This is a genomic window from Burkholderia sp. 9775_39 (assembly GCF_015712225.1).
Lineage (GTDB): Bacteria > Pseudomonadota > Gammaproteobacteria > Burkholderiales > Burkholderiaceae > Burkholderia > Burkholderia cenocepacia.
This window is the reverse complement of the sequence record NZ_JACCQC010000021.1, coordinates 55735-110818: the sequence shown is the minus strand read 5'-3', so window position 1 is coordinate 110818 and position 55084 is coordinate 55735. Positions and strand designations below refer to the sequence as shown.

The 55084-nt window shown below is 67.6% G+C and carries 59 protein-coding genes (2 of these 59 running past the window's edge); 29 read left to right on the top strand and 30 right to left on the bottom strand.

The window, feature by feature from the left end; genetic code table 11:
- The 8 genes from H0X90_RS25795 to H0X90_RS25760 all read left to right on the top strand — a co-directional run.
- Positions 1 to 1190, top strand: the 3' portion of a protein-coding gene (locus tag H0X90_RS25795; RefSeq protein WP_077190396.1) for an MFS transporter. It extends 139 nt beyond the left edge of the window; only the last 1190 of its 1329 coding nucleotides appear in the window; its start codon lies beyond the left edge, outside the window; the stop codon is at positions 1188 to 1190.
- Between the two features lie 31 nt (positions 1191 to 1221).
- Entirely contained in the window at positions 1222 to 1797 is a 576-nt protein-coding gene (locus H0X90_RS25790) for an alpha/beta hydrolase (protein WP_006483577.1), read from the top strand.
- A 310-nt stretch (positions 1798 to 2107) separates the two neighbouring features.
- Positions 2108 to 3274, top strand: a complete 1167-nt coding sequence (locus tag H0X90_RS25785; protein WP_006483573.1) for an ABC transporter substrate-binding protein — start codon at positions 2108 to 2110, stop codon at positions 3272 to 3274.
- Positions 3275 to 3323: 49 nt separating this feature from the next.
- Positions 3324 to 4403, top strand: coding sequence for an ABC transporter ATP-binding protein (locus tag H0X90_RS25780; protein ID WP_077190398.1), 1080 nt, complete (start codon positions 3324 to 3326; stop codon positions 4401 to 4403).
- Positions 4404 to 4452: 49 nt separating this feature from the next.
- The gene (locus H0X90_RS25775; RefSeq protein ID WP_069352116.1) at positions 4453 to 5334 is read left to right on the top strand and encodes an ABC transporter permease; all 882 of its coding nucleotides are present in this window, start codon (positions 4453 to 4455) and stop codon (positions 5332 to 5334) included.
- Complete coding sequence (locus tag H0X90_RS25770; RefSeq protein WP_006483582.1) at positions 5334 to 6257, top strand: ABC transporter permease; 924 nt, start codon at positions 5334 to 5336, stop codon at positions 6255 to 6257. The genes H0X90_RS25775 and H0X90_RS25770 overlap by 1 nt, the downstream gene beginning before the upstream one ends.
- A gap of 121 nt (positions 6258 to 6378) precedes the next feature.
- Positions 6379 to 6816 (top strand): hypothetical protein, encoded by a 438-nt coding sequence (locus H0X90_RS25765; RefSeq protein ID WP_034201768.1) that lies wholly within the window; start codon positions 6379 to 6381, stop codon positions 6814 to 6816.
- Positions 6817 to 7033: 217 nt separating this feature from the next.
- Positions 7034 to 7246: a hypothetical protein gene (locus H0X90_RS25760; RefSeq protein ID WP_006497261.1), complete on the top strand. Its 213-nt coding sequence runs from the start codon at positions 7034 to 7036 to the stop codon at positions 7244 to 7246.
- Between the two features lie 201 nt (positions 7247 to 7447).
- Here the strand turns inward: H0X90_RS25760 and H0X90_RS25755 are convergent, their stop codons facing one another.
- A complete protein-coding gene (locus H0X90_RS25755) occupies positions 7448 to 8413 on the bottom strand; it encodes a D-2-hydroxyacid dehydrogenase (protein ID WP_034201767.1) in 966 nt (321 codons plus the stop codon).
- A 259-nt stretch (positions 8414 to 8672) separates the two neighbouring features.
- On the opposite strand from H0X90_RS25755, the gene H0X90_RS25750 reads away from it, so the two are divergent.
- The 5 genes from H0X90_RS25750 (at position 8673) to H0X90_RS25730 (ending at position 13285) form a co-directional block, all read left to right on the top strand.
- Positions 8673 to 9863 (top strand): CaiB/BaiF CoA-transferase family protein, encoded by a 1191-nt coding sequence (locus H0X90_RS25750; RefSeq protein ID WP_077190425.1) that lies wholly within the window; start codon positions 8673 to 8675, stop codon positions 9861 to 9863.
- Positions 9864 to 9884: 21 nt separating this feature from the next.
- Positions 9885 to 10847 carry a hydroxymethylglutaryl-CoA lyase gene (locus H0X90_RS25745; RefSeq protein WP_077190400.1) on the top strand — a complete coding sequence of 321 codons (963 nt, stop codon included), beginning with the start codon at positions 9885 to 9887 and terminating at the stop codon, positions 10845 to 10847.
- A gap of 34 nt (positions 10848 to 10881) precedes the next feature.
- On the top strand, positions 10882 to 11265 hold the full coding sequence (locus H0X90_RS25740) for a VOC family protein (protein ID WP_048986531.1): 384 nt from the start codon (positions 10882 to 10884) through the stop codon (positions 11263 to 11265).
- A 203-nt stretch (positions 11266 to 11468) separates the two neighbouring features.
- Positions 11469 to 12296 (top strand): alpha/beta hydrolase, encoded by an 828-nt coding sequence (locus H0X90_RS25735; RefSeq protein WP_060211462.1) that lies wholly within the window; start codon positions 11469 to 11471, stop codon positions 12294 to 12296.
- 95 nt (positions 12297 to 12391) lie between these two features.
- Positions 12392 to 13285 carry a LysR family transcriptional regulator gene (locus H0X90_RS25730; RefSeq protein WP_006483569.1) on the top strand — a complete coding sequence of 298 codons (894 nt, stop codon included), beginning with the start codon at positions 12392 to 12394 and terminating at the stop codon, positions 13283 to 13285.
- Positions 13286 to 13735: 450 nt separating this feature from the next.
- Here the strand turns inward: H0X90_RS25730 and H0X90_RS25725 are convergent, their stop codons facing one another.
- Complete coding sequence (locus H0X90_RS25725; protein WP_077190402.1) at positions 13736 to 15199, bottom strand: MFS transporter; 1464 nt, start codon at positions 15197 to 15199, stop codon at positions 13736 to 13738.
- Positions 15200 to 16012: 813 nt separating this feature from the next.
- Here H0X90_RS25725 and H0X90_RS25720 point away from each other — a divergent pair.
- Positions 16013 to 16882, top strand: coding sequence for an RNA ligase family protein (locus H0X90_RS25720; protein ID WP_006483567.1), 870 nt, complete (start codon positions 16013 to 16015; stop codon positions 16880 to 16882).
- Between the two features lie 41 nt (positions 16883 to 16923).
- Positions 16924 to 18060 (top strand): AAA family ATPase, encoded by a 1137-nt coding sequence (locus H0X90_RS25715; RefSeq protein WP_077190406.1) that lies wholly within the window; start codon positions 16924 to 16926, stop codon positions 18058 to 18060.
- Positions 18061 to 18122: 62 nt separating this feature from the next.
- On the opposite strand, the gene H0X90_RS25710 is transcribed toward H0X90_RS25715, so the two are convergent.
- Both H0X90_RS25710 and H0X90_RS25705 read right to left on the bottom strand, forming a co-directional pair.
- Positions 18123 to 18806: a hypothetical protein gene (locus H0X90_RS25710; RefSeq protein ID WP_006493912.1), complete on the bottom strand. Its 684-nt coding sequence runs from the start codon at positions 18804 to 18806 to the stop codon at positions 18123 to 18125.
- Between the two features lie 12 nt (positions 18807 to 18818).
- Positions 18819 to 19499: a 5-formyltetrahydrofolate cyclo-ligase gene (locus H0X90_RS25705; protein ID WP_227739775.1), complete on the bottom strand. Its 681-nt coding sequence runs from the start codon at positions 19497 to 19499 to the stop codon at positions 18819 to 18821.
- 138 nt (positions 19500 to 19637) lie between these two features.
- Here H0X90_RS25705 and H0X90_RS25700 point away from each other — a divergent pair, with 138 nt between their 5' ends.
- The 4 genes from H0X90_RS25700 (at position 19638) to H0X90_RS25690 (ending at position 21920) form a co-directional block, all read left to right on the top strand.
- Entirely contained in the window at positions 19638 to 20741 is a 1104-nt protein-coding gene (locus tag H0X90_RS25700; protein WP_077190408.1) for a nitronate monooxygenase family protein, read from the top strand.
- Positions 20742 to 20856: 115 nt separating this feature from the next.
- Complete coding sequence (locus tag H0X90_RS25695; RefSeq protein ID WP_006482256.1) at positions 20857 to 21228, top strand: GFA family protein; 372 nt, start codon at positions 20857 to 20859, stop codon at positions 21226 to 21228.
- Positions 21225 to 21353 carry a hypothetical protein gene (locus H0X90_RS36070; RefSeq protein ID WP_006493914.1) on the top strand — a complete coding sequence of 43 codons (129 nt, stop codon included), beginning with the start codon at positions 21225 to 21227 and terminating at the stop codon, positions 21351 to 21353. The genes H0X90_RS25695 and H0X90_RS36070 overlap by 4 nt, the downstream gene beginning before the upstream one ends.
- A 111-nt stretch (positions 21354 to 21464) precedes the next feature.
- On the top strand, positions 21465 to 21920 hold the full coding sequence (locus tag H0X90_RS25690) for a MarR family winged helix-turn-helix transcriptional regulator (RefSeq protein ID WP_006482257.1): 456 nt from the start codon (positions 21465 to 21467) through the stop codon (positions 21918 to 21920).
- A 52-nt stretch (positions 21921 to 21972) separates the two neighbouring features.
- Here H0X90_RS25690 and H0X90_RS25685 read toward each other — a convergent pair whose 3' ends face one another.
- The 5 genes from H0X90_RS25685 to H0X90_RS25665 form a co-directional block, all read right to left on the bottom strand.
- On the bottom strand, positions 21973 to 22689 hold the full coding sequence (locus H0X90_RS25685) for a GNAT family N-acetyltransferase (RefSeq protein WP_077190410.1): 717 nt from the start codon (positions 22687 to 22689) through the stop codon (positions 21973 to 21975).
- Positions 22690 to 22857: 168 nt separating this feature from the next.
- Positions 22858 to 23187: a DUF4148 domain-containing protein gene (locus H0X90_RS25680; RefSeq protein ID WP_077190412.1), complete on the bottom strand. Its 330-nt coding sequence runs from the start codon at positions 23185 to 23187 to the stop codon at positions 22858 to 22860.
- Between the two features lie 73 nt (positions 23188 to 23260).
- Positions 23261 to 23587, bottom strand: a complete 327-nt coding sequence (locus H0X90_RS25675; RefSeq protein ID WP_034201941.1) for a DUF4148 domain-containing protein — start codon at positions 23585 to 23587, stop codon at positions 23261 to 23263.
- 63 nt (positions 23588 to 23650) lie between these two features.
- A complete protein-coding gene (locus H0X90_RS25670; RefSeq protein WP_034201757.1) occupies positions 23651 to 23977 on the bottom strand; it encodes a DUF4148 domain-containing protein in 327 nt (108 codons plus the stop codon).
- 68 nt (positions 23978 to 24045) lie between these two features.
- Entirely contained in the window at positions 24046 to 24465 is a 420-nt protein-coding gene (locus tag H0X90_RS25665; RefSeq protein WP_034201940.1) for an organic hydroperoxide resistance protein, read from the bottom strand.
- A gap of 397 nt (positions 24466 to 24862) precedes the next feature.
- Here H0X90_RS25665 and H0X90_RS25660 point away from each other — a divergent pair, with 397 nt between their 5' ends.
- Positions 24863 to 26182, top strand: a complete 1320-nt coding sequence (locus tag H0X90_RS25660) for an MFS transporter (protein WP_077190414.1) — start codon at positions 24863 to 24865, stop codon at positions 26180 to 26182.
- Between the two features lie 56 nt (positions 26183 to 26238).
- On the opposite strand, the gene H0X90_RS25655 is transcribed toward H0X90_RS25660, so the two are convergent.
- Positions 26239 to 27126 (bottom strand): LysR family transcriptional regulator, encoded by an 888-nt coding sequence (locus H0X90_RS25655; RefSeq protein ID WP_006482261.1) that lies wholly within the window; start codon positions 27124 to 27126, stop codon positions 26239 to 26241.
- Here H0X90_RS25655 and H0X90_RS25650 point away from each other — a divergent pair.
- Positions 27125 to 28462: an alpha-hydroxy acid oxidase gene (locus H0X90_RS25650; protein WP_034201755.1), complete on the top strand. Its 1338-nt coding sequence runs from the start codon at positions 27125 to 27127 to the stop codon at positions 28460 to 28462. The genes H0X90_RS25655 and H0X90_RS25650 overlap by 2 nt on opposite strands.
- Positions 28463 to 28916: 454 nt before the next feature.
- Here the strand turns inward: H0X90_RS25650 and H0X90_RS25645 are convergent, their stop codons facing one another.
- The 8 genes from H0X90_RS25645 to H0X90_RS25610 form a co-directional block, all read right to left on the bottom strand.
- Positions 28917 to 30143, bottom strand: a complete 1227-nt coding sequence (locus H0X90_RS25645) for a dienelactone hydrolase family protein (RefSeq protein WP_060268104.1) — start codon at positions 30141 to 30143, stop codon at positions 28917 to 28919.
- Between the two features lie 50 nt (positions 30144 to 30193).
- A complete protein-coding gene (locus H0X90_RS25640) occupies positions 30194 to 31042 on the bottom strand; it encodes an SDR family oxidoreductase (RefSeq protein ID WP_034201753.1) in 849 nt (282 codons plus the stop codon).
- Complete coding sequence (locus H0X90_RS25635) at positions 31039 to 31677, bottom strand: cysteine hydrolase family protein (protein ID WP_060268106.1); 639 nt, start codon at positions 31675 to 31677, stop codon at positions 31039 to 31041. The genes H0X90_RS25640 and H0X90_RS25635 overlap by 4 nt, the downstream gene beginning before the upstream one ends.
- Positions 31674 to 32210 (bottom strand): aromatic-ring-hydroxylating dioxygenase subunit beta, encoded by a 537-nt coding sequence (locus tag H0X90_RS25630; protein WP_060268108.1) that lies wholly within the window; start codon positions 32208 to 32210, stop codon positions 31674 to 31676. Before H0X90_RS25630 ends, H0X90_RS25635 begins: the two co-directional genes overlap by 4 nt.
- Complete coding sequence (locus H0X90_RS25625; RefSeq protein WP_048986521.1) at positions 32210 to 33547, bottom strand: aromatic ring-hydroxylating dioxygenase subunit alpha; 1338 nt, start codon at positions 33545 to 33547, stop codon at positions 32210 to 32212. Before H0X90_RS25625 ends, H0X90_RS25630 begins: the two co-directional genes overlap by 1 nt.
- A 22-nt stretch (positions 33548 to 33569) precedes the next feature.
- The gene (locus H0X90_RS25620; protein WP_034201751.1) at positions 33570 to 34529 is read right to left on the bottom strand and encodes a PDR/VanB family oxidoreductase; all 960 of its coding nucleotides are present in this window, start codon (positions 34527 to 34529) and stop codon (positions 33570 to 33572) included.
- A gap of 102 nt (positions 34530 to 34631) precedes the next feature.
- Positions 34632 to 35615 (bottom strand): anthranilate 1,2-dioxygenase regulatory protein AndR, encoded by a 984-nt coding sequence (andR, locus tag H0X90_RS25615; RefSeq protein ID WP_058901483.1) that lies wholly within the window; start codon positions 35613 to 35615, stop codon positions 34632 to 34634.
- 659 nt (positions 35616 to 36274) lie between these two features.
- A complete protein-coding gene (locus H0X90_RS25610) occupies positions 36275 to 36763 on the bottom strand; it encodes an aminoacyl-tRNA deacylase (RefSeq protein WP_059723782.1) in 489 nt (162 codons plus the stop codon).
- A gap of 457 nt (positions 36764 to 37220) precedes the next feature.
- Between H0X90_RS25610 and H0X90_RS25605 the strand changes: the two genes are divergently transcribed.
- Positions 37221 to 37514: a YciI-like protein gene (locus H0X90_RS25605; RefSeq protein ID WP_006481522.1), complete on the top strand. Its 294-nt coding sequence runs from the start codon at positions 37221 to 37223 to the stop codon at positions 37512 to 37514.
- Between the two features lie 7 nt (positions 37515 to 37521).
- Here H0X90_RS25605 and corA read toward each other — a convergent pair whose 3' ends face one another.
- Positions 37522 to 38499: a magnesium/cobalt transporter CorA gene (gene corA / locus H0X90_RS25600; RefSeq protein ID WP_006475972.1), complete on the bottom strand. Its 978-nt coding sequence runs from the start codon at positions 38497 to 38499 to the stop codon at positions 37522 to 37524.
- A gap of 200 nt (positions 38500 to 38699) precedes the next feature.
- Here corA and cydX point away from each other — a divergent pair, with 200 nt between their 5' ends.
- Positions 38700 to 38846: a cytochrome bd-I oxidase subunit CydX gene (cydX, locus tag H0X90_RS25595; protein ID WP_006481521.1), complete on the top strand. Its 147-nt coding sequence runs from the start codon at positions 38700 to 38702 to the stop codon at positions 38844 to 38846.
- Entirely contained in the window at positions 38843 to 39460 is a 618-nt protein-coding gene (locus tag H0X90_RS25590; protein WP_006497221.1) for an ATP-binding protein, read from the top strand. The genes cydX and H0X90_RS25590 overlap by 4 nt, the downstream gene beginning before the upstream one ends.
- A gap of 117 nt (positions 39461 to 39577) precedes the next feature.
- Here H0X90_RS25590 and H0X90_RS25585 read toward each other — a convergent pair whose 3' ends face one another.
- Entirely contained in the window at positions 39578 to 40678 is a 1101-nt protein-coding gene (locus tag H0X90_RS25585) for a saccharopine dehydrogenase family protein (RefSeq protein ID WP_006481527.1), read from the bottom strand.
- Positions 40679 to 41175: 497 nt separating this feature from the next.
- A complete protein-coding gene (locus H0X90_RS25580; RefSeq protein WP_006481526.1) occupies positions 41176 to 41640 on the bottom strand; it encodes an Lrp/AsnC family transcriptional regulator in 465 nt (154 codons plus the stop codon).
- Between the two features lie 250 nt (positions 41641 to 41890).
- Here H0X90_RS25580 and H0X90_RS25575 point away from each other — a divergent pair, with 250 nt between their 5' ends.
- Together H0X90_RS25575 and H0X90_RS25570 are read left to right on the top strand one after the other, a co-directional pair.
- A complete protein-coding gene (locus tag H0X90_RS25575) occupies positions 41891 to 42454 on the top strand; it encodes a Spy/CpxP family protein refolding chaperone (RefSeq protein ID WP_006493179.1) in 564 nt (187 codons plus the stop codon).
- 142 nt (positions 42455 to 42596) lie between these two features.
- The gene (locus tag H0X90_RS25570) at positions 42597 to 43028 is read left to right on the top strand and encodes a PGDYG domain-containing protein (RefSeq protein ID WP_034201742.1); all 432 of its coding nucleotides are present in this window, start codon (positions 42597 to 42599) and stop codon (positions 43026 to 43028) included.
- Positions 43029 to 43061: 33 nt separating this feature from the next.
- Here the strand turns inward: H0X90_RS25570 and H0X90_RS25565 are convergent, their stop codons facing one another.
- The 8 genes from H0X90_RS25565 to H0X90_RS25530 all read right to left on the bottom strand — a co-directional run bounded on the left by H0X90_RS25565 (position 43062) and on the right by H0X90_RS25530 (position 50865).
- Entirely contained in the window at positions 43062 to 43424 is a 363-nt protein-coding gene (locus H0X90_RS25565) for a DUF3022 domain-containing protein (RefSeq protein WP_006491177.1), read from the bottom strand.
- 14 nt (positions 43425 to 43438) lie between these two features.
- Positions 43439 to 44227 (bottom strand): YhfC family intramembrane metalloprotease, encoded by a 789-nt coding sequence (locus tag H0X90_RS25560; RefSeq protein ID WP_034201741.1) that lies wholly within the window; start codon positions 44225 to 44227, stop codon positions 43439 to 43441.
- A gap of 55 nt (positions 44228 to 44282) precedes the next feature.
- A complete protein-coding gene (locus H0X90_RS25555; protein ID WP_006497217.1) occupies positions 44283 to 45326 on the bottom strand; it encodes a LacI family DNA-binding transcriptional regulator in 1044 nt (347 codons plus the stop codon).
- Between the two features lie 332 nt (positions 45327 to 45658).
- The gene (locus tag H0X90_RS25550) at positions 45659 to 46624 is read right to left on the bottom strand and encodes an NAD(P)-dependent oxidoreductase (RefSeq protein ID WP_077190427.1); all 966 of its coding nucleotides are present in this window, start codon (positions 46622 to 46624) and stop codon (positions 45659 to 45661) included.
- A 4-nt stretch (positions 46625 to 46628) separates the two neighbouring features.
- Positions 46629 to 47909 (bottom strand): MFS transporter, encoded by a 1281-nt coding sequence (locus H0X90_RS25545; RefSeq protein ID WP_006493476.1) that lies wholly within the window; start codon positions 47907 to 47909, stop codon positions 46629 to 46631.
- A 115-nt stretch (positions 47910 to 48024) separates the two neighbouring features.
- Positions 48025 to 49017, bottom strand: a complete 993-nt coding sequence (locus tag H0X90_RS25540) for a sugar kinase (protein ID WP_006491178.1) — start codon at positions 49015 to 49017, stop codon at positions 48025 to 48027.
- Positions 49018 to 49045: 28 nt separating this feature from the next.
- Positions 49046 to 49810, bottom strand: coding sequence for a sugar phosphate isomerase/epimerase (locus H0X90_RS25535; protein WP_034201740.1), 765 nt, complete (start codon positions 49808 to 49810; stop codon positions 49046 to 49048).
- Positions 49811 to 49971: 161 nt separating this feature from the next.
- Positions 49972 to 50865, bottom strand: coding sequence for a LysR family transcriptional regulator (locus H0X90_RS25530; RefSeq protein ID WP_034201739.1), 894 nt, complete (start codon positions 50863 to 50865; stop codon positions 49972 to 49974).
- A 112-nt stretch (positions 50866 to 50977) separates the two neighbouring features.
- Here H0X90_RS25530 and H0X90_RS25525 point away from each other — a divergent pair, with 112 nt between their 5' ends.
- Positions 50978 to 52054, top strand: coding sequence for a YeiH family protein (locus H0X90_RS25525; protein WP_034201738.1), 1077 nt, complete (start codon positions 50978 to 50980; stop codon positions 52052 to 52054).
- A 103-nt stretch (positions 52055 to 52157) separates the two neighbouring features.
- Positions 52158 to 53891, top strand: coding sequence for a ClcB-like voltage-gated chloride channel protein (locus H0X90_RS25520; RefSeq protein WP_006491181.1), 1734 nt, complete (start codon positions 52158 to 52160; stop codon positions 53889 to 53891).
- 36 nt (positions 53892 to 53927) lie between these two features.
- Here H0X90_RS25520 and H0X90_RS25515 read toward each other — a convergent pair whose 3' ends face one another.
- Complete coding sequence (locus H0X90_RS25515) at positions 53928 to 54548, bottom strand: TetR/AcrR family transcriptional regulator (protein WP_006491184.1); 621 nt, start codon at positions 54546 to 54548, stop codon at positions 53928 to 53930.
- Between the two features lie 189 nt (positions 54549 to 54737).
- Between H0X90_RS25515 and H0X90_RS25510 the strand changes: the two genes are divergently transcribed.
- Positions 54738 to 55084 carry the 5' end (the start) of an efflux RND transporter periplasmic adaptor subunit gene (locus H0X90_RS25510; RefSeq protein WP_006497210.1) on the top strand. 763 nt of this gene lie beyond the right edge of the window, so only the first 347 of its 1110 coding nucleotides appear in the window; it begins with the start codon at positions 54738 to 54740; the stop codon falls past the right edge of the window.

The window sequence follows — 55084 nt, the reverse complement described above, 5'->3', positions numbered from 1 at the left end:
CGGTGTTTCCGCTGCTCAAGCACGCATGGGCGCTGTCGGACACGCAGCTCGGTTCGCTGTCCGGCGTCGTCGCGCTGCTGGTCGGGCTGCTGACGTTTCCGCTGTCGGTGCTCGCCGACCGTTTCGGGCGCGTGCGCAGCATCGTGCTGATGGCCGCGTTGTGGAGCGTCGCGACGCTCGGCTGCGCGCTGTCGACCAATTACGCGGAAATGCTGGTCGCGCGCGGCCTCGTCGGGCTCGGCGAAGCCGCGTACGGCAGCGTCGGCGTCGCGCTGATCCTCAGCATCTTTCCGGCCCGGCTGCGCGCGACGCTCACCGGCGCGTTCATGGCCGGCGGCGCATTCGGTTCCGTGTTCGGGATGGCACTCGGCGGGCTGGTCGGCGCGCATCTCGGCTGGCGCTGGTCGTTCGGCGTGATGGCCGCGCTCGGCATCGTGCTGCTCGTCGCATACCGCTGCGTCGTGACCGAGCGGCGGCTCGCCGCGTACCGCGTCGAACCGTGCCGGCGCGAGGCCGACGCGCCGCGCGATCTGCGCGGCAGCGTGCGGGCGCTGATGTCGGGACTGTTCGCGTCGCGCTCGGTGATCTGCGCGTATCTCGGCAGCGGGCTGCACCTGTTCGTGCCGGGCGCGCTGTTCGCGTGGCTGCCGAGCTACCTGAACCGCTACTACGCGATGGCGCCCGACCGCGCGGCCGTGCTTGCGGCCGGCTTCGTGCTGCTCGCGGGCGTCGGGATGGTCGGCTGCGGCATCGTCACCGACCGCGTCGGCCGGGCCGATGGCTCGCGCAAATGGCTGACCGCGATCGCGTATTGCGTGCTCACCGGCGTGTGTCTCGCGGTCGCGTTCCGGTTGCCGCCCGGGCTGCTGCAGCTCGCGCTGATCTGCGCGGGCATGCTGGTCGGCGCGGGCGCGTCCGGCGCATCGGGCGCGATGGTCGCGAACCTCACGCCGGCCGCGATCCACGCGTCGGCGTTCGCGACGCTCACGCTCGCGAACAACCTGCTCGGCATGGCGCCGGGTCCGCTGCTGACGGGGTGGGCGGCCGATCGCGCCGGGCTCGTCGGCGCACTGCAATGGATTCCGGCCGTGCCGCTCGCGGCGGCCGTGCTGTTCGCGATCGGACGCGCGAGCTATGCGGCCGATCTCGCGCGCGTCGAACGCGAACGGCGCGCGACACGACTGTCCTGAACCTTCTTCCTGACCGCTTCCTGGAGGCTGCATGACCCTGGCGACCGCTCCCACCATCCTGATCGTGCCCGGCTTGCGCGATCACGTCGAAGACCATTGGCAGACGCATCTCGAACGACGTCTGCCGAACGCACGCTCCGTCGCGCCGCTCGACGCCGACAAGCTGAGCCGCGCCGCGCGTGTCGCGGCACTCGATGCGGCGCTGGCCGCGATCGACGGGCCGGTGATGCTGGTCGCACACAGCGCGGGCGTGATGATCGTCGTGCACTGGGCGCGGCAGGCCACTCGCGCGATTCACGGGGCGCTGCTCGCGGCGCCGGCCGATCTCGATACGCCGATGCCCGCAGGCTATCCGACGCCCGGCGCGCTCGCCGCGCACGGCTGGACCCCGGTGCCGACCGGGCCGCTGCCGTTTCCGAGCATCGTCGCCGCGAGCCGCAACGATCCGCTCGCGCGCTTCGAACGCGTCGAAACGCTGGCGGCCGGGTGGGGCAGCCGGCTCGTCGATCTCGGCGAGGTCGGGCACCTGAACCCGGCATCCGGCTACGGCGAGTGGCACGATGCGGAGCGGTGGATCGGGGAAGTGGCGACGCTTCGCGCGGCCTGACGGAAGATCCATCCGCCGTGCGCCGGCCCGACCGGGGCGGCGCGCGCCGGCCGGGGGCCGCACTGGCCGCCATGCGACCCGACGCGATACCGTTTCGCCACGCGCTGAGATACGACGTCTTAACACGCCGCACCACGCGATCCCGTGGTCCCCGGCAAGCCGGTCGCCACACAATTCCTTAACAAACGGAAGGTTTTTGTCAGGGAAAGTCCCGCCCCGCAATCCGTGGTTTTTTGTTGACCGACATCGTATAACGCCGTCATGATTTCCTGACAAGAAAGGTCCCATCCACCGACCGAAGTGAGGAGACATGAACACCACCCCGATCGCTCGCCGTGTCCGCCGGATCGCACTCGCCCTGGGCTTCACGCTGTCGGCCGCCGCGGCCGTGGCGGCCCCCGTATCGCTGAACATCGTCGACGTGGCCGGCAACCTGCAGCTCACGCAGAAGGCCATCGAGGCGTTCAAGGAGAAGAACCCGACCCTCGTGTCGAACGTCACGTTCACGAATGCGCCCGCGCCGCAGTTGCCGGGCAAGATCAAGGCGATGCAGGCGGCGGGGCGCTCCGACATCGACCTCGTGCTGACGGGCACCGACGCGCTGGCCGCCGGCATCGAGCAGAACCTGTGGCAAAAGCTCCTGCCCGACAACGCGGGGGCGCTCCCCGGCGTGCTCGACAAGTACGCGCCGGGCCCGCGCAAGATGCAGGATCTCGCGCAGGGCTACGGCCTCGAAGTCACCTACATGCCGGCCGGCCCGCTGCTCGAATACAACCCGGCGAAGGTCAGCGACCCGCCGAAGACGCCCGACCAGTTGCTCGCGTGGTGCAAGGCGCACCCGAACAAGCTGATCTATGCGCGCCCGGCGAACTCGGGCCCCGGCCGCACGTTCCTGATGGGGCTGCCGTACGTGCTCGGCGACAAGAATCCGCAGGACCCGATCAACGGCTGGGACAAGACCTGGGCGTTCCTGAAACAGTTGAACGACTGCGTGCCGTATTACCCGGGCGGCACGTCGGCGGTGATGAAGGAGCTCGGCGAAGGCACGCGCGACATGACCGTGACCGTCACCGGCTGGGACCTCAACCCGCGCGCGCTCGGCATCGTGCCGGCCGAATTCAAGATCCAGGCGTTCGACAACATGACGTGGGTGAACGACGCGCACTACATGGTGATCCCGAAGGGGGTGCCGAAGGAAAAACTGGACGTGCTGTTCAAGCTGATGAACTTCCTGCTCGAACCGGCGCAGCAGGCGATGACCTACGACGACGGCTACTTCTATCCGGGCCCGGCGGTGAAGGGCGTGACGCTCGAAATGGCGCCCGCCCACAGCCAGGAAGTGATCAGGAAATTCGGCCGCCCCGAATACGCGAAGCTGCTCGCCGACCGTCCGCACGTGCAGCCGCTCAACGCGCAGGCGATGGTCGCCGCGTTCCAGAAATGGGATCGCGAGATCGGATCGCAAAAATCGAAATGACGCCTGAACCGGCGGGCGCCGCGGCGCCCGCGTCGATGGAGTTCGCGCAATGAAGCACAGTTTCGAACGGTTGCGGCTCGACGGTGTGTGCCGCAGTTTCACCAATACGGAAGGCGCGCAGGTCGCCGCGCTGAACGGGCTCGACCTCGAGATCCGGCGCGGCGAGTTCATCGCGCTGCTCGGCCCGTCGGGCTGCGGCAAATCGACCGCGCTGAACTGCATCGCCGGGCTGCAGCCGCTCACGCGCGGCGGCATCTGGCTCGACGACGTGCGCATCGACGTGCTGCCGCCCGAGCGGCGTGGTTTCGGGATGGTGTTCCAGAACTACGCGTTGTTTCCGCACATGTCGGTGCTCGACAACGTCGGCTTCGGCCTCAAGATGCGCGGCGTGCCGAAACAGGAAACGCGGCGGCGCGCGCAGCAGGCGCTCGAACTCGTGCAACTCGTCGGCCACGAGGGCAAGCTGCCCGGGCAATTGTCGGGCGGGCAGCAGCAGCGTGTCGCGATCGCGCGTGCGATCGTGATCGAGCCGCCGCTCGTGCTGATGGACGAGCCGTTGTCGAACCTCGACACGAAGCTGCGCATCGAGATGCGCGCGGAGATCCGCCGCATCCACACGCAGCTCGAACGCGCGACGATCTACGTGACGCACGACCAGGACGAGGCGCTGTCGATGGCCGACCGCATCGTCGTGATGAAGGAGGGCGTCGTGCAGCAGGTCGCGTCGCCGAAGAACGTCTACACGCGCCCGCACAACCTGCATGTCGCGCGCTTCATGGGCTATCGCAACGTGCTGCCGTTTACGCTCGCAGGAATGGCTGGCGATTACGTGAACGTCACGTCGGGCGGCGTGCGCCTCACCGGTGTGCCGATGGCCGGCTTCGACGCGAAGGAGGTCGTGGTCGCGCTGCGTCCGGACGACATCGAGCGCGCGGAAGCCGGTGCCGACAACGCGTTCGACGCGACCGTCGAGACGGTCGAATACGGCGGCCGCGACTCGCTGATCCGCGCGATCACGCCGTTCGGTGCGGTCTGGGCCCGTATGGCCGGCGAGTTCACGGAAGGTGAACCGCTGCGGCTGCGCGTCGCGCCGGCGCGCACGCTGGTCTATGCGGGAGACGTCCGATGACCGGGTTGCGCCAACCGGCATGCGCGGCGACGTCGCGCCCGGAGGCCGCATGAGCACGCTCGCGACCGGCGGCGCGCCGCGCGACGCGAAAGCCTGGCTCGTCACGCCGGCGCTCGCGTTCATCGCCGCGCTGTTCATCTATCCGTTCGCGTACGGCCTCGTGCTGTCGTTCCAGCCGACGAACGCGACGAACGGCGGCGGCGCGCTCGCGAACTACGTGCAGTTCTTCACCGACACCGCGATGTGGCCGACCGTGCTCGTCACGCTGAAGCTCGCGGTGCCGGCGACGCTGCTCAACGTCGGCATCGCGGTGCCCGTCGCGTTCGCGCTGCGCCGCAATTCGCCGTACCAGAAATTCGTCACGACGCTGCTCGTGATTCCCGTCACGCTCGGCACGGTGCTCGTCGCGGACGGGATGCTCACGTATTTCGGGCCGAACGGCTGGTTCCCGCAGGCGCTGCAGGGGCTGCACCTGTACACCGACGAAGTGCGCCTCACGCACAACTACTGGGGCGTGCTGCTGTCGCTGATCGTGTCGGGTTTTCCGTTCGCGTTCCTGCTGATGCTGTCGTACATCAGCGGCATCGACCCGACGCTCGCGCGCGCGGCCGCGACGCTCGGCGCGAACCCGTGGCAGCAGTTCCGGCAGATCTACCTGCCGCTGCTCGTGCCGGGGCTCACGATGGCCGCGTGCCTGTCGTTCGTGCAGGCGTTCTCGGTGTTTCCGTCGGCCGTGCTGCTCGGCGCGCCCGCCGGGCCGACCCGCGTGATCTCGATCGCGGCCGCCGAAGCCGCGTTCGAAAGCTACGACTATTCGCTCGCGTCGGCGATCGCGATCGTGATGGGTTTCGTGCAGTTGCTGATGGTCGCGTCGATGCTCGGCGCGCGCCGCTTCTTCTATACGGGCGCGGTGACGGGAGGCAAGGGCTGATGGCGACCGACAATCATGCCGCTCGCACGTGGCCGCCGAAACACGATGCGCCCGACGCGCGGCCCGTCGACACCGGAAAACCGCAGCGGATGAACAACCACCTCGCCGGCCGCGCATGGAAGGCGCTCGTCTGGGGGCTGATGGCGTTCTTCCTGCTGAACGTGATGCTGCTGATCGCGACCGTCGCGGTGAACTCGGTCGCGACGCGCTGGTTCGGCACGCCGTTGCCGCAGGGCTTCACGCTGCGCTGGTATGCGAAGGCGTGGGAAGACTTCCAGCTCGCGAGCGTGCTGTGGGTGACCGTCGAGGTCGTCGGCGCGGTCGTGCTGCTGTCGATCGCGCTCGGCGTGCCGGCCGCGTATGCGCTCGCGCGCGTGCAGTTCCGCGGCAAGCGCTTCGCGCTGCTGGTGTTCCTGCTGCCGCTGATGGTGCCGCCCGTCACGTACGGGATTCCGATGGCGACCGTGATGTACAAGATCGGACTCGCGGGCACGCTGCCAGGCGTGATCCTCGCGAACCTGGTGCCGGCGCTGCCGTTCGTGATCCTCGTGATGACGCCGTTCATCGAGCAAATCGATCCGAACCTCGAAGCCGCCGCGCGCATCTTCGGCGCGAACACGTGGCGCTATTTCCGCTACGTGCTGCTGCCACTGCTGGTGCCCGGCATGCTCGCGGCCGGGCTGCTCGTGCTGGTGCGCACGATCGGGATGTTCGAGCTGACGTTCTTCACCGCGGGCCCGAGCACGCAGACGCTCGTCGTCGCGCTGTATTACGCGGTGTTCTCGACCGGCGTGCGCGCGCCGCAGTCGATCGACGCGATGGCGATGATCTACATGGCCATCACGCTCGTATGGGTCGTGATCGCGCTGCAGTTCGTCAGTCCGACGCAACTCGTGAGCCGCGTGAAGCAGGAGCGGCAGTAGGCGAGGGCGTCGCACGATCGCGCCGGGCCGCCGGGCAGCGTGCAATTGGTTACAAATGGATACCGCGCACGACCCGGGGACGTTGCAGACTACGCGGCGTTCACCCGATCGACGGATATCCATGAAGTTTCATACGCTGCTGACACTCGCCGGCGCCTCGACGCTGCTGGCCGCCTGTAACCTGCTTCACGACGGCCCCGGATCGAGCGACGTCGACGCCGCCGTGCGCCGCGCGCTCGAAGCGGAAAACCACGGCGGCCTGAACGCGCTGTTCGGCCAGCCGCTGCCCGTATCGGCCGACGTCGTGTCGGCGAAACCCGACGGCGACTGCAGGAAGCTCGGCGATCGCACGTATTCGTGCGACGTCGTGGTCACGTGGCGCAACGCCGATTACTCGCCGTCGCGCGCGAACCTGACCTTCGTGAAGGCGGCCGACGGTTCGTGGCAGACGTCGGGCGTCGACGCGGCGCTCGTGACGGGTACCGCGAAGTCGCTGATCGACCATATCGGCAAGGCGTGGCCCGGCAACGCGGCGAGCGGTGCGTCGGCGTCGGAGTGACGTGACGCAGCGGGCCGGTAACGCGCCGGCGGCAAGCCGCTTTCTCGTCCTCGAGCAGCCCGCCTCGGCCTTGCCGGCCGCCCCGGCCGCATGTCCTGAAAAAAGGGCGCAATCTTCGGTTCCATCTCGTTTGAACGCATCCTCGGTATGCGGGCAGGGCTATAGGGAAAACCCTTATCTCAAGGTATAATTACGGGCTGAGAGAAAGGTCCACATCATGCCTGAACGTTTCCAAACCCTTGAAAAATTTGTGTTTTCCCTCGTTGTGATGTCCGCCGTCGTGTGCTCGGCCTTCCTTGCGTACGAGCGTCACCCCGAGATCAAGATCGCGCTGCACGAAGGCGAAGCGCTGATGCGCGAGAGCGCGAAGTACTCGGTCATCTGCTCGCCGTCCAAGGTCGATCCTTGCGTCGAGATGTCCGCTTACTGAGCGTGCTTTCCGCTTTTCGGACCTGCACGACATCACTGCCGGTCTGAATACCCTGAAGTCGTCTCGTCACGTATTCGGAAACCCGCAGCAAGACAGCGCGAATGCACGAACCCGTTACGTGCCGGGTCGCTGGCGTGAGCAGCCCCGCATCCTGTCGGCCCCGCTTCGAGCAATCGAGCGGGGCCGTTCCGTTTGTACGTGTCACACGACGTGCCGCGGCTCGCCGTCGACGAACGCGGCGACGTTGTCGACCAGCTGATCGGCCAGCGCCTGCATCGCCTCGTCGCTCGCCCACGCGACGTGCGGCGTCAGGATGAACGCCGGATGCGACAGGATCGCGTGAAACGGATGCGCGGCCGGCAGCGGCTCCTGCGTGACCACGTCGAACCCCGCGCCCGCGATCTGCCCCGACTGCAATGCGTCGACGAGCGCGCTTTCGTCCACGAGCCCGCCGCGCGCGGTATTGATCAGCAGCGGCCGGCGCGCCATCCGCGCGAATGCGTGCGCGTCGATCAGGTGCCGTGTCGCGGGCGTGAGCGGGCAGTGCAGCGTGATCACGTCGCTGTCGCGCAGCAGCGTGTCGAGCGGTACGTGACCGTCACCCGCTGCGTCGCCGTGCGCCGCGAACAGCACCCGCATGTCGAGCGCACGCGCGATGGCGGCCACCGCTCGCCCGAGTACGCCGTCGCCGACGATCCCGAGCGTCGACCCGGCCAGGTCGCGAATCGGATGATCGAAGAAGCAGAACTGTCCGCTGTCGAGCCAGCGCCCGGCGCGCACCGCGTCGCGGTAAGCGACGAGGCTGCGGCGCAGCGCGAAGATCAGCGCGAACGTGTGCTCGGGCACCGTGCGCACCGCATAGCCGCGAATATGGCTCACGACGATCCCGCGCGACGCACACGTATCGAGATCGACGATGTCGGTGCCGGTCGCCGCGATCGCGATCATCCGCAACTGCCGCGCGCCGGCGAGGGCCGTCGCGTCGAGCCGTACCTTGTTGGTCACGACGATGTCCGCGTCGCGGATGCGCGCCGCGACTTCGTGCGCGGCTGTCCGGTCGAACGTCTGCCATGCGTGCGGAAACGGAAACGGCTTCAGCACCGTCTGCGGCGACAGCGTCGCGCGGTCGAGGAACACGATCTTCGCGGGAGAGGAAACGGAAAACATGGCGGGTCTCGCTGGCAGGCGCCCGGTGGCGCGGAACGGCACCGATTGTGCCGGCGGCGCGCGCGCCGTCGTTTGACCGTTGCGCGAGCGCGCTTTCCCGCAAGGAAAGGCTGACGCCTCGCACATGGCCGCCGCCGTGCTCGCGCCAACGCGCGCCTTTCCGTTTCGGAAAGGCGGGTTGACCATCGATCGATTTTCGCCGGGCGCGAACGCGGTCATGATCGCCGTCATCGACAACACGATTTCATCGGAGACAGTCATGACACGCCCCCTGGACGGCATCCGCGTGCTGGAGCTTGGCCAACTGATCGCCGGGCCGTTCGCGGGCCGGATGCTCGCCGAATTCGGCGCGGACGTCATCAAGGTCGAGCCGCCGGGCGTCGGCGATCCGCTGCGCAAATGGCGGCTGCTGCACGACGGCACGTCGGTCTGGTGGGCCGCGCAGTCGCGCAACAAAACCTCGCTCACGCTCGACCTGCGCACGCCCGAAGGGCAGGACGTCGTGCGCCGCCTCGTCGCCGACACCGACGTGCTGATCGAAAACTTCCGGCCCGGCACGCTCGAAGGCTGGGGGCTCGGCTGGGACGCGCTGTCCGCGATCAACCCGGGGCTCGTGATGCTGCGCGTGTCGGGCTTCGGGCAGACGGGCCCGTATCGCGACCGCCCCGGCTTCGGCGTGATCGCCGAGGCGATGGGCGGGCTGCGCCACCTGACCGGCGAACCGGGCCGCACGCCGGTGCGCGTCGGCATCTCGCTCGGCGATTCGCTGTCGGCACTGCACGGCGTGATCGGCGTGCTGCTCGCGTTGCGCCATCGCGAGCAGCAGGGCGGCAAGGGGCAGGTCGTCGACGTCGCGCTGTACGAATCGGTGTTCAACCTGATGGAAAGCCTGCTGCCCGAATATGCGGCGTTCGGCGCGGTGCGCGAGCCGGCCGGCAGCAGCCTGCCCGGCATCGCGCCGACCAACGCGTACCGTTGCCGCGATGGCAAGTACGCGCTGATCGCCGGCAACGGCGACAGCATCTTCCGGCGCCTGATGGAGCTGATCGGCCGCCCCGATCTCGGCCACGATCCGGCGCTCGCGCACAACGACGGACGCGTCGCGCAGGTGGCGCGCATCGATGCGGCGATCGGCGAGTGGAGCACCCGCCACGACCTCGACGACGTGCTCGCCGCGCTGAACGACGCGCGCATTCCGTCCGGACGCATCTACGACGTGGCCGACATCGCGGCCGATCCGCACTACCGTGCGCGCGACATGATCGTCGACGCCGCGCTGCCCGACGGCACGCCCGTGCTGGTGCCGGGCATCGTGCCGAAACTCGACGCGACGCCCGGACGCATCGAGCGGCCGGCGCCCGCGCTCGGCGCGGATACCGACGCGGTACTCGAATCGCTCGGCATCGACGCGGCGACGCGCGACGACTGGCGCACGCGCGGCGTGATCTGAAACGGCCACCGGAACGAAGACATGAACCTGCATCCGCACCGACTCCATCTCCACGAAGTCGCGACCCGCGACGGTTTCCAGAACGAAGCGGCATTCGTCGACACCGACGACAAGATCGCGCTCGTCGACGCGCTGAGCGCATGCGGCTACGCGAAGATCGAGGTCACGTCGTTCACGTCGCCGAAGGCGATTCCCGCGCTGCGCGACGCGGAAGCCGTGATGCATGGCATCGCGCGCGCACCGGGCGTCGTCTATACGGTGCTCGTGCCGAACGTGCGCGGCGCCGAGCGCGCGCTGTCGTGCGGCGTCGACGAGGTGAACCTCGTGATGTCGATGAGCGAGAGCCACAACCGCGCGAACCTGCGGATGACGCGCGAGCAGTCGTTCGCGCAATTGCGCGACGTGATCGACGCCGTGCGCGGCACGGGTGTCGCGATCAACGTGTCGCTGTCGACCGCGATGGGCTGCCCGATGGAAGGCGACGTGCCGGCCGAAACGGTGCTCGCGTGGATGCAGCGCTTCGCGGAGCTCGGCGTGCACGGCTTCACGCTGTGCGACACGACCGGCATGGCGTTCCCGTCGCAGGTGCGCGATTTGTCCCGCCGCGCACGCGAGCGCTTCGGCGCGCTGCAGCTCACGCTGCACTTCCACAACACGCGCGGGATGGCGCTCGCGAACACGCTGGCGGCGCTCGACGCCGGCATCGACCGCTTCGACGCGTCGCTCGGCGGGCTCGGCGGCTGCCCGTACGCGCCGGGTGCGACCGGCAACGTGTGCACCGAGGAACTGGTGCACATGCTCGAGCTCGACGGCTACGATACGGGCATCGACCTCGCGGCCGTGCTCGCCGCGTCGGCACGGCTGCCCGCGCTGATCGGGCACGACGTGCCGAGCCAGATCCTGAAGGCCGGCCGCCGCTCGGACCTTCATCCGCCGCCGTGCGCCGGCGCCGGCGACATGCCCGCGCAACGCGCTTTCTCGTGAATCGTGAACCACCACAGGAACAGGAGCGAATTCCATGGCGCTGATTGACCACCTCGATCATCTCGTGCTGACCTGCGTCGATCCGGAACGGACCCGGCATTTCTACACCGAGGTGCTGCAGATGCAGCTCGAAACCTTCGGCGCGGGCCGGCTCGCGTTCCGGTTCGGCAACCAGAAGATCAACCTGCACGTGCGCGGCGCGGAGTTCGAGCCGAAAGCGCATGTGCCGGTGCCCGGCGCGCTCGATCTGTGCTTCATCGCGTCGGTGCCGCTCGACGACGTGATCGCGCACCTGCGGCGCGTCGGCTGGCCGATCGTCGAAGGGCCCGTCGAACGCACGGGCGCGACGCAGAAGATCCGTTCGATCTACGTGCGCGATCCCGACCTGAACCTGATCGAAATCTCCGAGCCGATCTGACCTGCCGGATGCGGTTGCGCGCACGCCGCCATATTCGTTCGCCGAAAGCGGACAGGCACGCGCCGCGCCCGCCGATTCCGGATAGCCGCGCGCGGCCGCGCTGCGGATAATGGCGCAACGGCGTCGGCCTGGCCGCCGCCTTCGCCGCGCGCTCGGGACGACCGTGCCGCGCGCATCCGCAACCCGATCCAGGCGCTTCCCGAATGACGATCCTCTATCGCGGCATGGACCGCGCGGCGCTCGACGCCGCGTACCTGAACACGAAGGCCGTTCCCGATTTCCCCGCATTGCTCGCGTCATGCCAGGCGCGCAGCACGGCGCTGTACGCAGCGACGCCCGGCCGCCGCGACCTGCGTTACGGCGCGCAACCCGCGCAGCGTTTCGACTGGCTGCCGTGCGGGCAGCCCGACGCGCCGCTGTTCGTGTTCATCCACGGCGGCTACTGGCAGCACTGCACGAAAGAGGATTTCGCGTATGCGGCGAGCGGGCCGCTCGCGCGCGGCTACGACGTCGTGCTCGCCGAATACACGCTCGCGCCGGTCGCGACGATGACCGATATCGTCGGCGAGATCGGCGCGCTGCTCGACCATCTCGCGGCCGACCGCGACGGCCTCGGCATCGCGGGGCGGCCGATCCATCTGAGCGGCCATTCGGCGGGCGGCCATCTGACGGCGATGCATCGCGCGCACCCGGCCGTGGCGTCGGCGCTTGCGATCAGCCCGCTCGTCGATCTCGAACCGATCGCACTGTGCTGCCTGAACGACAAGCTGCAACTCACCGCGCACGAAGTCGACGCATACAGTCCGCTGCATCACATCGGGCCCGGCGCCCCGACCGTCGTGGCGGTCGGCGAGGCCGAACTGCCCGAACTCGTTCGGCAGGCAGACGAATACGCGACGGCGTGCGAAGCCGCCGGCGAGCGGATCGCCCGCACGTGGCTGCCCGGCATGCAGCACTTCGCGGTGCTCGACGATCTCGCGACACCCGACGGCGCGATGCTCGCCGCATTGCACGCCATCGCGCCGCGTTAGCCGCGCCGTATCGCACGCGCACGGCCGGGCGTATGATCGGCGTCAGGCCGGCGCGATGACGGCGTCCCCCGCACGGCCTTCCAGGATTCCACGACATGGTGAACCCGCTTCATTTCGATCTGCAGTCGCTGCGCGTGTTCGCGCTCGTCGCCGAGCACGGCAGCCTGACGAAGGCGGCCGAACACGGCCAGCTCACGCTGTCCGCGGTCAGCAAGCGCATCGCCGAACTCGAAAGCGTGACCGGCAGCGCGCTGTTCGTCCGGCATGCGCGCGGCGTCGAGCTGACGCCCGCGGGCCGGGCACTGCTCGATCATGCGGCGAAGGTGATCGAGCAGGTCAACCGGATGGCGCACGAGATGAGCGACTACGTCGCCGGCGTGCGCGGCCATATCCACGTCTGGACCAACACGTCCGCGATCGTCCAGTTCCTGCCCGCCGATCTCGCCGCGTTCCTCACCGACAACCCCGGCATCAAGGTCAGCCTCGAGGAGCGGCTGAGCCACGAGATCGTCGACGCGCTCGCGTCGGGCAAGGCCGATCTCGGCGTATTCGCGGACAACGTGCCGGCGCCCGGCATCGAACGGCGGCTCTACCGGCGCGACGAGCTCGTGCTGCTCGTGCCGCGCACGCACCGGTTCGCCGCGCGCGACGGCATCCGCTTCGCGGATACGCTCGACGAGGACTACGTGGGCTTGAGCGACGGCAGCTCGCTGCTCGCGCGCATGACCGACGCCGCGTTCGCGGCCGAGCGCTCGCTGAAGCTGCGGATCCAGGTATCGAATTTCGACGGTGTGAGCCGGATGATCGAGGCGGGGCTCGGCATCGGCGTGTTGCCGCGCGATGCGGTGACCGGCGAACGCGCGGCGCGGCTCGGTGTCGTGAAGCTCGACGACGCGTGGGCGACGCGCACGCTGTGGGTCGGCGTGAAAGCCGGCACCGTGCTGACGACCGACGTCGCGAAGCTGTTCGATTTCATGTCGGCGCGGTGAAGCGGAGCTGCCCGCGGTTAAAACGGTTCGGTGCGGGCGCCCGGGAACGCGATCATCGGTTCGCGTTCGAGCCTGTTTCAGACGTTCTGCTCATTTCCTCGAAAGGTTGATCTGGGGCCGCCCAATGAACGAATCGAGCTACCGCATCATTATCGCCTTTGCCTGCTTAACTTATGGCATCGGGATATCCGCAATCATGGCATTTCGTCCGGAACGGATATTGGCTTTCTATTGCAGATCGAAGGCCTGGCGATGGTCGTACAAATTCTTTTACAACATGTCTCCGGAAGACATCATGTCGGCCACGATGGTTCGAATCACCCGATTCCAGGGGGGGGTGGGGCTGGTGTTCTGTACGGTCCTTATGCTGGGCCTCATGTTCCGCCGGTAGCCGTGGCGTCGCCGGCTCGCTCATTCAGGAGCGCCATCTTCCCATACCCCACATCGCCGTCAAACCGGATTGATGTCGTCCTGGCTGCGCCGCGTGGTCAGCGGTCCGAGCACGCGCAGCGTGACGGCGACGATGCCGAGCGCGACCGAGATCACGCCGAACATCGCGCCCGCGCCGTAGTGGCCGAGCACCGGCAGCAGCACGAACGGCAGCGCGCCGCTGACGATGCGCGACAGCGCATAGGTACTGCCGATCGCCGTCGAGCGCACGCGCGCCGGGAAGATCTCGGCCTGGTACACGTGATACGCGTTGCTGAACACGTTCGACGCGCACGTCGTCAGGAATCCGAAGCCGACGATCAGCACGGTATTGCCCGAATACGCGAAGCACAGCCCGAACACCGCGATCGACAGGATCGACACGATCACGAGCGTGCGGCGCTCGATCCAGTTGAGCAGCGGAATCGACAGCAGCGAACCGATCGGGTAACCGATGAACGACAGCGCGATGAACAGCGTGCTGTCCGTCACGTCGAAACCGCGGCTTTTCACGACCGTGCCGGCCAGCGTACCGAATCCGTAATAGCCGAAGCCCTGGAGCAGGTGAAAGATCGCCAGCATCACGTAGCGCGCGCCGTACGGTTGGCGGCGCAGCAGCGCGATGCGCTCGCCGAGCCCGAGCGGCCGCTGCGGCTCGACCGGTGCCGCGAAGTGTTCGGGCACGCGCACGCCGGCGCTATCCGCGAAACGCCGCAGCGCCGCGTGCGCGTCGGCCGTGCGGCCTTGCGCGAGCAGCCAGCGCGGGCTTTCCGGCAGCCGGTGCTGGACGCACAGCACGTACACGGCGCCGAGGCTGCCGATCGCGAGGATGATGCGCCAGCCGGCGACGCCGGCCACCTGCAGCGGGTTCAGCCACAGCGCGAGAAAGCCGACGAGCGGCACCGCGACATACGAAGTCGTGTAGGCCCACGCCGCGAGCCGCCCGCGCTTGTCCTTCGGCAGGATTTCGGACAGGAAGCTGTCGGCGACCGGATAGATCGCGCCGACGCCGATGCCCGTCAGGAACCGGCATGCCACGAGCATGTCGGCGTTCACCGAAAACGCACCGACCAGCGAGAACGCGCTGTACCACCCGAGCGTGAGCAGGAACGCCTTGCGCCGGCCGATACGGTCGGCCAGGCTGCCGAGGCACATCGCGCCGACGAACATGCCGATGAACGCGGACGCCAGCAATAGCTTGAAATCGGCGCTTTGCCGGCTCAGCCCGTATTCATGCTGCAACGCGGAGCCGATCGTACTGACGAGAAATATCTCGTACATGTCGAAGAACAGCCCGATGCCGATCACCCAGACGACGAACCGGTGCAGCGCACCGACCGGCAGATCGTCCATGAAATCGCCGAGCGTGACGCGGCGGCCGGGAAGGGCCGCTGCATCGGCGCCGGCGCCTGCTGAAGCGGCCGGCGGCCGCGCGGATTCAGGTCCGCCGGCATGGCCGCCGAGGTCGAGGGATTGGCTGTTCATCGTGTCTCCTGATTATCGATATGCCGGGGCGCGGGGCCCGGCCGTTCGCGACCGGCGTCACGCGCCGGCCGCGCGACGCGACGGCACGCATCGCCGGACTCGTGCAAGCGCCGGTCATGCCGGCTGCGCCGATCGTCCGACACATGGTGGGCAAATCGGCGGCACGTGATAATTGCGGATGTTTCAAGCGTCCTTTCCTGAGCAGAAAGGGTCGGGCGCCCGCGGCAGCCCGTATTCGCCCGGCAGACCGTTGCAGCCTGCGTGGCGGGCGGGGGCGTATCGAAAACGATGGGCCCCCCGCGCCATCCTGCGGGCCGGGAAAACCATGACGTCGGTTGCGTGGCCGCCGGCGCAACCGCCGCCGACGGCCACGCGACCGACGCAGCAAGCGAACGGCACGATGCCGGCGATCGCTTCGGCACCCGATGTGGCGAAAAACATACACATAGGATTCCGGATCATTCATGCATCGATCACGCGTGCGGCGCGTCGCAGCAGGCGCTCAACGCGTTCGAAAGGCCGTAACGAACTCGTCCGGTCGTGCTTGACACCGCCGGAATCGTTTCGTAGCATCCGCCTGCTTCATCCCTGAACCCTCATCGAATCGGTGATCCAAGTGCCCGCAATCATTCGTCCCTTCGCCTGATACGCCGACGACTGCCATCCCGGCCGCGTCGTCCTGCCCGGTTCCGCTCGCGCCATCGCGCCGGAACGGTGATCGCAGGGCCGCTGCCGGACTCGCACTGACACCGCAACGCACTCCTGTCCGTTCGTTCACGTCGTCGGCTTTTTCCCTGTTTCCGGAGAAAGACCATGACGCTGGATTTTCGCGCCTACGCGCAATCGCTCGACCTTGCACGCTACCCGCGCACGCCGCACCTTGAAGGTTCGCGCCTGCAGGACGGCGACGAAGGTCACGACCACGTTCCCTATCGCACCCTCGCGGGCGCGCACCTCGTCGTCGAGGAAAAGCTCGACGGTGCGAACACGGGCATCAGCTTCAGCCCGGCAGGCGAACTGCTGTTGCAGTCGCGCGGCCACTATCTGGCCGGCGGCGGCCGCGAGCGGCAGTTCGGCTTCGTGAAGACGTGGGCGGCGGCCCATGCCGGCTGGCTGCTCGAGCGCCTCGGCGATCGCTACGTGATGTACGGCGAGACGATGAGCAAGAAGCACGCGGTGTTCTACGACGCGTTGCCGCATCATTTTCTCGAATTCGACGTGTTCGACCGTGCGACCGGCCGCTTCCTGTCGACGCCTGCGCGGCGCGCGCTGCTCGCCGACGGCCCCGTACTGTCGGTGCCCGTGCTGTACGAGGGCGTGGCGCCGGCGCGGCTCGCGGACCTCAAGGCGCTGCTCGGCCCGTCGCTCGCAAAAACGCCGGACTGGCGTCACGCGTTCGAGCACACCGTGCGACGGCAGGGGCTCGACCTCGCGCGCGCGTGGCAGCAGTGCGACAAGTCGGAGCAGTCCGAAGGGCTCTACGTGAAGATCGAGACCGACGACACGACGACCGCGCGCCTGAAGTGGGTGCGCCACGATTTCGTGCAGGCGATTCTCGATTCTGCGCGCCATCACTCGGAGCAGCCGTTCATCCCGAACCTGCTCGCGCCGGGTGTCGACCTGTATGCACCGCGTCCGACGGTGACGTGGGGGCCGAGCCCGGCTGCGCATCCGAACCAATGAATGCGAAGCGGCCGCCTGCCGCTTCGACAGGAGTCTCGATCATGAAGTACGAACATCTGCAGGCGCTCGTGCCTGCGCCCGGCCGGCAGCCGGACTATCGCGCATGCCTCGCGGCGTTCCCCGCGCTGGAACACGCGAAAACCACCCCGCAGGAGCCCGCGCATCACGGCGAAGGCGACGTGTGGACGCATACGATGATGGTGATCGATGCATTGCTCGCGCTGCCCGGTTATCGGACGGCGTCGCGCGCCGATCAGGAAATCGTGTTCCTGGCCGCGCTGCTGCACGACATCGCCAAGTCGAGCACGACGGCCGTCGATCCCGTCACCGGTGCGATCGGTCATCCCGGCCACTCGCGCAAAGGGGCGATCGACGCGCGTATCGCGCTGTGGGATGCCAGCGTGCCGTTCGCGGTGCGCGAGGCCATCTGCCGGATGATCGCCGTGCACCAGGTGCCGTTCTTCGCGATGAGCGGCTCGCGCCGCGGCACGCCCGAGTTCATCGCGCGCGAGCTGTCGTGGCAGGTCAGCCTGCCGCTGTTGTGCCTGCTCGCCGAAGCCGACATTCGCGGGCGCATCTGCAACGACACGCAGCGTGTGCTCGACAATATCGAGCTGTGGCGCGAACTGGCGCGGGAGGACGGCTGTTACGGCCAGCCGCGTGCATTCGCCGACGCGCATACCGCACTCAGCTACTTCCGCGGCGCGGACGTGCATCCCGACTATCCGCTGTTTCGCACGCCGGGCTCGCCGGTCGTCGTGATGGCGGGCCTGCCGGCATCGGGCAAGAACACGTGGGTCGCGCGGCATCATCCGGATCTGCCGGTCGTGTCGTTCGACGATGCGCGCGATGCGTTGGGGCTGCGTCACGGTCGCAACGAGGGCGCGGTCGCGCACCATGCGGTCGATGCCGCGAAGGCGTTGTTGCGCGACCGGCGGCGGCCGTTCGTGTGGAATGCGACGAACCTGTCGCCGCTGATGCGCAAGAAGACGCTCGACCTGCTGTATGCGTACGGCGCCGACGTGACGCTCGTGTACCTCGAACGGCCGCGCGCGGAACTGTTGCGCCGCAATGCGCGGCGCGACACGTCGCTGACGAACCGGGCGCTCGAGGCGATGCTGCTGCGCTGGGATCTGCCGCTGCCGACCGAAGCGCATGCGGTACGCTACGAAGTCTGACGGGCGATGTCGTCGTGCACGCCGGTACGCCGCCTGTCATCGCGGCGTACCGGCGGCGCACCTCATTTCAGTTCCGGATTCTGCTGCGTCGCGCACGCGCGCAGCGCGGCCACGCGCTCGCTGTCGCCGAGCTTCTCGAACAGATCGGCCATCTCCATCTGCGCGACCGGATCGCCTTCACGCGCCGCGCGCCAGCGCAACGACGCGATCATCCCCCTCACGCGTTCGCCGGGCGTTTCGCCGTCGTAGCCCGACATCGCCTGCATCACGTCCGCGAGCTTGTTGTATCCGGCCGGTACCTGATGCGCGAGCAGCCACGCGACCGCCGGCTGCGCGCCTTCCCAATCCTCGTCCTCGAGCGAACTGTTGACGAGTCGCGCCGCCGCGCGCCACGCGCCGAGCGACGCGGCTTTCGCGTACGCTTTGTCGGCATCGCGACCGCGCGACGACGGCGCCGCGTCGAACGCCGCCTGCGCAGCGGCCGACGGCGGCGGCACCGCGAGCTTCGTGCAGCGGAACGCGCCGTCATCGGGCGCGTTGCCGGGCAGACGGGCCCAGCGCAGCTGGTCCTTCAGCGCGCGATCGAGCGTCGGCCGCACGTCGCTTTCCTTCATCGACGCGAATACCCAGGAAGTGCGCACCTGGCGGGCGGCGTCCCAGTCGTCGTCGGCCACGGCGTGTTGCGCGAATGCCAGGCAAGCGGCCGCGCAGGCGATCCGGAGCAGTTGTCGTGCAGGGGATGTCATCGTGGACTCCCCTCAGCTCGCGATGACGATGAAGGCCGTCAACGCAATCGGGAACAGTGCGAGGCCAAGCAGGCCCAGCGCGCCGTCCGCCGCCATCGTGATCGGCGACAGGGCGAGCTTGGCGCCCTTGCCGAGTACCGATGGCCGCTCGATGACCTTGACGTCATACTCGTGATTGAACGCCTGCGGGAGTGACGACGGCGTGACGTCGTTCGGCTGGTAGCGCTTGCCGCTGATCGTACCGCTCTCCGTCAGCTGGTGGCGCTGGTCCTTGAAACCGTCCGCGAGCGCACGCTCGCGAAGCTCGGAGCCGGGAGGCGCATCCTCGCGCGCAAGCCGCAGCACGTAACGCCCGGAGATCGTATCGCCGTGCGTCTCGAAATCGTCGAAGTCGGTATACAACTTGGGACGGTAGGGTGCCGTGAGGTTGACGGCGAGGGCCGGCGGCACATCGAAAATGTAGTGATACTGCTTGCCGATCACGACGAGCTTTTTCCCGTCCGCGCTGATCAGGAACGCCGAGAGCGTTTCCCGGTATTCAGGGTCCTTCATCAGGCGATGGGTGACGGGCCCCAGGTCGGCGCTGGAACAGCCGGCCAGCATGCCGGACGCCGCCACGGCGGGCAGCGCGAGAAATGTTCTTCTTTTCATGGATGGTGTAATGGTGTTGTTCGTTATTCGGCCAAACCACATGAATGTCGGGTGAAGCGTTCGACGAACGCTGCACGGTGACGGCCTTGGACGCGGTTTCGCCGTCCGCTATTCTAGGGATGAAACCGGCAATGCGATACGTGCGGCCGGCATTTCGGCTGCCACCAGGAGACCAGCACCATGCATCAACCGACCGACCGCCGGGCAACCCTGTTGCGCACGCTCGGCATCCGCGCGCCGATCGTGCAGGCGCCGATGGCTGGCGTCAGCACGCCGGCGCTGGCCGCCGCCGTCTCGAACGCGGGCGGGCTCGGCTCGCTCGGCGTCGGCGCAACCGATTCCGACGGCGCACGCAAGATGATCCGCGACACGCGCGCGCTCACCGACCGGCCGTTCAACATCAACGTGTTCTGCCACCGTCCGGCGCAAGCCGACGCGGCCGTCGAGCGCGCGTGGCTCGACTGGCTCGCCCCCGCGTTCCGCGCGTATGGCGCGACGCCGCCTGCATCGCTGTCGGAGATCTACACGAGCTTCGTCGCGGACCACGCGATGCAGGCGATGCTCGTCGAGGAAAAGCCAGCGGTCGTCAGCTTCCATTTCGGGTTGCCGTCCGCTGACGTGATCGCCGCGCTCAAGCGCGCGGGCATCACGCTGTTCGCCACGGCGACGAATCTCGACGAAGCCCGCCAAGTTGCCGCCGCCGGCATCGACGCGATCGTCGCGCAGGGCATCGAAGCCGGCGGGCATCGCGGCGTGTTCGATTCGACCGCGCACGACGATCGCCTCGGCACGTTCGCGCTGACGCGCCTGATCGTGCGCGAATGCGCGCTGCCGGTGATCGCCGCCGGCGGCATCATGGACGGCGCGGGCATTGCCGCCGCGCTCGCGCTCGGCGCGCAGGCCGCGCAGCTCGGCACCGCGTTCGTCGCGTGCCCGGAGACGTCGATCGACGACGGCTACCGCCGCGCGATCCTCGGCGAGGCGGCGCACCGCACCACGTTCACGCGCGCGATCTCGGGCCGCGTCGCGCGCGGCATCGCGAACCGGCTGACCGCGCTCGGCGACGACCCGGGCGCGCCGGCCACGCCCGCGTATCCAATCGCCTACGATGCGGGCAAGGCGCTGCATGCGGCCGCGAAAGCGCAGGGCGAATTCGGTTACGGCGTGCAATGGGCGGGGCAGGCGGCGCCGCTGGTCCGCGCGCTGCCGGCGGCCGAGCTGTTCGCGGCGCTCGAACGCGAAACGCGCACGGCAATCGAGCGGATGCAGCACGTACTGGACTGATCGCATGCCGCGGATGTGCAATGTTCTGTATCCGCGCCGCGCGCGGATACAGTGCGATACAACGCTCGCGCGCGGCTTCGCTATAAAGCAGGCATGACCTCTTTCGGAGCCCGTCATGTCTGCCACCTGGTTCAAAGGATCCTGCCATTGCGGGGCCGTCAAGTTCGAAGTCACGGCGGCCATTGCGCCGGCCGTCCGCTGCAACTGCAGCCTGTGCCGCCGGCGCGGCGCGCTGATGAGCCCGATGTTCGCCGCCGCCAACCTGACGATCGTCGAAGGCGAGGGCGCGCTGACCTGCTATCAGTTCAACACGCACACGGCCCGTCACTATTTCTGCAGCCGGTGCGGCGTCTATCCGTTCCACCAGACCCGCAAGGACCCGGCATGCTGGCGCGTCAATCTCGGCTGCCTCGACGGCGTCGATCCCTATGCGCTCGACGCGACGATCGCCGATGGGGCGAGCCTCTCGGTCGTGGAGGACGCATGAAACGCTGGCTGATGATCCTGCTGTTTGCCGCGGGCGGGCTCGCGACCGAAATCGCGCATCCGGTGCAGTGCACGTTGCTGTCGGTCAGCCGTCAGCCAACCGGCAAGCGCCGCGAGCCGGGCTGAGCGAGCGCGGCTCGCGTCAGCCGATCGAGACCGATTATCATGCTTCCGATAAGATCGCATGCGATATATAATGCGGTTGTCTGCGACCATTCGCGTCGCTGGAGGAAGTCCATGAAACCGACCGAAACCCCGTCGCCCGCCGCGCCGAAGCTGTCCGAGTTCCTGTGCTTTGCGATCTACTCGGCGAACCTTGCGTTCGGCAAGGCGTACAAGCCGATCCTCGACGAGCTCGGCCTCACGTATACGCAGTACATCACGATCATTGCGCTGTGGGAGCAGGACAACCAGACCGTCGGCCAGCTCGGCGAGAAGCTGTTCCTCGAATCCAACACGCTGACGCCGATCCTGAAGAAGCTCGAGGCAATGGGCTACCTGGAGCGGCACCGTGATCCGTCCGACGAACGCCAGGTGCTCGTCAGCCTGACGAAAAGCGGCCGCCGCGTGCGCGAGAAGGGGCTCGACATGAACCTCGTCGAAGCCACCGGGCTGAAGCCGGACGAATTCGCGAAGGTGCAGAAGGCGATCGTCACGTTGCGCGGCAACCTGATCCGGTCGACCGAAGCATAAGAACGCTCAGGCCCGGCCAACGGCCGGCGCGGGAATCGCGCCGGCCGCGTTGTCACGTGTGCGCGTCGCCCAGCACCAGCAGGTGCATCTCGCGACGGACGACGAAACCGAGCGCGAGATAGCGCTCGATCGCCACCTGGTTCGTCGTGAGGACGTGCAGGAACGGCGTCTCCGCACGCGCGCCGATCGTCGCGATCAATGACCGGACCAACCGCGCGGCCAGCCCTTGCCGCCGAAACGCGGCGTCCACGCAGACGGCGCTGATCTCGGTATACCCTTCGACCTGCATCCGCTGGCCGGCCATCGCGGCCAGCCGGCCTTCGCTGCGCACGCCGATGTAGTGGCCAAGCTCGAACGTGCGCGGGCCGAACGGACCCGGCTGCGCGGCGGCGGTCAGCGCGAGCATGTCCGGCACGTCGGCTGCGCCGAGCGGAACGGGTTCCGCTTCGTGCGTCGTGTCCAAGGTTCCTTGCCAGGTCATTTGAAGCAACGTCGCGCGCCGGATCGCCGACAGGCTCGCCGGCGTCTCGATCTCGTTCGGCGTGACGAGCGCCGCCGGCCCGTGTGCGGCGATCAGCTCGCACAGCGCGTCGAACGACGCCGGGCTCGTGTCATCGATCGCGGCAAACGGCGCGATGGCCGTCGGGAACCGCCGCGCGCGACCCTCGCCAAGCGCAAAGCGGCGCTGCCGGCCCGTGAGCGCATGCCAGACGACCCGGTCGAGCACGTGCGCATCGGCTGTCGCGTTTCCGGTCATGGCGTCCGGCATCGGCGGCTCCTTGGTGGAAGATGGGGAGCCGCACAGAATAATCCCGGACAGGGAGAACGGGTAGCGCTGGCGATACGGTCCGGGACAATACCAATAAAAAAGCGCACGCGATTACATCGCATGCGCTTTATATGGCAGAGGTCGGCGAGTGAATTCGCCGTACCGCGCTCAATGGCCGAAATAGATCGAGCGCTCGGCGGTGCGCACCGTGTTGCGGCTGCCGGACTGCGTGGCGCCGCCGGCATCGTTGCCGTAACCGGCTGTCTGCGTGTCGGCCGCGACGGCACCGTGGTCGCGAATCCGGTTCAGCGCCGCCTGGATATTGTCCGGATAGTTCGGATCGTTGGGACGATTCGGCTGGTAGCCGGCTTGCTGCAGCGCGGCCAGTTCCGCACGCACCTGCGCACGCGTGACGGTGCTTTCGCTCGCAAAAGCCGGCGCGGCGACGGCGGCCGACACGGCAACGAGAACGGTGGCAATCAGTTGGGTCTTCATCATTTACCTCGACAGGATTCGGGAATTCGGGAGTTGCGCACCACACGCCGACTATCGGCGTCGTTCGCGCGTTCGTTCAATGACCGAAGTAGATCGAGCGTTCGGCGATTCGCGTCGCCGGCCGGCTGCCCGACTGCGTAACAGCGGCGGCATCGCTGCCGTAGCCGGATGCCGACGTATCGGCCGCCACCGCGGGACTCGCGTGAATGCGCGTCAATGCGGCCTGCAGATCGTCCGGGTAGTGCGGATCGTTCGCGCGGCCCGGCCGATAACCGGCTTGTGCCAACTGGACGAGCTCGGCGCGTACCTCGGCGCGGGACACGACGGCTTCGTCGGCGAACGCCGGTGCGGCGGCGGAAGCGGAAACGGCAACGAGAAGGGCAGCGATCAGGCGGGTTTTCATCATGCACCTCGACAAAATGGAATCATCGATAAAGGGAATCAGGTTCACGTACCGTGCGGGCGCTCAGTGACCGAAGTACACCGAGCGCTCGGCCACGCTGGCGACGTGCCGGCGGCCGGATTGCGTCGCGGTGTCGCCGTTGCCGCCGTAGCCGGCCGCCGGTGCGTTGGCCGCGACGGCATCGTCGGCGCGGATCTGCGTCAGCGCGGCTTGCAGATCGTTCGGGTAGGTCGCGTCGGTCGCGCGGTTCAGCGGATAGCCGACGTGTTGAAGCTGCGCGAGTTCGGCGCGTACCTGCGCACGCGTCACGGTGGCTTCATTGGCAAACGCCGGAGCGGCAACGGCAGACGAAACAGCGACGAGAAGGGCAGCGATCAGTTGGACTTTCATTTTTTTCACCTCGATGGAAAAGGAATCGGGAATTCGGGAGGGCGGCGCTCGGCCGCCCGATGCAACGCTCAGGCGATCCGGATGTCGACGTCGATGTTGCCGCGCGTCGCCTTCGAATACGGGCAGGTCTGATGCGCAGCGTCGACGATGCGTTGCGCGACGTCGCGCTCGAGCCCCGGCACGCTCACGTTCAGCCGGGCCTGCAGGAAGTACGCGTTACCCGCCGTGCCGAGATCCACTTCGGCGTCGACCGCGAGATCGGCCGGCAGCGTCACCTTCGCGGCGCGCGCCGCAAGCTGCATCGCGCCGATGAAGCAGGCCGACCAGCCGGCCGCGAACAGTTGCTCCGGGTTGGTGCCGGTGCCGGCGCTGCCCGGCGACGACAACTGGATGTCGAGGCGGCCGTCGGAACTGCGCGCGGCGCCGTCGCGGCCCCCGGAAGTCGTATGCGTCTTGCCCGTGTACAGCACTTTGTCGATCTTGCTCATCATTTGCTCCGTCGGTTGGTTTGTCTCAGATGCGATTCGATCGCATGCGACGCAGTTTCCGCCTGACGGCCACCCACGTCAAGCGGATTCGATTAAATCGTATGCGATATTTTGTATTTCAACGTATCCGGATCGTGTAGCGCCTCGCGGGACAAGGCTTTCCGGCGATTCGGCATCGATTGCCGGGCATCGACGAACGGCGACCGATTCCGGAAAGGCGGCGGGAGAGCAGGGTAGCCCGCCGATCGACGTTTCCAGAAAGCGAACAGGCTCCTTGTCATTATTTCGCTTTCTACAACGCACCGTCTCTTCTAACCTTGCCGGACCCGATCGCGAGCGGCCCACCCACGGCCAGCGCTTGCACGGACAACGAGCACATTCGAAACGGAGACATTACGTGTCGCGCGTCAGCCCTCTTGCAACGGCCACGGATTCCCGGCCGACCGGAACCCTCGCGAACCTGCGGTCCATCTTCAGCGGATCGGTAGGCAACCTCATCGAGTATTACGACTGGTACGTCTATTCGGCGTTTTCGCTGTACTTCGCGAAGGCGTTCTTTCCGAACGGCAACCTGACCGTGCAATTGCTGAACACGGCGGCCATCTTTGCCGTCGGTTTCATCATGCGTCCGATCGGCGGGTGGCTCGTCGGCATGTACGCGGATCGCAAGGGGCGCAAGGCCGCGCTGCTCGTGTCGGTGCTGGCCATGTGCATCGGCTCGCTGATCATCGGGCTGACACCCGGCTACGACACCATCGGCATCGCCGCGCCCGTGCTGCTGGTCATGGCGCGGCTGCTGCAAGGGCTGAGCCTCGGCGGCGAGTACGCCAGTTCGGCGACCTATCTGAGCGAGATGGCCGCCCCATCCAGCCGCGGTTTCTATTCGAGCTTCCTGTTCGCGACGCTGTCGCTCGGCCAGTTGCTCGCGATGGGCGTCCTCGTGGTGCTGCAGCAGTTTTTCCTGACCACCGCGCAGCTCGAAAGCTGGGGATGGCGCATCCCGTTCCTGCTCGGATCGCTGCTCGCCTGCAGCGCGATCTTCCTGCGCAGCAACATGAAGGAAACGGCCTCGTTCGAGCAGCATCGCCAGAGCAAGCGTCGCCACGCGTCGCTCGCCGACCTGTTTCGCCACAAGCGCGAATGCCTGATCGTCGCCGGCCTGACGCTCGGCGGCACGGTGGCCTTCTATGCGTACACGACGTACATGCAGAAGTTCCTCGTCAACAGCGCGGGGATGAGCAAGACCGACGCGTCGATGGTCTCCGTGCTCAGCCTGCTTGCGTTCGTCGCGATGCAGCCGATCTTCGGCAGCCTGTCCGATCGCATCGGCCGTCGTCCGCTGCTGATCGCGTTCGGCATCCTCGGCACGCTGTGCACGGTGCCGATTTTCCAGGCGCTGCGCGGGGTCCAGACGACCGGCAGCGCGCTGGCGCTGATCATCGGCGCGCTGCTGATCGTCAGCCTGTATTCGTCGGTCAGCGCGGTGGCCAAGGCCGAGCTGTTTCCGGTCGGCGTGCGTGCGCTGGGCGTGGGGCTGCCTTACGCGATCACCGTTTCGCTGTTCGGCGGCACGGCCGAGTATGTCGCGCTATGGATGAAGAGCATCGGACACGAAGCATGGTTCTTCTACTACGTGTCGGGATGCGTGCTCGTGTCGTTGCTCTGCTACCTGTGGATGCCCGACCCGAAGCGCGTCTCGCGCATCGACGAAGCCTGACGGCCACGCGCCCGTTCCCGGCCGCCCGCGCGTGACGCGCGGCGGCCAATCGCGCATCAGCGGAAATCCGCATACTGCCGCACCAGCGACAGCATCGACGGTATCAACCCGCGCACGTCGCCGCGACGCCACTGGAACGCATACTGAAGCGGCGTCAGCGGCGGCTCGCTCGTCAGTTCGACGAGATCGCCGCCCAGGCGCGCACGCGCCCAGTCGACCGGCAGGAAGCCGATGCCGACGCCTTCACTCAACATCCCGGCCACCGCGCTCCAGTTGTTGCACGCGATCCGGCGCGCATGATTGATCCCGCATGCCAGCAGCCAGTCGTCGAGAATGCGCGTCACGCCCGAACCGGACGGCAGCAGTACCAGCGCATGACGGGCGATCAGCGCCGGCGTCAGATCGCGTTCGCTGCCGACCAGCGTCTCGGCCGCCATCCACGCGAACCGCGCTTCCGCCACCGGCTGCGACATCACGCTGCCGCGCGACGAACGGCCGGCGATCACCGCGAAATCCAGCTCGCCGGCGTCGACTTTCTCCTCCAGCGCCGCGCCCACGTCGACATACGGCTCGAGCGCCAGCTTCGGATGCAGCTTCTGGACCGCCGCGACGAAGCGCGGCAGCCACGTGAGCGCCGACAACTCGCCGACGCCGAAGCGCAGCCGGCCGCTCAACCCTTCGTCCCGCGCGACGGATTCCTGCAACGCGGCGACGGACTCGAGCACCCGCACCACGGCGGGCAGCAACGCCTCGCCGTCGTCGGTCAGCACGGCACGATGGCCGCTGCGGTCGAACAGCGTGCGCTCGACCACCTGTTCGAGTTCGTTGATGCGCTTGGACAACGACGACACCGACAGATGGAGCCGTTGCGCGGCGGTCGAGAAGTTGGCGCAGGTCGCCGCCCAGTAAAACGCGTCGAGTTGCTTGAGAGTCGGAGTCGCCATGGTCTTTCGCTTTTATCGAACAAATTCCTTGGAAGATTATCGCTTTTTAAGCGCCTCGCGCGACCCTAAAATTCCCGCATCGATTCGACAACAGGCCGCAGAAATGACCCCGTCCGCCTCATCCCGTCCCGCAGCCAGCCGTCCGCTGGCAGATACGCGACCGCCGCGCGTGCTGCGCAACATGCTGAGCCTCCACGATTTCGAGGCGGCGGCGCGGCGCGTGCTGCCGCGCCCGATCTTCGGCTATGTCAGCGGCGCGGCGGAGGACAACCGCACGCGCGACGACAACCGCGCCGTGTTCGACGAGTACGGATTCGCGACGCGTGTGCTGCGCAACGTTTCGCAACGGCAACAGACGGTCGAGCTGTTCGGACGGCGCTATGCGTCGCCGTTCGGCATCGCGCCGATGGGTATCCATGCGCTGTCGACCTATCGCGGCGACGTCGTCTTGGCGCGGGCCGCGCAGCGCGCGGGCATCGCGTCGATCATGAGCGGCTCGTCGCTGATCCCGCTGGAAGAGGTGGCGGCCGCCGCGCCGGGTACCTGGTTCCAGGCGTACCTGCCCGGCGATCCCGATCGTATTGCCGCGTTGCTCGAACGCGTCGCGCGCGCCGGCTACCGGACGCTGGTGATCACGGTCGACATTCCCGTGTCCGCCAATCGCGAGAACAACGTGCGGACCGGCTTCACCACGCCGCTGCGCCCCGGGCCGCGCCTGTTCTGGGACGGCATCACGCGGCCGCGCTGGCTCGCGGGCACCTTCGCCCGGACGCTGCTCGCGCACGGCATGCCGCATTTCGAAAACTCGTTTGCGACACGCGGCGCGCCGATCCTGTCGTCGACCGTGCTGCGGGATTTCTCCGCGCGCGACCATCTCGACTGGGGCCACCTGAAACGGATCCGGCAGGAATGGAAGGGCGAACTGGTGATCAAGGGCATTCTCAGCGTGGACGATGCCGTGATCGCGCGCGACATCGGCGCCGACGGCATCATCCTGTCGAACCACGGCGGCCGCCAGCTGGACGGCGCGGTGTCGCCGATGCGGATCCTGCCTGACGTGGTCCGGGCGCTCGGAGCGGATTATCCGGTGATGATCGACAGCGGGTTTCGTCGCGGGTCGGATGTGCTGAAAGCGGTTGCGATGGGCGCGCGCATGGTGTTCGTCGGGCGGCCGTTCAATTACGCGGCGGCCGTGGCCGGGGAAGCCGGTGTGCTGCATGCGATCGGCCTGTTGCACGATGAAGTGGACCGGAACATGGCGATGCTGGGCGTCGGGCGATGCAGCGCGTTGACGCCCGACGTACTGATTCGGAAAAGTGGATCGTCGGCGGCGTAGGTGGCCAGGTCGCAGCCGGACGGGTTCGGCGGACGCTTCGACCGGTTCGCGGCAGGGCAGGTGAATCGAAGGTCTGCGGCTGTTGCCGCGTAAGCCGATGGCGGATGGCCGGTACCCGTCAGCGGGCGGCTGCCTGTTGCGTCTGCTGCTCGGCAAAGCGGCGCTCGACGTTGTGTTCGCGCGAGCGCGTCGACGCGCTATGCGCGAATATCGACGCGTGGTGGGAACGCATCGACGGAACCGGTTTTCCGGTGGTTTAACGCGCCGATCCTTTTATCGAGGAACACGTAGTTGGAGCATATGATGGCGCTATCCGGATAACTTTTCTTATCACAATAGCTCGATTCAGTTTACAAACTGGCCGATTCGAAAACGCGCCGCTGCCGGTCACGAAAACCGCCGATGGCAGCGTCACCACCGGCGAAGGAGGGCGCGTCGTGGCCGACAGGCGCCGCTATCGCGCCGGTTCGCTCTCGCGCCAGCGCACCATCAGCGTATTCGACGGCAACGTTTCGTCGCGCAGCTTGCGCGCGACGTCGACGCCCCCGACCGGCAACCCGTGCGGATCGAGCAGCCCGAGCTGCACGAGCACGCTCGCCTGGTCCCAGTAGATGTGCTCGTTGTAGAGCTTCGGCCCGCGGAATTCGACGACGACGACCATCGGAATCTCCACGCGCTTGCCGGTCGGCGCGACGCCGGGCAGCAGCCAGTCGATCTCCCGGTCGTGCGTAAACGTCAGGATGAACTCGTCCACCATGCGATCGACGCCGACCACGCGCGAGATCGGCGCCATCGCCATGTCGGCCGGGTTGCCGTGGATGAAGTGATGCGTGTAGAAGCGCTTCAGTTCCGTGTACCCGGTGCCGCCCGTCATGGTCGGCACGTGATTCACGTACGGTTCGGGCACCATGGTCCGCATCGTCTCCTCGGGATCGCGCGCGGCGAATTCCAGATGGAAGTGATGATCGGCGAGCGCGCCCAGATCGTAGTCGGGGCCGAGCACCTTGCGAAACACCGCAAGACTGCGTGTGTGCGCGGACATCGCGGCCGCCTTGACGAAGGTCGGCCCGCTACGGCTGAAGGCATGGCCGGCACCGTCGTACGCGTAAAGCTTCAGGTTCGGCTTGCCGTCCAGCGCCGCGCGGATCGCCGTCACGGTCGCGGGCGGATTGAGCGGATCGTCGGCGCCGAAATGCAGTGCGAGCGGGCACGCGATGCGCTCGGCCAGTTCGAGCGACTGCTCGATGCCGACACCGTAATAGCCGACCGCGCAATCGACGTCGCCCTGCGCCGCGGCGAGCCACGCGAGCTTGCCGCCGAGACAGAAGCCGAGCACGCCGACCTTGCCGGTCGATTCGGGCAGCGTGCGCGCATGGGCGATGGTCGCACGGATATCGTCGACGGCGCGGGCCACGTCGAGGCGCGTGTAATAGTCGAAAGCCTTGGCATGGTCGGCGTCCCCGTAACCAAGTTCGATGTTCGGACCGAACGGGTGGAATAGGTCCGGCGCGATGACGACGTAGCCCTCGGCCGCATAGAGATCCGCCACTTCGCGCATCTCGGCGTTCACGCCGAAGATTTCCTGCAGCAAGACGATGACCGGGCCGTGGCCCGCTTCCGGCAGCGCGAGATAGGCGTCGAACGCCGTGTCGCCCCGTTCGATTCTGATGTGCTTCTTCATGGTTGAAGTCCCGATGGAAGAGGGGGAAGGAATGCGAGCCGAACGGTTCGCTACTGCGCTGCGTGCCGTTCGAACCATTCGCGCGGCGAGCGGCCCTGATCCGGCCCGAGGATCGAAAAACCGCCGTCGACCGGTACGTCGATCCCGGTGATCCACGCGGCATCGTCCGAACAGAGAAACGCGACGACTCGCCCGATCTCGTCGCCGCGACCGACGCGGCCGAGCGCATGCAGCGGCCGGCCGACGCGGTCCGCGACGTCGACCGACCCACCCGCGAGCCGCTCCAGCGACGGCGACCACGTCCAGGCGGGCGACACGCTGACCGCCCGCAGGCCATGCGGCGCCAGCTCCACGGCGAGATTGCGTGTCAGTTGCAGCAGCGCGGCCTTCGACGCCGGATACAGCGCGCGGGCGGCCGCGCCGAACTTGCCGCCGACGCTGCCGAGGTTGACGATCACGCCACCGCGCCGCAGATGCGGCGCGGCCTTCTGCGCGAGGATCGCCGCCGACACGAGATTGACGTCGAGCAGGCGCGACCATTGTTCGCGCGTCGACGCGAGGCCTGCATCGTCGTAGCTGCACGCATTGTTCACGACGATGTCGAGACCGCCGAACGCGGCGAGGGCAGTCGCGATCGTGCTGTCGAGTCGCGCGTCGTCGGTGACGTCGGTGTGTGCGAAGCGCGCCGATGTGCCGATCGAGGCGGCCAGCGCGTGGCCGGCCGCGTCATCGAGCCCCGCGATCAGCACGCCGGCGCCTTCGTTCGCGAGGGCGCGCGCGATGTCGGCGCCGAGCCCCTGCGTCGCGCCGGTGACGATCGCGACCTTGCCCGCGAGGCGTGCGCGCGTGCCAGCCGGGCTCGTCTGCGAGGACGCTTCGGAAGCGTGCGAGACGTTCATGTGCCCTCCGTGTGCGACGCGTGGCCGAACAGCTCCGCCACGCTGGAAATACCCGCGATCAAGCGCATCGACTCGAGCGATGCATCGTGCTGCCGACGATCCGCGCACGCGCAGGCGTCGGCCGCGACGGTCACGCGATAGCCGAGATCGGCGGCATGGCGCACGGTCATTTCTACGGTCGAGTGCGTGGCGACGCCGGCAACGATCAGGTGACGCACGTCGTGCGCCGCGAGGATCCGTTCCAGCGGCGTACCGATGAAGCCGCTCGTGCACTGGTGATGGATGACATGGTCGAGCGCGCGCGCCGGACCGGGTTCGAGCGTCGGGTAAAACTGCGCGCCCCAGCTGCCGTCGCGTAGCGCGCCGAGCTCGGCCGTGCGCACGAAAATCGGTGCATTGCGCGGCAAGTCCGCGTAATCCTCGCGGAAGGCGATGCGGACATGCGCGATCGGCAAGCCGAGCCCGCGCGCGCCGGCCAGCAGCGCGCGGGCCGCGTCGAGCACCGCCGCGCGGTCGGGCCGGTCCGCGTCGAAGCCGACGCGAATCTTGCCGCGCGGATCGAGCACGTCGTTCTGGTAATGCAGCGCGATCACGGCGGTGCGCGCAAGCGGTATCGACTGCGATGCGGCGTTCACACGAATACCTCCAGGTTCGCGAGCGCATCGGTCGAGTTGATGAGATCGACGCGCTTCAGATAGATCTTCCAGTCCGGGCCGCGCGTATCGAGCTTGTGCGTGACGAGCCCGGCGAGCGTGCGCTGCCCGATGCGCCATTCGTTGACGATCAGCGTCGAGTGGACCACCAGCCGGCCGGCCGCATCGCGGCCGTCGACGATCACGTTGCCGACGATGCGCGCGGTGCGCGTCGACGGCTGCTGCGACCAGTTGCGCCGGTTCGTCACGCGGGCCGCGCGCACTTCGCGCAGCGTCGCATCCTCCCAGAAGAGCGAGATATGGTCGCGCGGGCTGGTCTGGCCCGGCTCGTGCGGCAGCCAGTACATGCCGTCGGGCGTCCACAGGTCGAGCCAAGCGTCGAATGCGCGCGTATCGAGCAGCCGCGCCTCGCGAAACAGAAACTGTGCCGCCTGTGCGTGCAGCGCCGCGTCGGCGGCGAGGGCAGGGGCGTCGACCGCGACGGCCGACAGGTCGAAAGCCGGATCGTGCAGCATCAGGCGTCTCCTGCGCGCGTGCGCGCGGGTGGGGCGGCCTCGTCGACCATGAAGCGTTTCCACGCGGCGAACTGGTTGCGCATCGGCAATTCGCTGGTGCCGTTGATCGACACGAAGCCGTCGTCCGTCGCGCGATCCGTGCCCGCGTAGCGATGCATGCTCACCCACTCGCCGCCGCGGGTCTGATTGCCTTCCTGGCAGCGTGCGTAGACTTCGACGTCGTCCGGCATCACATTCGACGACGGCGAATTGATCACGTTCGCGTAGGTCAATGCGCGATCGAACACCGCGTCGGGTGCACCTTTCAGGCGAAACAGCTGGATTTCAACCAGTGTCCGGTCCACCGCGATCGGACGAATCACGCGGAACTGCTGAAACACCGTATGCGGGGAACCGCTGCCGTAGATCACGGTGTTGTGGCGATTCATCCCGAGAATCCGGCGTGCGCGTTCGTCGCCATAAGCCTGCGCGAGCACCGCGAAATGCGCGTTCGACACCGAATCGCGTTCGGCCGCCGCCGGATCGAAAATCCCTTCCATGTAGCCGTGGCCGTATGCGTAGGCGCGCAGTTCCAGTTTTTCCCAGAATTCGTACGGCTCGCCGTTGCCGTCCATGATGAGCAGCTCGAACGGCATCGCGCCCATTTCCTCGGCCTGCGCGCGGGCCGACATCACCGACGATTCATGCGTGACCGGCGCATGCATCGTGTCGTGCAGGTTCTCGTAGAACACTTTCCAGTTCGAGCGCTGCAGGACGCGGAACACGCCCCCCGTGACCTCGACCTCGCCGACCGGGGAACGGTCGCACAGATTGTCGATCGACGACACGACGCCATTCAGGAAGGTCCGCAGATCCGGGCCGTCGTCGCTCTGGCTCGCGAACACGAAGCCGCGATAGCTGTCCACGCGCGCGACGCGGCGCATCGAGAAATCCGGATGCTTCGGGTCGAAGCAGGTGTTCTGCAGGCCGTTGCGCAGCGGCGCCGACAGGTGCGTGCCGTCGTGCCTGAAGGTCCAGGCATGATACGGACACCGGAAGAATTTCCCGACCGAGCCGTCGCCGTCGGGTACGACTTTCGCGCCCTTGTGCGGACACCGGTTGTAGATCACGTGGATCGTGCCGTCGGATGCACGCACCATCACCACGTCCTGGTCGCCGATACGCGTCGTGTGATAGTCGCCGGCCGTCTTGACCTGGCTCTCGTGGCCGACGTAGATCCACGCACGACCGTAGATCCGTTCCATTTCCAGCGCGAAGATCGCGGGATCGGTATAGAGGCGCTTGTGCACGCTGTCGGGGCGCACCAGCCCGGCCAGCGTCTCGTTGGTAACGCTCATGGGGTTTCCTCGTTGGGAAGGGTCAAAGATCCAGCACGAGATGCGCGCCGTGCGCGCGCGACACGCATGGACAGAACGCGCCGCTCGCGTGGTCGTCGTCGCTCAGGCAGATGTCGCGGTGATCGGGATCGCCGTCGAGCAAGCGCACCGCGCACACGCCGCAATCGCCGCGCCGGCAGTCGTAGAGCGGATCGAGGCCGGCTTCGATCATCGCGTCGAGAATCGACGTGCCGGGCGGCACGTTCAGCACGTGCCCCGAGCCGGCGAGACGCACTTCGACCGTGGCGTTTTCCGCCGTCGCGACCGGCGCGGCAAAGCGTTCGCAGTGCAGCGCGTCGTCGCGCCAGCCAAGATGCCGCGCGGCCGCGAGCGTCGCCTCGATGAGCCCGGCGGGCCCGCACACGTACAGATGCGTGCCGCGCTCGGGCGCGCCGATCGCGTCGGCCAGCGGCAGGCCGCGCGACGGTTCGCCGTCGTCGAACCAGCATGTCGCACCCGGTAGCGCGGCAACCTCGTCGCGATAGGCCATCGACACGGCATCGCGCGCGGCGTAGTGCAGCGTGAACGGCCGCCCGCTGCTCGCCAGTTCGCGCGCCATCGCGAGAATCGGCGTGATGCCGATGCCGCCGGCCACGAGCAAGTGCCGGCGTGCGTGCGCGACGAGCGGAAAATCGTTCCGGGGCGGATCGATGTCGAATTCGTCGCCGGGCGCACAGGCGTGCATCCACTGCGAACCGCCGCTGCCGGCCGCTGCGTGCAGCACCGCGATTTCGTAACGGTCGATCGAATCGGCGCGGCCGCCGGCGTTCACGAGCGAATATGCACGCCGTTGCGAACGAGGGGAGAGGGGCACGTGCACGCCGATATGCGCGCCGGCCGTGAACCCGGGCAGCGGGCCGCCGTCGGCGGCGACGAGATGCAATCGGCGGATTGCGGGCGTCAGCGCATCGATGCGCTCGACGCGAATTCTGAGCGGGGACATCCAGCGGCTCCGTTGAATTCAGAGGAGGCCACTGTATGCGGGCGAATGTGCCGCGAATATCCGGCGAGCGCAGCGCCTGTCCGGCGCGCGCAGAATTTCCGCTCAGCCAGCGGACTGGCGCGCGCGCCGCAACGTATCCGACGGCGATTCCCGGAACGTTTCGCGGTACAGGGCGGCGAAGCGGCCCAGATTCGCGAAGCCGCAACGGAGCGCCACGTCGGCCACGCGGTCACTTTCGCGGCCTTGCAGCAATCGGTCGCGTGCGCGTTCGAGACGCCGTTCGCGGACCAGCTGCATCGGGCTGCCGCGCGAGAAACGCTGGAACCCGTCGAGCAGCGTACGCACCGGCACGTCGGCCGCCAGCGCGATATCGGCCAGCGTGATCGGCTCGCACGCGTGCTCGTCGATATAGGCTTCCGCGCGCTTGACCGTGCGCGGCACGAGCGCCGTTCCGCCGGGCCGCGTCTGGCAGTGATGCGGCTGCCCGGCGAGCAGGAGCGAGATCACGAGCCGCTCGAATTCGAGTGCGATACGGCGGTCGCGCTGCGCGAGCGCGACCGTCTCCGGCGACGACGCCATGACGCGCAACTGCATCAGCCACGGCAAGAGTTCGGAGCGGGAGAGATCGAGCACCGGCTCGATCTGCAGATGGTCGTAGCCGGTGTGAGCCAGGATCGCGCGCTTGTCGACGCGCACGAAGAACTGCTCGCAGTCGCGGGAGAACGTGCCGCCGAAATGGCTGGCCGGGCTGACGATGACGCCCTGCGCCGGCCCGATGATCACGCGCCGGCCGCCGACGCTCACGTCCGCATAGCCGCCGAGGCTGAGGATCGCGAGATAGTAATCCTCGATTTCCCCGGCATCGACGCCCATCGCGACGTCGTAACCGATCGTGCCGAACCCGACGCTGTCGATCCGCACGTAGTCCATGTACGCGGAATAGCCGCCACGCGAGCTGCCAGGGATGAGTCGATGCGGCTGCAGCACCGCGGCGATCCGTTCACGCGTGTCGTCGATATCGACCGATTCGAAATAGCGGTATCGACGGAGCAGGGTCGGCTCAATCGGCAAGGAAGCATTGGGCATGGCGAATCTTCTTTGCGTATGCGGGGAAACCCGGGGCGCGACATCGAACGATCGCCGTTGTTTTCCGGGGCACGTTCACTGTACACGTTTGCGACAAGGTCAATAAAACGGCCAATATCGGCCTCCGGATACTTGCGGGAATCGGACAGGCAGCCGTGTGCGGTTGCGTTTATTGGCTGGATATCGGCCGGATGGTGAGCGTCGGCGGACGTCATATTCGCTCGGGTCGCCACACGCGCCGGACGATGCCGGCGGAAATCCTCACGTTCGCGTGGGAATGGATGGCGACTTCATCCTGCGTCCGTGTGGCGTCGCCTGATCACGACGAAACCGAGCGCATGAAGACGATGCCGGGCGCTTGGTCGCGAGTTGGGATCGGCCCGAGGTCGGTCGCGTGATTGGATGCGACGAGTAGCGACGCTGGATAGCTTGCGACGGGTCGAAAAGCGGACATTTCAATCTAGCCACTACAACATAAACTGTCGATAATTATGATTATGTCAAATAAGAAATTTACTCGGCAACCCATCTAACATCGCCGCCAGACAAAGCCCCGAATCGCACCTCACCGGCCGCCCACAGCACCCATTTCCCCGGACACACAACCATCCCGGGCGATCTCCGGACCGCCCCGAATCGACCGCCACAACCTGCCCGCATCAGGACAACATCATTCCCTGCATTCGGTGCGAAAAATGCGCGCGCTCGGCCGTCTCCATCAGCATCAGGAATTCGTCCTGCATCATGTGAATCAGCGCTTCATGGTCGCCGGCCTCGAAATAGACTTCCGGCTGCTGCGCGAGGCGTTCCTCGAGAAACGTCTTCATCCCGTACGCCATGCAGACCGGCGGCAGCGCGCCCATGTCGCAATCCTTGAACAGCTCGCGCAACTCGACCTCCCGGGCGAGCACGAGATGGCGTCCCGTCTTCACCCAGAGATCCGACAGGCGCACGGCGTGCGTCGTCGGCAATACGGCGGCGACGTAGCCTTCGGCGTCCTCCAGGAGCACGGTTTTCGCGAGGCGATCGCCGGGAATATGCGCGGCGGCGGCCGTCTCCATGCTCGTATGGCTATAGGGGTGGTACACGACTTCGTACCGCGATGACTTCTGGCGCAGGCAATCCTGCAGGGTGGCTGAGACCGGCATGGCGCACCTCGTCTGGGCGAATCGGACGAAAAGGGCGAACGGCGTTCGCTCCCGGTTCGTTCAGCATAGGTCGCATTCCCGGCCAATGGAAATGCCCTCGTGCAGCGCCCGCCCACATGGCCCGGCTGGCTTTCAAGGCCTTCGTCCGCCCTCGCCGGCATGCGGAATCCGGCCCCGGAATACGCTTGGCCGACCCTCATTTCTGCAGGCAGATTTCAGGCAGTGTGAAGGAAAAATGCGGTCGTGCCCGCCAATTTGCCAAGGTTGAGAAACTTGACCGTTAGTTGCGTTTTAAGAAGGACATAGGGATACCGCCCGGGATGCGCCGTTCAAAAAACGAACCCGCGAATGCCCGTCGTCACAACCGTCAAACCCACGCCGCCCACGGCTTTCCCGCTGCCCTATACTGATCCCGCCGCTCACCCTCCCGCGGCAGAAACCGACTCCTGGAGCGATCATGCATTACCAGTTGATCTACGAACTCGTCGACGATTACCTGTCGCGGCGCGAACCGTTCCGCGCCCAGCATCTCGCGCTCGCGCAAGCGGCGACCGAGCGCGGCGAACTGGTGCTCGCCGGTGCGCTGGCGGACCCGGCCGACCAGGCCGTGCTCGTGTTCGAAGGCGATTCGCCGGAAGCGGCCGAATCGTTCGCGCGCGCCGATCCGTACGTGCAGAACGGCCTCGTGAAATCGTGGCGCGTGCGGCCGTGGCGCGTCGTGATCGGCAAGCACGCGCCGCGTCCGGCCTGAAGCCGGACTACAGCCACCCCGCCCGCTTGAAACGCCACCACAGCGCGAGGTCGGCGATGGCCATCACCGCGATGCAGCCGTAGAACCCGTATTTCAGGTGCAGCTCGGGCATGTTCGCGAAGTTCATCCCGTAGATGCCGGCGATCATCGTCGGTATCGCGAACAGCGCGGCGAACGAGCCGAGCCGCTTGGTCACCTCGTTTTCCGCGAGCGAAATCATCCCGAGGTTGACCTGGATCGCCGTGACGACCATCTCGCGACGCCCTTCGATCGTCTTCACGATCCGCTGCAGATGGTCGTACACGTCGCGGAAGTAAGCCGCCATCCCGCTGCAGACCTGCGGCACGCGCCCGCCGGTGAGCTTCGCGAGCGGCTCCATCAGCGGCGCCGTGTGCTGGTACAGCAGCACGAGCCGGCGCTTCAGCGAATAGAGATCCTCGATGATCGCGCGCGACGACGCCGGCGTCGCCTTCGCGAAGATGCGGTCCTCGAGTTCCTCGAGTTCCGCTCCGAGCGTTTCGAGGATCGGGAAATACCGGTCGACGACCTGGTCCATCAACGCGTAGAACACGAACGCCGAACCCTCCCGCAACAAGTGCGGCTCGCGCTCGCAACGCTTGCGCACGTCGCGGAAATCGTGCTCGGTATGGTTGCGGATCGACAGCACGTAATTCGGACCGACAAATACGTTCAATTCACCGACCTTGAATTCGTCGTCCTCGTCGAGTTCGACCGTGTGAAGCACCGCGAACAGCGAATCGCCGTATTCCTCGATCTTCGGCCGCTGATGGCCCTTGCGGGCATCCTCGAGCGCCAGCTCGTGCAAGCCGAACTCCTCGCCCATCAGGTCGATTTCCTCGGGCGTCGGGTCCTTCAGCGCGACCCACACGAAGCATTCGGGCTTCGACACGTAATCGCTGATGGCGTCGATGTCGATATCGGCCAGCTTGCGGCCGTCCTGGTAAGCAGCACAGTTGATCAGCATGGTATTCGTGACGTTGCGGTTTGCGCATCAGTTTACCGGTTTGCTGCACGAACGGCCCGGCTTGCGCGGCACGCCGATATTGGTCATGATCGGGCTGCGTGCGCCGCAGCATGCGCGTCGACGCGCTCCCACAGGCCCGCCGGGCCTGCGTTGCGCGACGCACAACGGCCGCGCGGCCCAACCGTCAAGGAGACAGACCTATGTGGTATTTCTCGTGGATACTCGGCATCGGCGTGGCGCTCGGCTTCGGCATCATCAACGCGATGTGGCTGGAAGCGGAAGTATTCTCGCGCGGCGACAAGCGCAGCGATACGTCGGGCCAGCGGTCGGGGAGCCGGTATTCGTGACGCATCTGGTGTTCTTCTGCGGTCACGCCGGCACCGGCAAGACCACGCTCGCGAAGCGGCTCATCGGGCCGCTGATGCGCGCGACCGGCGAGGCGTTCTGCCTGCTCGACAAGGACACGCTGTACGGCCGCTACAGCGCGGCCGCGATGGGCGCGCTCACGGACGATCCGAACGATCGCGACAGCCCGCTCTATCTGAAACATCTTCGCGATCCCGAATACCAGGGGCTGCTCGACACGGCGCGCGAAAATCTCTCGCTGGGCATCGGCGCGCTCGTCGTCGGCCCGCTGTCGCGTGAAGTGCGCGACCGGCGCATCCTCGATCGCGCGTGGCTCGGCATCGCGCCGGACGTCACGCTGACGGTCGTGTGGGTCCACACGTCGGAAGACGTCGCGCACCAGCGGATCGTCGCGCGCGCCAATCCGAACGATGCGTACAAGCTCGCGCACTGGGACGAATACCGGCAGCGCCGCTTCGTGCCGACCGGCCACGAATGCGACGGCATCGTGATGTTCGACAACACCGCGCCGTCGGACGCGGACGTCGACGCACTGCTGTACCGCATCGTGCCGCCGCCGCAACCGGCGACGATCGTCCCGCCGCTGCCGGCCTGATCGCGCCGCCCGGCACCCTTTCCCTTCCCGCAAAAAACAACGCCGGAAGCGCTGCTGCGCTCCCGGCGTCGTACGGCCCTCGTGCCAGAGGCTGGCGGAATGGTCTGGCAACCGCGGTCAGGCAACCGCGTGCACGCGCTCCATCGTGCCGCCGTCGTACAGCTTGCCGAAGCGGTTCGACAGGAACGCCTTCAGCGACACCTTCTCTTGCGGGATGAAACCGCTCTGCGGCAGCTTCTTTTCGCGGAACAGATCCAGCACCGCGCACATCGCGCCGGCCGTCGTGATCTGGATCGCGCTCATGTGCATCCCGCACACGTCCTTCGCGAAGATCTTGCGGGTGAACACGTCCTGCACCAGCTGGCCGTCCTTCACGCCCGTCACCGTGACGAACACGAGCACGACGTCCTGCTTGGTCGACGGCACCGCGCGGCGCATGATCGACTTCAGCGTGTCGCGATCGGTCGACAGGCGCAGGTCTTCCAGCAGGAACTGGACGAGCTCGCGGTGACCCGGGTAGCGCACCGACTTGTAGTCGAGCGTCTCGACCTTGCCCGACAGCGTTTCGCACAGCGTGCCGAGGCCGCCCGACGTGTTGAACGCTTCGTATTCGGTGCCGTCGAGCGAGAAGTGCTCGAGGCCTTCGAGCGGCTGCACCCACTGCTTGCGGCCGTCGCGGATCGCTTCGCACGGCTGGCAGTACTCGTTGATCAGGCCGTCGACGCTCCACGTCAGGTTGTACTTGAGCGCGTTGGTCGGATACTCGGGCAGCGCGCCGACGCGCATCTTCACGTCGCGCACTTCGCTGAAGCCGTTCACGAGCTCGTGCGCGGCGATGCCGATGAAGCCCGGCGCGAGGCCGCACTGCGGCATGAACGCGCGGTCGGAGCCGTCGGCCAGTTCGCGGATCGCGTGGGTCGCACGCACGTCTTCGGTCAGGTCGAAGTAGTGAACGCCGGCAGCCTTCGCGGCGGCGGCCACGTTGACCGCGAGGTAGTAAGGCAGCGCGTTGACGAGCGCATCGAAGCCCTTCACTGCTTCGCGAATCGCATTCGCGTCGGCCGAATCGACCCGTTGCGTCGCAATGCCTTCGCGCGACAGCTTCGCGAGCGCATCCGCATCGCGGTCGAACGCGACGACTTCGTAGTCGCCCGTTTCGCGCAGCATGTGAGCAATGGTGTGGCCGATCAGACCTGCGCCGACGATGGCGATTTTCATGCGCTTATCTCCTGATGATGGGTTTGATGTTGGTGTACGGCGTCGAGCCATGAACACAGTTTAGGGACGCTCAAAATCAGTTCCAAGACGAAGAATGATGCGAAACGACCGATAGTTTCGACGTTATGACGACATGTTTGGTCGAAACGACCAAATCATCTAAAAATCGTGTAGCGACGCGATCGCAAACCGGCCGTTGGCGGTTGCATATTGCAAGGACGAAGACGCGGACACACCGCGTGACATCGGGCGCACGAACGGCCCGTGCGTCCGATGCGGCACGTCGGTCGAAGCGGAATACGAACGGAGATTCGGGAGAGACGCGCGCGATGCGCGAAGGGTCGACCACGGTCGCCCGTGCCGATCATGAAGTACAGCAAAGGCCAATACGCATGCGAGCGGACAGGTACCCGACTTCAAGCCGCGCATCCGTGACGCAACGCGCCCCGCGCGATGCAGGGACTTGCGCCGTCATGCGCGGCGACGCGCGCAACAGGTCAGCCGCCGATCGTCCCGCGATCGATCTTGCGCGACAGGATGATCGACGTCGTCGTGCGCTCGACGCCTTCGAGCGTGCCGATCTGGTCAAGCAGGTCGTTGAGCCGCTCCGGCGAGTCGGCGCGCAGCCACGCAACGTAGTCGTACTCGCCGCTCACCGCGCACAGCAACTGGACTTCCGGCATCCGGTCGAGCTTGCGCAAGACGTCCTTGCCGAACTTCGGCGTGAGGATGATGCCGACGTACGCATAGATGCTCGCGTCGAGCACGTCCTGCCCGAGTCGCACGCTGTATCCGGCGATCACGTTGGTGCGTTCGAGCCGCGCGATGCGTGCGACGACCGTCGTGCGCGCCACGTCGAGCTGGCGTGCGAGATCGGCGACGCTGGCGCGCGCATCGGCTTGCAGCAGCGCGACGAGTTGCCGGTCGAGATCGTCGAGTTGGTCGAGGCGGGGTGGACGCATGACGCTGGGCCGGCACGCGATGCGCCGGCGGAGTGGAAAGTGACGCGATGATAGCGCCGAACGCCGGCGCACCCAACCGGCATCGCCCGGCGGCGAACCTTTCAATTTCGATTCGTATCGGATGTAAGCAAGTGTCGCATTCCCTGCCGCGCTGCATGCAACGTGCTACTAATAGCGGGCGACGCGAGCGGCGCGCTGGCGGCAATGGCCGCCGCGCCCGCTCGCCAGACACCACCCCGGAGAGCCCACCATGAAGAAAATCTCGCTCACCCTCGCTACGCTCGTCGTTGCAGCCAGCGCATTCGCGCAAACCCCGGCGCAGCCGCAAGCGAGCGCCCAGGCGCCGGCCACGACGGCCGCCACGCCCGCCGCGGCGTCGGCCCCGAGTGCCGAGCAGCGCGCGGCACGCCACGAAGCGCGCATCGAGCAGCGCATCAAGTACCTGCACGATCAATTGAAGATCACGTCGGCGCAGGAGCCGCAATGGAAGACGTTCGCCGACACGATGCGCGACAACGGCGCAACGATGGGCCGCCTCTACAGCGAACGGATGGCCAAGCACGACGTGTCCGCGCTCGACGACATGAAACAGTACGCGGAACTGTCGCAGGCGAACGCCGACGGCGCGAAGAAGCTCGCCGACGCGTTCGCGCCGCTCTACGAGAGCTTCCCGGCCGAGCAGAAGGCGCTGGCCGACACGACGTTCCGCAGCTGGCTGCACCACGGCGGCGAGCACCGCGGCAAGGGCAAGACGAAGGGCAAGGAAGGCAAGGCCGCCGCCGCGCCGGCCGCGAGCGCACCCGCGCAGCCCTGACGCCCTCCCCACCGGCGCCGTGCCGGCCCGCCCGGGCCGAACGGCGCCGCGTCGCGATCGGCGACCGGCGACCGGCGCGCCACACGGCGCGCCGAATTCGGGATAAGCTCCCGGCTTTCCCGCTTTCCCGCCCTTCCCCGCCATGCTCGAACTCAAGCAACTCGATCTGCGTACCGATCCGCAGGCCCGTCGCGTCGTCAAGGACGAAACCGTCGCCGTGTCCTTCGCGGACGCCGACGGCGAACTGATGAGCCTCGAAGGCCCGAACCGTTATGTCGCGGGCGACGCGTTGATCACCGGCTCGACCGGCGACCGCTGGGTCGTATCGCGCGCGCGCTTCGACGCCAAATACCTGCCCGCCGATCCGGCGCTCGCGCACGGCACGCCGGGCGCCTATCGCAACCGGCCGGCCGTCGTGCTCGCGCGGCGGATGGACGAACCGTTTGCGATCGCCCGCTCGGAAAACGGCGACACGCTGCGCGGCGTCGCCGGCGACTGGGTCATGCAATACGCGCCCGGCGACTACGGCGTCGTGCAGGCGCAGCGCTTCGCGCAGGTCTACCGCGACGCGTAATGCACTGCGCCGGCACGAGGCCGGCGCGGTCGCTCACGCAAAGTCTTCGTCGAGTTCGAGTTCCGCGTCGCGCTCGACGGCCTCGCCGGCCGCGTGCCGCTCCTCGAGCGAGCCCAGCATCGCTTCCGTATACGCATGCAGCACCGCATGGCTGCGCGCGCGCTGCATCGGCTTGAGCGCCAGGTAGCGCGCGAGCGCGGCCGGCACGATCCGGATGTCGAGCGTCATCCGCTTCGGCGTCGCGCCGAACCGCATCGCCAGCCACTGCACGGACAGGAATCGCCCACGCGCGTCGCTGTTTTCGACAAAGCGCGTCTGCTCCGGAAAGAGATCGCAGATCACGCGCGCGAGCGCGTCGAATTCCGCGCTCTGGCATTCGATCAGATAGTCGTCCATCGCGTCTTCCCCCGTCATGCCGCCGCGCGCGACGGCCGGCACGTCTTCACCAGCACGATCACCAGGATCGCGGCCAGCACGAAATACGCGGCCTCGACCCACGCGGCGGGCAGCACGCGCACCTGGTACAGCAGCGTCGGCGTCGCCGCGAGCGCATGCAGCACGATCGCGAGCGGCAACACGGCCAGTCGGCCGGCACGCACGCCGCGCCACACCAGCACCGACAACGCCAGTTGCACCGCGAACGCCGCGCAGCGTTCGAGCAGCAACAGCAGGATCGACTGGGCCGACAGCGTCGCGAGCATCATGTGCAGCCGCACCACGGTGTCGACCGGCAGGTCCGACAACTGCGTCTCGAGCTGGCCGCGGCTCGCGAGCCACGCGAGATACGACCACTGGCCCCACACGAGCACGCCGACGAACCACGCTTCGGCACCGCCATGGCCGATTCCGTAGCCGATCCCGCGGCCATCGCCGGCCGATGCGCCATAGCGACGGTTCAGGACGCGCATCCCGAGATAGCGGCCGAGTTCCTCGAATACGGCGGTCGCGAGCGCGCTGTACGCGACGAACGCGAGCGGCTGCGTCAGCCAGCCGTCCTCGGGCGTGTGACTCAGCACGAGCCCGTGAAACGCGCGCTCGAGAATCATCGCGAACAGCGTGAAGACGGCGACGCCGACGATCGTGTCGCGGCGGTTGAGCGCAAGCGGCTTGCGCAGGATGCGGTAGAGGACGAGCGGCAGCAGCGCGATGATCAGCGTGGCGGCGATCAGCGCCGCCAGCGTGACGGGAGCGACAGTCATGGAGTTCCTTGGTTCGAAGCAGCGCGCCTGAAGCGCCGCGTGCCCCGAATGATACTCAGCTTGCGGTGGACGCGCGTGCAATCAGCTCGCCGGGCAGCATCGCGACGCGCACGTCGCCCGCCGCGCCGTCGATCCGCTCGTGCACGAATTCGACGGCCTTGTAGCCGATTTCGTAGGTCGGCTGACGGATCGTCGTGATGCCGATCAGTTCGGCCCATTCCGGGTCGTCGATCGACAGCAGCGCCGCCTTCTGTTGCCACGCGGCGCCGAAGCGCGCGCGCAGGTGGCGCGCGATCGCCAGCGCGACCGGCGCATTCGCGGCGAACAGCGCCGCGCGCACGCCGCGCCGGGCCGCGTCGTCGATGCGGACATCGACGTCGGCGAGCGCCGCCGCGGCCGCGTCGGGTTCGTTCAGGTCGAGCACGACCGTCGGCGGCACCGCCAGCCCGCGCGCGGCCAGCGCCGCGCGGAACGCGGCCTCGCGCACGCGCCGCGAGCTGACCTGCTCGAACGGTTGCACGACGAAGTGGATCGCGTCGAAACCGCGCTCGACCAGGTGCGCGAGCGCCGTCTCGATCGCGTCGGTGTTGTCGAGACCGATCAGGTCGGCCTCGAAGCCCTCGACCGTGCGGTCGACGAGCACGGCCGGAATGCCCGCGCCGCGCAGCGGCCGCAGCACGTCTTCCTCGGCGCCGAGCGCGTTGACGATCAGCCCTTCGACGCGGTAAGTCGTGAGCAACTGCAGGAAGCGGCGCTCCATCTCGACTTCGTTCGCCGCGTGACAGATGAGCGGCATGTAGCCGAGCGCATGGCACGCGGCCTCGACGCCCTGCAGCACTTCGACGGTGTAAGGATTGGTCAGGTCGGCCGCGAGCATGCCGAGCAGCCGGTTGCGGCCGCGCTTGAGCCCGCGCGCCATCTGGTTCGGCCGGTAGTTGAGCCGCGCGATGGCCGCCTCGATCCGCTGGCGCAGATCGACGGACAGCACATGCGTCTCGCCGTTCAGGTAGCGCGAAACGCTGGTCTTGCCCGTGCCGGCCTCGCGCGCGACGTCGCTGATCGTCGCCGGACGCGTCGTGGAAGGTTGCGAATCGGTCACTGTCGTGCCTCGCGACGTACGATCCGCGCCGCTTCGTGAGCAGACGGACCTTTGTTGTTGGAAACGTAAGCCAACCGGCGGCCTTCCCTGTCCCGGCGCGTCGGCGCCTGCGCTGGCCCGGTGCTGCGCGGTCGATCAGCGCCCGCCCATCGCGTGCTACAGCAGTCGGCCGCACCGGACCTGGCGCGGATGCCCGCCGCGCGACGCCGCCGGCCGCGTGGCCGGTCGTCGATGCGACGAGAGCGGGCGATCATAACGCAGCCAGCCCTCCGGCACCAAGATCATCGACTCTAACGGCGCCGGCCCCCTGCCGGCCCGTTGCCGGACGCGGTTCACGCGTGCGCCAGCGCATCCGGATTGACGAGATTCGTGCGCAGCGTGCCGGCCAGCGCGCCGACCAGGTTTTCCGCGGCGCAGCGCGCCATCGCATGGCGCGTCTCGTGCGTCGCCGAGCCGATATGCGGCAGCGCGACGACGTTCTTCATCTGCAGCAGCGGCGAATCGGCCGGCAGCGGCTCCTTCTCGAACACGTCGAGCCCCGCGGCGCGGATCGTCCCCGCGCGCAGCGCGTCGACCAGCGCGGCTTCGTCGACGACGGGCCCGCGCGACGCGTTGATCAGGATCGCGCTGCGCTTCATCTTCGCGAATTCGGGTGCGCCGATCAGGTGGCGCGTATCGGGCGACAGCGGCACCTGCAGGCACACGAAATCCGACTGCGCGAGCAGCGCGTCGAGCGTCACGCGCCGTGCGCCGTACTGCGTCTCGGCCTCGGCATGCGCGGACCGGTTCGCGTACAGCACCTGCATCCGGAAACCGAGCGCCGCGCGGCGCGCGACCGCGCCGCCGATCCGCCCGAGCCCGACGATGCCGAGCGTCTTGCCCTGCACGTCGGTGCCGTACAGGTCCGGGCCGATGCTGCGGTGCCAGTGGCCGGCCCTCACCCACTCGGCCAGCTCGACCACGCGGCGGGCGGAGGCGAGGATCAGCGAGAACACCGTATCGGCCGTGGATTCGGTCAGCACGTCCGGCGTATGCGCGAGCACGATGCCGCGACGTGTGAAATCGGCGACGTCGAAGTTGTCGTAGCCGACCGAGATGGTCGACCACGCCTTCAGCCGCGGCGCGCGATCGAGCATCTGCGGCGTGACCTTCAGGCTCGCGCCGATCACGCCGTCCGCGTCGCCGAGCGCGGCGGCGAGCGCGTCGGCGCCGTCGGCCTGCACGACGTCCGCATGCTCGCGCAGGTACGCGAGAACGTCATCGGGCAGCGGCTTGTACGCGACGATACGGGGCTTCATCGTTTCATTTTCCTTGCAGCGGCGCGGCGAGCGGATGCGCATCGCGCGCCTGGGGTTTGACGGACAGCGTGAGGATCACCGCGGCGACGAGCGCGGCGCTCATGAATGCGTACGACGCGACGGGCGACCCGGTCGCACCGTTCAGGTAGCCGACGAAGTACGAGCCGACGAACGAGCCGAGCGCACCCATGCTGTTGATCAGCGCCATCGCGCCGCCGGCGACGTTCTTCGGCAGCAGTTCCGGCACGATCGCGAAGAACGGGCCGTACGGCGCATACATCGCGGCGCCCGCGACGACCAGCAGCGCATACGAGATCCAGAAATGCGACGAGCCGAGCGCGTACGACGCGGCGAACGCGGCCGCGCCGACCAGCAGGAACGGCCACACGAAACCGCGGCGCGAGCCGACCTTGTCGGACGCCCACGACGCGGCGAGCATCGCGATCGTCGCCGCGAGGTACGGCAGCGCGGACAGCCAGCCGGTCGCGACCATCCCGAGGTCGGAACCGTTCTTCACGATCGACGGCAGCCACAGCACGAAGCCGTACACGCCGATGCTCCAGCAGAAATATTGCGCGCACAGCTTGATCACGGCCGGCGAACGGAACGCCTCGCCATAGTTGCGCACCGGCTTGATCGCCGCCTGCTCGGCCGCGAGCGCGGCGTCGAGGTCGCGCTTTTCCTGCGCGCTGAGCCACGGCGAATCGGCCGGCTTGTCCTGCACGAGGCACCACCAGCACACGGCCCAGATGACGGCCGGCACGCCTTCGGCGATGAACATGTGACGCCAGCCGAACTCGTGCACGAGATAACCCGACACGATCGACATCCACAGCACGGTGACCGGGTTGCCGAGGATCAGGAACGTGTTCGCCCGCGAGCGCTCGTTCTTCGTGAACCAGTTGCTGATGTAGATCAGCATCGCCGGCATCACGGCCGCCTCGACGACGCCGAGCACGAAGCGGATCGCCATCAGCGACGGGATGTTGCTGACCACGCCGGTCAGGGCCGCGCACGCGCCCCACAGCACGAGGCTGACGAACACGAGCTTCTTCACGCTGCGGCGTTCCGCGTAGATCGCGCCGGGAATCTGGAAGAAGAAGTAGCCGAGGAAGAACAGCGCGCCGATCAGCGACGACAGGCCCTTGCTGATCCCGAGATCCTGGTTGATGCCGGCCGCCGCCGCGAACCCGTAGTTCGCGCGGTCGAGGTAAGCGAGGCTGTACGTGATGAAGACGATCGGCATGATCGTCCACCACCGGCGCGCTGCGAGATTGGCTGCCATGAGAGTGTCTCCGTATATGGACCGGAGTGGGCGCACTGGCGCCGGCCCGGCCTCGAACAAAATGACTGTGCGTCGCGCACGAAATGGATCCGCGGATTGTGCCGTGTCCGGCCTCTCATTGCGCGGTGACGGTTTCCTCTAAGCGATCGGCGCGATTGCTGACGTTTTCGAGCCGGTCGAGCGCGTCGCGCGTCGGCAGTCCTTCCGAATCGCCGATCACCTGGATCGCGAGCGCGCCGATCCGGTTGCCCCGCGCGACCGCCTGCTCGATGCCGCGCCCTTCGAGCAGCGCGCTGACCACGCCGACCGCGAAGCCGTCGCCGGCGCCGACCGTATCGACGACCCGCTCGACGCGCTCGCCGGCGACCGTGCCCTCGCGGCCGTCGGCCGTGCGGAAATACGCGCCCTGCTCGCCGAGCTTGATCACGACGCCGCGCGCGCCCTGCGCGAGATAGAAGCCCGCGATGTCGGCCGGCGTGTCGTGCCCGGTGAGTTGCCGCCCTTCGGCGAGGCCCGGCAGCACCCAGTCGGCGAGCGTCGCGAGCGCGTTCAGCGTCTTCGCCATCACGTCGGCGGACGGCCACAACGTCGGGCGCAGGTTCGGGTCGAACGAAATCGTCTTGCCGGCCGCCCGCATCTCGCGCGCGAGCTGGAACGCGAGTTCGCACGAGGTCGCGGAGATCGCCGGCGCGACGCCCGTCAGATGCAGGTGGCGCGCGCCGAGCACGTAGTCGGCCACGTAGTCGTCGCACGACAGGTGGCTCGCCGCCGAGCCCTTGCGGAAGTATTCGACGGTCGGGTCGCTGCCGTCGTCGTTGCGCGACTTCAGCTGGAAACCGGTCGGGTAACGCGGGTCGACGGTCACGCACGACGCGTCGATGCCCTCGCGCGCCAGCGTGTCGAGCACGTAGCGGCCGAACGAATCGCGGCCGACCCGGCTCATCCAGCCGACCCGGAAGCCGAGCCGCGACAGGCCGATCGCGACATTCAGGTCGGCGCCGGCGATCCGCTTCGCGAATTGCCCGGCGTGCGCGAGGTGGCCCGGCTCCGTCGCGACGAACATCGCCATCGCTTCGCCGTAGGTCACGACATCGAGTGCTGCTTTCATGACTGAACTCCTCAGGATCCTGCTGCCGTCACGCGGTCGCGAGCCACGCGACGCGCCGGCAGGCATCGCCGGCCAGGTCGGCCGCGTCGAACGGAAACTCGATGCCGCGCGGCGCATGCTGCGGCAGCGCCGCGAGCACGCCGGTCACGAGCGGATCGTTCGGCGCCGGCGCGGCGGCGAAACGACGCGCGCCCTCGCCTTCGATGGCCTTGCAATGAATGTATTCCACATGCGGCGCGAGCACCTGCGCGCAGTCGAGCGGCGCTTCGCCGCGCCACTGCCAGTTGCCGATGTCGAACGTCATGCCGAGCGCGTCGGGCATGCCGGCGTCGGCCAGCGCGTCGAACAGCCCGCGGAACTGCGCGAACGCGCCGCCGACCTCGAGCTGGCCGTTCTCGACCACCACGCGGGCTCGCGCGCCGCGCGACAGCGCGACGATCTCGGCCGCGTGCGCGTCGCCGGCGAAGCCGCCGAGCTGGAATTTGACGAAGCGCGCGCCGAGCGCGTCGGCTTGCGCGAGCGCGTCGCGCAATGCGTCGGCGTCGAGCGCACCGGTGTCCGTATACAGCGCGTCCGGTGTCGAATAGACCGACCACAGCCCGTGGCCGCTGATCAGCGCGCCGAGCGCGGCCAGCGCACCGGGCGCCGTGTCGTCGTCCGACGCGAACAGTTCGCGCCGCACCTCGAAACCGGTCGCACCGGATGCCGCCACGGTCGCGATGAATGCACTGTGGCTCTCCTGGCGCACCCGGTCCATCCCGAATGCGCTCGCCACGATCACGATGTCTGCCATTTTGCCCTTTTTAAACCGGAATGGAACCGGTTCCATTTGCTTGAGACGGATGGTGCGCTTCGCGTCAGGCCCACGCCATAGAGGAAATCCCTAAGACCGCGCACCGCGCGAATCCGCGCCGCACGGCGCGCAACGCCCGTTCCCGGCGCGGCGTCGGCCGTCTACGCGAGATCCTGCGCGAGACTCATTTCGAGGAATTGCGCGGCGACCCGCGACGGGGCGCCGCCATGCGGCACGAGAATGGAGAAATGCCGCGTGAGCGGCGCGGGCGAGAGCGAGCGCAGCACGAGCGCCGCATCCTGGTGACGCAGCGACATCGCGGACACGAAGCCGACGCCCATCCCCGCGCGCACGGCCTCCTTCACGGCCTCGACCCCGGCGATCTCGAACGCGACGCGCATCGGCGCGCCGCCATGCGCGAACGCGCGCTCGACGAGTTGCCGCACCGCGGAGCCCGCCTCGCGCAGCACGAGCGGATGCGCGGCCAGCGCGTCGAGCGTCACGCCCGCGTCGTAGCCGGACGCCGCGAGCGGATGGCCGGCCGGCACGATCGCGACGATCTCGTCCTCGTGCCACGCGTGCACGGCGGTGCCCGGCGGCAGCGCCTCGCCGGGCGGCCCTTCGATCAGCGCGATGTCGAGCGACGGCAGCGCCGCGACCACGTCGGCCGTATTGCCGCTCATCGTCTGGATCGACACGCGCGGCGCGCGCGGCTGGAACGCCGCGATCAGGTACGGCAGCAGATAGCTCGCGGGCGTCGTGCTCGCGCCGATCCGCAGCGTGCCGGCTTCCAGTCCGCGCACCGCATCGCGAAACGCACGCGCCTGCGCGAACGTGTCGCGCTGCGCCTTCGCGTACTGCGCGAGTTGCTCGCCGACCGGCGTCAGGCGGATGCCGCGGCCGTCGCGCTGGTACAGCGGCTCGCCGAATTCGTCCTGCAGCAGCCGCAACTGGCCCGACACGGCCGGCTGCGACAGGTGCAGCGCCACGGCGGCGTGGCTGATGTTCAGATGCTCGGCGACGGCGGCGAACGTTATCAGTTGATCCGGGGTCATGGGGATAAATTATCGGCTTTCCGGATAGTTTACGTCACAAATCACAATTTTTCATATCGATATAACAAAATTAGGATTACAGCATCGCAACACGCTCCATCACGGTGCTTCCATGTCCACTGCTCCGACTCCCCATCTCAGCCATGCCGCGCCGTCGATGCGCGGCCAGTTGAACGGCGTGCTGTTCGTCGCGCTGTTCGCCGCCGCCGTCACGAGCCTGTCCCAGCTTCCCGCGATCGCGGGGCTCGGCCTGTCGCCGCTGATCGTCGGCATCGTCGCCGGTGCGCTGTACGGCAACGGCCTGCGCGACGGCATGCCGGCCAGTTGGGCGGCCGGCGTCAATTTCTCCGCACGCAAGCTGCTGCGCATCGCGGTCGCGTTCTTCGGGTTGCGCGTGAGCCTGCAGGAAATCGCGCAGGTCGGGCTGCCGGGCCTCACGGTCTCGGTGCTGGTCGTCGTCAGCACGCTCGTGATCGGCACCTGGGCCGGCATGAAGCTGATGAAGCTCGACCGCGACGCCGCGCTGCTGACCGCCGCCGGCAGCGCGATCTGCGGCGCGGCCGCCGTGCTCGCGTTCGAGTCGACGCTGCAGTCGAAGCCGCACCAGAGCGCGATGGCCGTGGGCAGCGTCGTGCTGTTCGGCACGCTGTCGATGTTCCTGTATCCGCTCGCCTATCACGCCGGGCTGCTGAACCTCGATCCGGCCGGCCTCGGCCTGTTCTTCGGCGGCACGATCCACGAAGTCGCGCAGGTGGTCGGCGCGGCGAGCGACATCAGCCCGGAGGTCGCGCACGTCGCGACGATCGTGAAGATGACGCGCGTGATGCTGCTGGTCCCGGTGCTGCTCGCGCTCGGCTGGTGGCTCGCCCGCTCGGCCCGCGCGGGTCACGACGCGGCCGGCGGCGCGCAAGGCAAGCGCAAGGTGGCGGTGCCGTGGTTCGCGCTCGGCTTCCTCGGCTTCGTGATCGTCAATTCGCTGAACGTGCTGCCCACGGACGTCACGCATACGCTGAACGTGCTCGACACCTTCGCGCTCACGATGGCCATGACCGCGCTCGGCATCGAGACCCGCGTCGCGCAGATCCGCGCGGCCGGCCCGCGGGCGCTGATGACCGGCCTGATCCTGTACGTGTGGCTGATCGCCGGCGGCTACGGGATCACCTGGGCCGTGCAGCACTGGCTTGGCTGAGCCGCATGTCCGTGACGGTTCGCGCGCCGCGCCCGCCGGGGAGGTCCCGCGGGCGCGGCGCAGTGCTATGCTTCGCGTCGTTTTCCATCGCCCCCTTTCAGCCGTGCTCTCGTTCCTGCTGAAGCTGCGCACTCGCGCCCAAACGCTGTTCCGCCTGTCGGACGCCCATACGATGCTGATCTGGTCGGCCATCGTCGGCGTCGGCGGCGCCTTTGCCACGATGGCGTTCCGCGAAGGCATCGACCTGATGCAGCGCCTGATCTCGGGGCACAGCGGCAGCTTCGTGCAGATGGCGAAGAGCCTGCCGTGGTACGTGCGGTTCTGGATGCCGGCCGCGGGCGGTTTCCTCGCCGGCTGCGTGCTGCTGCTTGCGACGCGCGGCGACAAGCAGGCCGCCAAGACCGACTACATGGAATCGGTCGCGCTCGGCAACGGCGTCGTGCCGGTGCGGCAGAGCCTGTGGCGCAGCGTGTCGTCGCTGCTGACGATCGGCAGCGGCGGCTCCATCGGCCGCGAAGGCCCGATGGTGCAGCTCGCGGCGCTCGCCGCGTCGCTCGTCGGCCGCTTCGCGCACTTCGACCCGCCGCGCCTGCGCCTGCTGGTCGCGTGCGGCGCGGCGGCCGGTATCACGTCCGCGTACAACGCGCCGATCGCCGGCGCCTTTTTCGTGTCGGAGATCGTGCTCGGCACGATCGCGATGGAAAGCTTCGGGCCGATGGTGGTCGCGTCGGTCGTCGCGAACATCGTGATGCGCGAATTCGCCGGCTACCGGCCGCCGTACGAGATGCCGGTGTTTCCGGCCGTGACCGGCCCCGAGGTGCTGCTGTTCGTCGTGCTCGGCGCGCTGTGCGGGGTGCTCGCGCCGCAGTTCCTGCACCTGCTCGACGCGTCGAAGACGCAGTTCAAGCGGTTGCCGGTGCCGTTGCCCGTGCGGCTCGCGCTCGGCGGCCTCGTCGTCGGGGTGATCTCGGTGTGGATTCCGGACGTGTGGGGCAACGGCTACAGCGTCGTGAACCACATCCTCCATGCGCCGTGGACCTGGCAAGCGCTCGTCGCGGTCCTCGTGTTCAAGGTGATCGCGACCGCCGCGACCGCCGGCTCGGGCGCGATCGGCGGCGTGTTCACGCCGACGCTGTTCGTCGGCGCCGTGTTCGGCTCGCTGTTCGGGCTCGCGATGGACGCGCTGTGGCCCGGCCATACGTCCGCGTATTTCGCGTACGCGATCGTCGGGATGGGCGCGTTCATGGCGGGCGCCACGCAGGCGCCGCTGATGGCGATCCTGATGATCTTCGAGATGACGCTGAGCTATCAGGTCGTGCTGCCGCTGCTGGTGTCGTGCGTGTTCGCGTATTTCGTCGCGCGCGCGACCGGCACGACGTCGATGTACGAAATCACGCAGCACCACTACCAGGACGCGCAGGAGCGACAGCGGCTGCGCACCACGCAGATGCGCGAGCTGATCCAGCCCGCGCAGACGGTCGTGCCGCTCACCGCGAGCGTCGCCGACATGACCCGCGTGTTTCTCGAATATCCGGTGAAGTACCTGTACGTGACCGACGACGCCGGGCGCTTCCGCGGCGCGGTCGCGCTGAAGGACATCACGTCGGACCTGCTCGACAAGCGCGACACGACCGACAAGACGGCCGCGCACTACGCGCACACGCCGTTTCCGCTGCTCACGCCGGACATGCCGCTCGCGACCGCGCTCGAACGCTTCATGGCGTTCCAGGGCGAACGCCTGCCGGTGATCGAAAGCGAAGCCGAGCCGACGCTCGCGGGCGTCGTCTACAAGACGTCGCTGCTCGACGCGTACCGGCGGATGACCGGCGAACGCTGACGCGCGCCGCCAAACCGCCCGCCCCGCCCGCGCCGGTCAGTCCGGCGCACGCCCCAGCACGACCCGTGCGAAGAACCCCGCGAGCACCGATTCGGCCACGTCGGCCGACACGTGCTGCGGATCGGCCGTGTAATACGACTGCACGCCGTCGCACAGGCACATCAACCCGAACGCGAGCGTGTCGGCCGGCAACAGCAGCGGCGTACCCGCGCGCTCGGCGAAGCGCTGGATGAATTCGGCCATCTGCACGCGCTTGCCGTGCAGGAACTGGTTGAAGCGCACGCGGAACTTCGCGTCGCGCGCCGCCTGCAGCTTCGCCTCGCCCCACAGCAGCGAGTACTCGTCGTCGCGAAACAGCGTCCGGTAATACGCGAGCGCCATCGATTCCATCTGCTCGCGCGTGCCGCCGCCTTCGAAAATCACCTCGAAGTCGGCCCGCACCGCCGCGTGATCGCGCTCCAGCAGCTCCAGCAACAAATCGGACTTGCTGCGGAAGTTCGAGTAGAACGCGCCACGCGTATAGCCGGCCGCCGCGGCAATGTCCTCGACGCTCGCGGCCACATAGCCTTTCTTCATAAAGATGCGATGCGCGGCTTTCAGCAGACGTTCGCGCGTCTGGTCCCTGCTCTGCTCACGAGTTAAGCGCTGTGGTTTCATGGCGCGCAGTCTAGCATCCTTTCCCTTTCGGATTCATTTTTGCATTCAGATACAGGTATGTATTAGAATCCGCCACAGTTTCTCAAAATGTTGTCCGTCTGTCCGCGTGCGCCGATGCCGGCGCCGTTCTGGGGCAAGCGCCCGCCGCGCTTGCCGGCCTCGTTCCGCTCCACCTCACCTGGGGGTTTCGTGAATCGCTCCGGTTCCCGCGCCGCGCTGCTGATCGGCGCCGCGCTCGTCCTTGCCGCCTGTCATCCAAAAGAATCCGCGCCGCCCGCCCCGCGCCCCGTCGTCGCGCTGCCCGCGCGGGCCGACACCGCCGCGGCCGCGCGCACGTTGCCCGGCGACATCCAGCCGCGCTACGCGACTCCGCTGTCGTTCCGCATCGCCGGCAAGATCATCGAGCGCCGGGTGCGGCTCGGCGATACGGTGAAAGTCGGCCAGGTCGTCGCGCTGCTCGATCCGTCCGACGTCGAGAAGAACGCCGCGAGTGCGCAGGCGCAACTCGATGCCGCGACGCACAGCCTCGCGTTCGC

Coding starts and splice junctions, on each gene's coding strand:
- H0X90_RS25790 (WP_006483577.1), top strand. CDS start 1,222: ATGACCCTGGCGACCGCTCCCACCATCCTGATCGTGCCCGGCTTGCGC.
- H0X90_RS25785 (WP_006483573.1), top strand. CDS start 2,108: ATGAACACCACCCCGATCGCTCGCCGTGTCCGCCGGATCGCACTCGCC.
- H0X90_RS25780 (WP_077190398.1), top strand. CDS start 3,324: ATGAAGCACAGTTTCGAACGGTTGCGGCTCGACGGTGTGTGCCGCAGT.
- H0X90_RS25775 (WP_069352116.1), top strand. CDS start 4,453: ATGAGCACGCTCGCGACCGGCGGCGCGCCGCGCGACGCGAAAGCCTGG.
- H0X90_RS25770 (WP_006483582.1), top strand. CDS start 5,334: ATGGCGACCGACAATCATGCCGCTCGCACGTGGCCGCCGAAACACGAT.
- H0X90_RS25765 (WP_034201768.1), top strand. CDS start 6,379: ATGAAGTTTCATACGCTGCTGACACTCGCCGGCGCCTCGACGCTGCTG.
- H0X90_RS25760 (WP_006497261.1), top strand. CDS start 7,034: ATGCCTGAACGTTTCCAAACCCTTGAAAAATTTGTGTTTTCCCTCGTT.
- H0X90_RS25755 (WP_034201767.1), bottom strand. CDS start 8,413: ATGTTTTCCGTTTCCTCTCCCGCGAAGATCGTGTTCCTCGACCGCGCG.
- H0X90_RS25750 (WP_077190425.1), top strand. CDS start 8,673: ATGACACGCCCCCTGGACGGCATCCGCGTGCTGGAGCTTGGCCAACTG.
- H0X90_RS25745 (WP_077190400.1), top strand. CDS start 9,885: ATGAACCTGCATCCGCACCGACTCCATCTCCACGAAGTCGCGACCCGC.
- H0X90_RS25740 (WP_048986531.1), top strand. CDS start 10,882: ATGGCGCTGATTGACCACCTCGATCATCTCGTGCTGACCTGCGTCGAT.
- H0X90_RS25735 (WP_060211462.1), top strand. CDS start 11,469: ATGACGATCCTCTATCGCGGCATGGACCGCGCGGCGCTCGACGCCGCG.
- H0X90_RS25730 (WP_006483569.1), top strand. CDS start 12,392: ATGGTGAACCCGCTTCATTTCGATCTGCAGTCGCTGCGCGTGTTCGCG.
- H0X90_RS25725 (WP_077190402.1), bottom strand. CDS start 15,199: ATGAACAGCCAATCCCTCGACCTCGGCGGCCATGCCGGCGGACCTGAA.
- H0X90_RS25720 (WP_006483567.1), top strand. CDS start 16,013: ATGACGCTGGATTTTCGCGCCTACGCGCAATCGCTCGACCTTGCACGC.
- H0X90_RS25715 (WP_077190406.1), top strand. CDS start 16,924: ATGAAGTACGAACATCTGCAGGCGCTCGTGCCTGCGCCCGGCCGGCAG.
- H0X90_RS25710 (WP_006493912.1), bottom strand. CDS start 18,806: ATGACATCCCCTGCACGACAACTGCTCCGGATCGCCTGCGCGGCCGCT.
- H0X90_RS25705 (WP_227739775.1), bottom strand. CDS start 19,499: ATGTGGTTTGGCCGAATAACGAACAACACCATTACACCATCCATGAAA.
- H0X90_RS25700 (WP_077190408.1), top strand. CDS start 19,638: ATGCATCAACCGACCGACCGCCGGGCAACCCTGTTGCGCACGCTCGGC.
- H0X90_RS25695 (WP_006482256.1), top strand. CDS start 20,857: ATGTCTGCCACCTGGTTCAAAGGATCCTGCCATTGCGGGGCCGTCAAG.
- H0X90_RS36070 (WP_006493914.1), top strand. CDS start 21,225: ATGAAACGCTGGCTGATGATCCTGCTGTTTGCCGCGGGCGGGCTCGCG.
- H0X90_RS25690 (WP_006482257.1), top strand. CDS start 21,465: ATGAAACCGACCGAAACCCCGTCGCCCGCCGCGCCGAAGCTGTCCGAG.
- H0X90_RS25685 (WP_077190410.1), bottom strand. CDS start 22,689: ATGCCGGACGCCATGACCGGAAACGCGACAGCCGATGCGCACGTGCTC.
- H0X90_RS25680 (WP_077190412.1), bottom strand. CDS start 23,187: ATGATGAAGACCCAACTGATTGCCACCGTTCTCGTTGCCGTGTCGGCC.
- H0X90_RS25675 (WP_034201941.1), bottom strand. CDS start 23,587: ATGAAAACCCGCCTGATCGCTGCCCTTCTCGTTGCCGTTTCCGCTTCC.
- H0X90_RS25670 (WP_034201757.1), bottom strand. CDS start 23,977: ATGAAAGTCCAACTGATCGCTGCCCTTCTCGTCGCTGTTTCGTCTGCC.
- H0X90_RS25665 (WP_034201940.1), bottom strand. CDS start 24,465: ATGAGCAAGATCGACAAAGTGCTGTACACGGGCAAGACGCATACGACT.
- H0X90_RS25650 (WP_034201755.1), top strand. CDS start 27,125: ATGGTCTTTCGCTTTTATCGAACAAATTCCTTGGAAGATTATCGCTTT.
- H0X90_RS25655 (WP_006482261.1), bottom strand. CDS start 27,126: ATGGCGACTCCGACTCTCAAGCAACTCGACGCGTTTTACTGGGCGGCG.
- H0X90_RS25645 (WP_060268104.1), bottom strand. CDS start 30,143: ATGAAGAAGCACATCAGAATCGAACGGGGCGACACGGCGTTCGACGCC.
- H0X90_RS25640 (WP_034201753.1), bottom strand. CDS start 31,042: ATGAACGTCTCGCACGCTTCCGAAGCGTCCTCGCAGACGAGCCCGGCT.
- H0X90_RS25630 (WP_060268108.1), bottom strand. CDS start 32,210: ATGCTGCACGATCCGGCTTTCGACCTGTCGGCCGTCGCGGTCGACGCC.
- H0X90_RS25625 (WP_048986521.1), bottom strand. CDS start 33,547: ATGAGCGTTACCAACGAGACGCTGGCCGGGCTGGTGCGCCCCGACAGC.
- H0X90_RS25620 (WP_034201751.1), bottom strand. CDS start 34,529: ATGTCCCCGCTCAGAATTCGCGTCGAGCGCATCGATGCGCTGACGCCC.
- andR (WP_058901483.1), bottom strand. CDS start 35,615: ATGCCCAATGCTTCCTTGCCGATTGAGCCGACCCTGCTCCGTCGATAC.
- H0X90_RS25610 (WP_059723782.1), bottom strand. CDS start 36,763: ATGCCGGTCTCAGCCACCCTGCAGGATTGCCTGCGCCAGAAGTCATCG.
- H0X90_RS25605 (WP_006481522.1), top strand. CDS start 37,221: ATGCATTACCAGTTGATCTACGAACTCGTCGACGATTACCTGTCGCGG.
- corA (WP_006475972.1), bottom strand. CDS start 38,499: ATGCTGATCAACTGTGCTGCTTACCAGGACGGCCGCAAGCTGGCCGAT.
- cydX (WP_006481521.1), top strand. CDS start 38,700: ATGTGGTATTTCTCGTGGATACTCGGCATCGGCGTGGCGCTCGGCTTC.
- H0X90_RS25585 (WP_006481527.1), bottom strand. CDS start 40,678: ATGAAAATCGCCATCGTCGGCGCAGGTCTGATCGGCCACACCATTGCT.
- H0X90_RS25580 (WP_006481526.1), bottom strand. CDS start 41,640: ATGCGTCCACCCCGCCTCGACCAACTCGACGATCTCGACCGGCAACTC.
- H0X90_RS25575 (WP_006493179.1), top strand. CDS start 41,891: ATGAAGAAAATCTCGCTCACCCTCGCTACGCTCGTCGTTGCAGCCAGC.
- H0X90_RS25570 (WP_034201742.1), top strand. CDS start 42,597: ATGCTCGAACTCAAGCAACTCGATCTGCGTACCGATCCGCAGGCCCGT.
- H0X90_RS25565 (WP_006491177.1), bottom strand. CDS start 43,424: ATGGACGACTATCTGATCGAATGCCAGAGCGCGGAATTCGACGCGCTC.
- H0X90_RS25560 (WP_034201741.1), bottom strand. CDS start 44,227: ATGACTGTCGCTCCCGTCACGCTGGCGGCGCTGATCGCCGCCACGCTG.
- H0X90_RS25550 (WP_077190427.1), bottom strand. CDS start 46,624: ATGAAGCCCCGTATCGTCGCGTACAAGCCGCTGCCCGATGACGTTCTC.
- H0X90_RS25545 (WP_006493476.1), bottom strand. CDS start 47,909: ATGGCAGCCAATCTCGCAGCGCGCCGGTGGTGGACGATCATGCCGATC.
- H0X90_RS25540 (WP_006491178.1), bottom strand. CDS start 49,017: ATGAAAGCAGCACTCGATGTCGTGACCTACGGCGAAGCGATGGCGATG.
- H0X90_RS25535 (WP_034201740.1), bottom strand. CDS start 49,810: ATGGCAGACATCGTGATCGTGGCGAGCGCATTCGGGATGGACCGGGTG.
- H0X90_RS25530 (WP_034201739.1), bottom strand. CDS start 50,865: ATGACCCCGGATCAACTGATAACGTTCGCCGCCGTCGCCGAGCATCTG.
- H0X90_RS25525 (WP_034201738.1), top strand. CDS start 50,978: ATGTCCACTGCTCCGACTCCCCATCTCAGCCATGCCGCGCCGTCGATG.
- H0X90_RS25515 (WP_006491184.1), bottom strand. CDS start 54,548: ATGAAACCACAGCGCTTAACTCGTGAGCAGAGCAGGGACCAGACGCGC.